Source organism: Streptomyces sp. VNUA24, assembly GCF_029167005.1.
In the GTDB taxonomy this organism is placed as follows: Bacteria; Actinomycetota; Actinomycetes; order Streptomycetales; family Streptomycetaceae; genus Streptomyces; species Streptomyces scabiei.
This window is the reverse complement of sequence record NZ_CP119143.1, coordinates 3,908,166-3,965,836: the sequence shown is the minus strand read 5'-3', so window position 1 is coordinate 3,965,836 and position 57,671 is coordinate 3,908,166. Positions and strand designations below refer to the sequence as shown.

General features: G+C 71.4%; 45 protein-coding genes and 5 pseudogenes (2 of these 50 cut by a window edge). 23 read left to right on the top strand and 27 right to left on the bottom strand.

From position 1 onward, the window contains the following. The 3 genes in view from PYR72_RS16525 to PYR72_RS16515 are tightly spaced (at most 2 nt apart) and all read right to left on the bottom strand, a layout consistent with a single transcriptional unit that may run on beyond the window. On the bottom strand, positions 1-197 hold the 5' end (the start) of the coding sequence (locus PYR72_RS16525) for an AIM24 family protein (RefSeq protein ID WP_275460428.1). 601 nt of this gene lie to the left of the window's left edge; 197 of the gene's 798 nt are visible here — the first part of the coding sequence; the start codon lies at positions 195-197; its stop codon lies off the left edge, out of view. Positions 198-199: 2 nt separating this feature from the next. Beyond that, complete coding sequence (locus PYR72_RS16520; protein ID WP_013000620.1) at positions 200-850, bottom strand: AIM24 family protein; 651 nt, start codon at positions 848-850, stop codon at positions 200-202. A 1-nt stretch (position 851) separates the two neighbouring features. Further along, on the bottom strand, positions 852-1,484 hold the full coding sequence (locus PYR72_RS16515) for an AIM24 family protein (RefSeq protein ID WP_059083645.1): 633 nt from the start codon (positions 1,482-1,484) through the stop codon (positions 852-854). 192 nt (positions 1,485-1,676) lie between these two features. Here PYR72_RS16515 and PYR72_RS16510 point away from each other — a divergent pair, with 192 nt between their 5' ends. After that, on the top strand, positions 1,677-2,036 hold the full coding sequence (locus PYR72_RS16510; RefSeq protein WP_275456053.1) for a DUF3817 domain-containing protein: 360 nt from the start codon (positions 1,677-1,679) through the stop codon (positions 2,034-2,036). Next, positions 2,033-2,107, top strand: a pseudogene (locus PYR72_RS16505) (thiamine-binding protein); the annotation flags it as partial. The gene PYR72_RS16510 and the pseudogene PYR72_RS16505, both read left to right, overlap by 4 nt. 99 nt (positions 2,108-2,206) lie before the next feature. On the opposite strand, the gene PYR72_RS16500 reads toward PYR72_RS16505, so the two are convergent. Both PYR72_RS16500 and PYR72_RS16495 read right to left on the bottom strand, forming a co-directional pair. Beyond that, positions 2,207-2,431 carry a hypothetical protein gene (locus tag PYR72_RS16500; RefSeq protein ID WP_275456052.1) on the bottom strand — a complete coding sequence of 75 codons (225 nt, stop codon included), beginning with the start codon at positions 2,429-2,431 and terminating at the stop codon, positions 2,207-2,209. After that, positions 2,428-2,631, bottom strand: coding sequence for a hypothetical protein (locus PYR72_RS16495; protein WP_275456051.1), 204 nt, complete (start codon positions 2,629-2,631; stop codon positions 2,428-2,430). Before PYR72_RS16495 ends, PYR72_RS16500 begins: the two co-directional genes overlap by 4 nt. Before the next feature lie 312 nt (positions 2,632-2,943). Here PYR72_RS16495 and PYR72_RS16490 point away from each other — a divergent pair, with 312 nt between their 5' ends. Together PYR72_RS16490 and PYR72_RS16485 are read left to right on the top strand one after the other, a co-directional pair. Beyond that, positions 2,944-3,564 (top strand): class I SAM-dependent methyltransferase, encoded by a 621-nt coding sequence (locus PYR72_RS16490; protein WP_275456050.1) that lies wholly within the window; start codon positions 2,944-2,946, stop codon positions 3,562-3,564. A gap of 157 nt (positions 3,565-3,721) precedes the next feature. Beyond that, positions 3,722-3,934, top strand: a pseudogene (locus PYR72_RS16485) (IS30 family transposase); the annotation flags it as partial. Between the two features lie 85 nt (positions 3,935-4,019). Here the strand turns inward: PYR72_RS16485 and PYR72_RS16480 are convergent. After that, the gene (locus PYR72_RS16480; RefSeq protein WP_275460427.1) at positions 4,020-5,417 is read right to left on the bottom strand and encodes a recombinase family protein; all 1,398 of its coding nucleotides are present in this window, start codon (positions 5,415-5,417) and stop codon (positions 4,020-4,022) included. A gap of 32 nt (positions 5,418-5,449) precedes the next feature. On the opposite strand from PYR72_RS16480, the pseudogene PYR72_RS16475 reads away from it, so the two are divergent. The 7 genes and pseudogenes from PYR72_RS16475 to PYR72_RS16445 form a co-directional block, all read left to right on the top strand. Beyond that, positions 5,450-5,607 (top strand): annotated as a pseudogene (locus PYR72_RS16475) (thiamine-binding protein); the annotation flags it as partial. A 206-nt stretch (positions 5,608-5,813) separates the two neighbouring features. Next, positions 5,814-6,560 carry a hypothetical protein gene (locus PYR72_RS16470; RefSeq protein WP_275456049.1) on the top strand — a complete coding sequence of 249 codons (747 nt, stop codon included), beginning with the start codon at positions 5,814-5,816 and terminating at the stop codon, positions 6,558-6,560. Between the two features lie 5 nt (positions 6,561-6,565). Beyond that, positions 6,566-7,273, top strand: coding sequence for a DUF4166 domain-containing protein (locus PYR72_RS16465; protein ID WP_275456048.1), 708 nt, complete (start codon positions 6,566-6,568; stop codon positions 7,271-7,273). Then, positions 7,270-7,902: a TetR/AcrR family transcriptional regulator gene (locus tag PYR72_RS16460; protein WP_275456047.1), complete on the top strand. Its 633-nt coding sequence runs from the start codon at positions 7,270-7,272 to the stop codon at positions 7,900-7,902. Before PYR72_RS16465 ends, PYR72_RS16460 begins: the two co-directional genes overlap by 4 nt. A gap of 150 nt (positions 7,903-8,052) precedes the next feature. Continuing rightward, a complete protein-coding gene (locus PYR72_RS16455) occupies positions 8,053-8,562 on the top strand; it encodes a MarR family transcriptional regulator (RefSeq protein ID WP_013000613.1) in 510 nt (169 codons plus the stop codon). Positions 8,563-8,620: 58 nt separating this feature from the next. Then, on the top strand, positions 8,621-8,959 hold the full coding sequence (locus tag PYR72_RS16450; protein WP_275456046.1) for a DUF3817 domain-containing protein: 339 nt from the start codon (positions 8,621-8,623) through the stop codon (positions 8,957-8,959). A gap of 74 nt (positions 8,960-9,033) precedes the next feature. Further along, entirely contained in the window at positions 9,034-10,734 is a 1,701-nt protein-coding gene (locus PYR72_RS16445) for a methylmalonyl-CoA mutase family protein (RefSeq protein ID WP_275456045.1), read from the top strand. Positions 10,735-10,756: 22 nt separating this feature from the next. On the opposite strand, the gene PYR72_RS16440 is transcribed toward PYR72_RS16445, so the two are convergent. Beyond that, positions 10,757-11,410 carry a TetR/AcrR family transcriptional regulator gene (locus PYR72_RS16440; protein WP_275456044.1) on the bottom strand — a complete coding sequence of 218 codons (654 nt, stop codon included), beginning with the start codon at positions 11,408-11,410 and terminating at the stop codon, positions 10,757-10,759. Positions 11,411-11,601: 191 nt separating this feature from the next. On the opposite strand from PYR72_RS16440, the gene PYR72_RS16435 reads away from it, so the two are divergent. The 4 genes from PYR72_RS16435 (at position 11,602) to PYR72_RS16420 (ending at position 16,085) form a co-directional block, all read left to right on the top strand. Continuing rightward, positions 11,602-12,579 (top strand): tetratricopeptide repeat protein, encoded by a 978-nt coding sequence (locus PYR72_RS16435; protein WP_275456043.1) that lies wholly within the window; start codon positions 11,602-11,604, stop codon positions 12,577-12,579. 685 nt (positions 12,580-13,264) lie between these two features. Continuing rightward, on the top strand, positions 13,265-13,900 hold the full coding sequence (locus tag PYR72_RS16430; RefSeq protein WP_275456042.1) for a DUF6230 family protein: 636 nt from the start codon (positions 13,265-13,267) through the stop codon (positions 13,898-13,900). 162 nt (positions 13,901-14,062) lie between these two features. After that, positions 14,063-14,686, top strand: coding sequence for a DUF6114 domain-containing protein (locus tag PYR72_RS16425; protein ID WP_059083656.1), 624 nt, complete (start codon positions 14,063-14,065; stop codon positions 14,684-14,686). Further along, the gene (locus PYR72_RS16420; protein WP_275456041.1) at positions 14,676-16,085 is read left to right on the top strand and encodes a hypothetical protein; all 1,410 of its coding nucleotides are present in this window, start codon (positions 14,676-14,678) and stop codon (positions 16,083-16,085) included. Before PYR72_RS16425 ends, PYR72_RS16420 begins: the two co-directional genes overlap by 11 nt. A gap of 123 nt (positions 16,086-16,208) precedes the next feature. On the opposite strand, the gene pyk is transcribed toward PYR72_RS16420, so the two are convergent. From pyk to pta, 3 genes are all read right to left on the bottom strand, one after another. Continuing rightward, positions 16,209-17,639 (bottom strand): pyruvate kinase, encoded by a 1,431-nt coding sequence (gene pyk / locus PYR72_RS16415; RefSeq protein WP_275456040.1) that lies wholly within the window; start codon positions 17,637-17,639, stop codon positions 16,209-16,211. Between the two features lie 132 nt (positions 17,640-17,771). Beyond that, positions 17,772-18,977 (bottom strand): acetate kinase, encoded by a 1,206-nt coding sequence (locus tag PYR72_RS16410; RefSeq protein ID WP_275456039.1) that lies wholly within the window; start codon positions 18,975-18,977, stop codon positions 17,772-17,774. Between the two features lie 20 nt (positions 18,978-18,997). After that, a complete protein-coding gene (gene pta / locus PYR72_RS16405) occupies positions 18,998-21,103 on the bottom strand; it encodes a phosphate acetyltransferase (RefSeq protein ID WP_275456038.1) in 2,106 nt (701 codons plus the stop codon). Between the two features lie 278 nt (positions 21,104-21,381). Between pta and PYR72_RS16400 the strand changes: the two genes are divergently transcribed. After that, positions 21,382-22,407: an ATP-dependent 6-phosphofructokinase gene (locus PYR72_RS16400; protein ID WP_275456037.1), complete on the top strand. Its 1,026-nt coding sequence runs from the start codon at positions 21,382-21,384 to the stop codon at positions 22,405-22,407. Between the two features lie 34 nt (positions 22,408-22,441). Here the strand turns inward: PYR72_RS16400 and PYR72_RS16395 are convergent, their stop codons facing one another. After that, positions 22,442-23,221, bottom strand: coding sequence for a helix-turn-helix transcriptional regulator (locus PYR72_RS16395; RefSeq protein WP_275456036.1), 780 nt, complete (start codon positions 23,219-23,221; stop codon positions 22,442-22,444). A gap of 107 nt (positions 23,222-23,328) precedes the next feature. Between PYR72_RS16395 and PYR72_RS16390 the strand changes: the two genes are divergently transcribed. Next, a complete protein-coding gene (locus PYR72_RS16390; RefSeq protein WP_275456035.1) occupies positions 23,329-23,778 on the top strand; it encodes a PPOX class F420-dependent oxidoreductase in 450 nt (149 codons plus the stop codon). A 39-nt stretch (positions 23,779-23,817) separates the two neighbouring features. Here PYR72_RS16390 and PYR72_RS16385 read toward each other — a convergent pair. The 4 genes and pseudogenes from PYR72_RS16385 to PYR72_RS16370 all read right to left on the bottom strand — a co-directional run. Further along, positions 23,818-23,925, bottom strand: a pseudogene (locus PYR72_RS16385) (carbohydrate ABC transporter permease); the annotation flags it as partial. Between the two features lie 98 nt (positions 23,926-24,023). Beyond that, positions 24,024-24,291, bottom strand: a pseudogene (locus tag PYR72_RS42965) (ABC transporter substrate-binding protein); the annotation flags it as partial. A gap of 27 nt (positions 24,292-24,318) precedes the next feature. Continuing rightward, on the bottom strand, positions 24,319-25,002 hold the full coding sequence (locus PYR72_RS16375; RefSeq protein WP_275456034.1) for a response regulator: 684 nt from the start codon (positions 25,000-25,002) through the stop codon (positions 24,319-24,321). Next, positions 24,999-26,717, bottom strand: a complete 1,719-nt coding sequence (locus tag PYR72_RS16370) for a sensor histidine kinase (RefSeq protein WP_275456033.1) — start codon at positions 26,715-26,717, stop codon at positions 24,999-25,001. Before PYR72_RS16370 ends, PYR72_RS16375 begins: the two co-directional genes overlap by 4 nt. Positions 26,718-27,209: 492 nt before the next feature. On the opposite strand from PYR72_RS16370, the gene PYR72_RS16365 reads away from it, so the two are divergent. The 5 genes from PYR72_RS16365 (at position 27,210) to PYR72_RS16345 (ending at position 33,674) form a co-directional block, all read left to right on the top strand. Continuing rightward, positions 27,210-28,592: a cation:dicarboxylase symporter family transporter gene (locus tag PYR72_RS16365; RefSeq protein WP_275456032.1), complete on the top strand. Its 1,383-nt coding sequence runs from the start codon at positions 27,210-27,212 to the stop codon at positions 28,590-28,592. Positions 28,593-28,884: 292 nt separating this feature from the next. Then, positions 28,885-29,313, top strand: a complete 429-nt coding sequence (locus PYR72_RS16360) for a MerR family transcriptional regulator (protein WP_013000586.1) — start codon at positions 28,885-28,887, stop codon at positions 29,311-29,313. A gap of 14 nt (positions 29,314-29,327) precedes the next feature. Beyond that, the gene (locus PYR72_RS16355; RefSeq protein ID WP_275456031.1) at positions 29,328-29,642 is read left to right on the top strand and encodes a thioredoxin domain-containing protein; all 315 of its coding nucleotides are present in this window, start codon (positions 29,328-29,330) and stop codon (positions 29,640-29,642) included. A 175-nt stretch (positions 29,643-29,817) separates the two neighbouring features. Further along, positions 29,818-32,061: an AAA family ATPase gene (locus PYR72_RS16350; RefSeq protein WP_275456030.1), complete on the top strand. Its 2,244-nt coding sequence runs from the start codon at positions 29,818-29,820 to the stop codon at positions 32,059-32,061. Between the two features lie 146 nt (positions 32,062-32,207). Then, the gene (locus PYR72_RS16345; protein WP_275456029.1) at positions 32,208-33,674 is read left to right on the top strand and encodes a cytochrome P450; all 1,467 of its coding nucleotides are present in this window, start codon (positions 32,208-32,210) and stop codon (positions 33,672-33,674) included. A gap of 141 nt (positions 33,675-33,815) precedes the next feature. Here the strand turns inward: PYR72_RS16345 and glgB are convergent, their stop codons facing one another. The 5 genes from glgB to PYR72_RS16320 all read right to left on the bottom strand — a co-directional run bounded on the left by glgB (position 33,816) and on the right by PYR72_RS16320 (position 44,065). After that, on the bottom strand, positions 33,816-37,181 hold the full coding sequence (glgB, locus tag PYR72_RS16340) for a 1,4-alpha-glucan branching enzyme (protein WP_275456028.1): 3,366 nt from the start codon (positions 37,179-37,181) through the stop codon (positions 33,816-33,818). A 49-nt stretch (positions 37,182-37,230) separates the two neighbouring features. Continuing rightward, positions 37,231-38,682, bottom strand: a complete 1,452-nt coding sequence (locus PYR72_RS16335; RefSeq protein ID WP_275456027.1) for a maltokinase — start codon at positions 38,680-38,682, stop codon at positions 37,231-37,233. A 92-nt stretch (positions 38,683-38,774) separates the two neighbouring features. Then, entirely contained in the window at positions 38,775-40,475 is a 1,701-nt protein-coding gene (treS, locus tag PYR72_RS16330; RefSeq protein WP_275456026.1) for a maltose alpha-D-glucosyltransferase, read from the bottom strand. Beyond that, the gene (locus PYR72_RS16325; protein WP_275456025.1) at positions 40,472-42,610 is read right to left on the bottom strand and encodes a maltotransferase domain-containing protein; all 2,139 of its coding nucleotides are present in this window, start codon (positions 42,608-42,610) and stop codon (positions 40,472-40,474) included. Before PYR72_RS16325 ends, treS begins: the two co-directional genes overlap by 4 nt. A gap of 228 nt (positions 42,611-42,838) precedes the next feature. Continuing rightward, complete coding sequence (locus PYR72_RS16320) at positions 42,839-44,065, bottom strand: S8 family peptidase (protein WP_275456024.1); 1,227 nt, start codon at positions 44,063-44,065, stop codon at positions 42,839-42,841. A gap of 353 nt (positions 44,066-44,418) precedes the next feature. On the opposite strand from PYR72_RS16320, the gene PYR72_RS16315 reads away from it, so the two are divergent. After that, entirely contained in the window at positions 44,419-47,055 is a 2,637-nt protein-coding gene (locus tag PYR72_RS16315) for a glycosyltransferase family 1 protein (protein WP_275456023.1), read from the top strand. 53 nt (positions 47,056-47,108) lie between these two features. Here PYR72_RS16315 and PYR72_RS16310 read toward each other — a convergent pair whose 3' ends face one another. The 7 genes from PYR72_RS16310 to PYR72_RS16280 form a co-directional block, all read right to left on the bottom strand. Then, positions 47,109-47,642: a DUF1990 domain-containing protein gene (locus PYR72_RS16310; protein WP_275456022.1), complete on the bottom strand. Its 534-nt coding sequence runs from the start codon at positions 47,640-47,642 to the stop codon at positions 47,109-47,111. 82 nt (positions 47,643-47,724) lie between these two features. Continuing rightward, a complete protein-coding gene (locus PYR72_RS16305) occupies positions 47,725-49,386 on the bottom strand; it encodes a M4 family metallopeptidase (RefSeq protein ID WP_275456021.1) in 1,662 nt (553 codons plus the stop codon). 326 nt (positions 49,387-49,712) lie between these two features. Next, positions 49,713-51,797, bottom strand: coding sequence for a M4 family metallopeptidase (locus PYR72_RS16300; protein WP_275456020.1), 2,085 nt, complete (start codon positions 51,795-51,797; stop codon positions 49,713-49,715). A 309-nt stretch (positions 51,798-52,106) separates the two neighbouring features. Continuing rightward, on the bottom strand, positions 52,107-53,882 hold the full coding sequence (locus PYR72_RS16295; protein ID WP_275456019.1) for an ABC transporter ATP-binding protein: 1,776 nt from the start codon (positions 53,880-53,882) through the stop codon (positions 52,107-52,109). Next, positions 53,879-55,618: an ABC transporter ATP-binding protein gene (locus tag PYR72_RS16290; protein ID WP_275456018.1), complete on the bottom strand. Its 1,740-nt coding sequence runs from the start codon at positions 55,616-55,618 to the stop codon at positions 53,879-53,881. The genes PYR72_RS16295 and PYR72_RS16290 overlap by 4 nt, the downstream gene beginning before the upstream one ends. A 52-nt stretch (positions 55,619-55,670) precedes the next feature. Continuing rightward, positions 55,671-57,563, bottom strand: coding sequence for an ABC transporter ATP-binding protein (locus PYR72_RS16285; RefSeq protein WP_275456017.1), 1,893 nt, complete (start codon positions 57,561-57,563; stop codon positions 55,671-55,673). Next, positions 57,560-57,671, bottom strand: the 3' portion of a protein-coding gene (locus tag PYR72_RS16280) for an ABC transporter ATP-binding protein (RefSeq protein WP_275456016.1). Its footprint extends 2,048 nt past the window's final position; only the last 112 of its 2,160 coding nucleotides appear in the window; the start codon falls outside the window, past its right edge; the stop codon is at positions 57,560-57,562. Before PYR72_RS16280 ends, PYR72_RS16285 begins: the two co-directional genes overlap by 4 nt.

Genomic DNA, 57,671 nt, shown 5'->3' with positions numbered 1-57,671 from the left:
CGGACCAGACCGCCCAGACGGCCGTGCCCGATGCCGTTGAACTCCATCTGGCCGTAGTAGGCGATCATCTTGCCCTTCTGCAGGAACCACTGGCTCCCCTTGAGCTCCACGCAGAAGGTGTAGTTGTTGACGTTGTCGTCGGACGGCAGCGTCATCGGGTCGTGGACGGTCGGTCCGGCGACCGGGGCCCCGTACATGCTCACAGCTTCTCCTCCGAGGCCTGGACGTACACCGCACCACTGCCGCTCAGCTCCAGCTGGAACGCCTCGCCGGAGCCCCGGCCCACCATGTCGCGCCAGCCGAGCGCGGTGGAGAGCTTGTTGCGTACGTCGCCGTGGTGCGCCACGTACGCCTGCGGGTCGACATGGACCGGGCGCTGGGGCGTGATCGGGACCTCGATGACCCCGCCGTGCGCCATGACCGCGACCGCGCCGTGCCCCTTCAGGGTGGTGGTGAACAGGCCCTGGCCCGTCACCTGGCCCCGGACCATGCCCATGACGCCGCCCTGAGAGCCCATGAACATCGTGCCCTGCTGGAGGGTGCCGTCGAAGGCCAGCAGACGGTCGGCCTCCACGTAGAGCGTCTCGCCGGTCAGGCTGATCACCTGGATGTGGTGGCCGCCGTGCCCGAACAGCACCGTGCCGCTGCCCTCGACCGTCATCAGCGGGGTCGCCTCGCCGGCCACCCGGCGGCCGATCATCGAGGCGATTCCGCCCTGGCCGCCCTGCATGTTGGGGGTGAAGGACACCTCGCCCTTGTAGGCGAGCATCGCGCCGCGCTGGCTGAACAGCCGCTGGCCCGGCATCACGGTCGCCTCGATCATCTTCGAGTTGATCTCACGGAAGGCCATGTCAGACGTCCCCCGCCACCGTGTTGCGCTCGCTGGGCTGGACGTAGACGAGTCCGTCGCCCTCGAAGCGGATCTGGAAGGCCTCGCCGCCGCCCTCGCCCATGAGCGTGCGGAACGTCACACCGGACTGGAAGGACTGCTGGAGGTTGCCCTGGTGCGCGATGTACGCCCCCGGGTCGACCGTCAGCGGGTACTGGTGACTGACCCGCAGCACCACCGCCGGTCCGTCGGACATGATCGCCGCCTGGCCGTGGCCCTCTATGGTCGTGGTGAACAGGCCGTTGCCCTGCGAGGCGCCGCGCAGCCCCGTGAAGCTCGTGCCCGTACGCAGCCCGGAGTCCGTCGCGAGCAGATTGCTCGACTCCACGTACAGCTTGTCCCCCTGAAGATTCACCAGGTTGATCTCGGAGGCCCGGTCCGCGAACCAGCAGGTCCCCTGTCCGGTCACCTCCATCAACGTCATCTGTTCACCCGTGAGGCGGCGCGTCACCATCCCGCGCAGGCCCTCACCGCCGCCGCTCAGCTTCTTGAACGACATCTGACCGTCGTAGGCGACCATCGAGCCGTTCTTCGCCTTCACGGCGTCCCCGGTCATGTCGACGGCCAGCACTTTGCTGCCTTGAAGTCGGAACATTGCCACGGGAGGACGGTAACCGGCGGATGCCCGGACAGGACAGGCCCTTGAGGAGGATCTCGACCCCGAGGGGACCCCTGGGGGCACCCGTAGGTTGACGGATGCCAGAATGGACGACGCTTGTGCTTCCTTTCACAAGGGACAGCCGGGCCCCGCGACGACTCGCCCCGCCGACCTCACCGAAGGTGACCCGTGGACATACAGACCGCCTCCGCCCTGCGCCGCCTGCGCCTCGTCTCCGCCCCCGAGGCGGTCTCCTTCCTGCTGCTGCTCGTCTGCTCGGTGCTCAAGCGCACCACCGAGTTCAACGCGGTGCCGGTGATGGGCTGGGTCCACGCCATCCTGTTCCTGCTCTACCTGCTGTTCTGGGCCGACGCCTGGAACCGCACCAAGTGGCCGCTGAGGACCGCCGCGCTCTACTTCGCCCTCTCCGTCCTGCCCACCGGCGGCTTCTTCGCCGACCGCAAGCTCCGCAAGGAGGCCGAGAGCGCGGTCGGCGCGGCGCTCGCGGCCCGGGCGCAGGGCGAGGACGAGGGAGCGGTGAAAGCGTGATCGTCGCCTTCTCCGTGACCCCGCTGGGTGTCGGCGAGGACGTGGGCGAGTACGTCGCCGACGCCGTCCGCACGTGAAGGGCCCCCGTGCACCTCGGAGGAGCGCGCGGACGGGGCCGGGCGCCGACCCGCCGAGCTGTGTTGCTCGCCGTCGCTCAGCGGGTCTGGGCTCTACTCGTCGCGGGTCACGCGGGCATGGTCGGTGAACTCGCGCCGGAACAGCTCGTGTCCGGTGCGTCCGGTGTGCCGTAGCGCCCAGTCCTGGGCGTCGTCCGGGTCGCCCTGCGGGCCGGACGATTCCGCGCACTCGTACGTGGCACAGAACAGCTCGGCCGTGACGCCACCCTCCGGGGCGTGCCGGATCGTGTGGTTGACGTAACGCAGGACGGCCCTCACCCCGCCCACCTCCTGGAAGCGTTCACCTCGGCTACCTTGACGGGCAGTTCGTCGGACACTGTGGCCTCTCTGAGGGCCTGCAGGGGTGCGTTCCACTCGATGCCGCCACCGGGCGGGCGGAGTTGCACGTACGGGTTTTCTGAGCCCATGACCACGCCGAGGCGATCGTTGCCGACCTCAGGGGCGTCCTGGACTGTCATGAGTGCCCCCGACGGATGCCTTCGGCCAATTTAGACACGGTGTCGGCGTCGGCACACCCCATGTCCACCAGGGACAGCCCGGACGTGACGGCTGCCAGGTCATACGCAGCGAGGGCAACGTGATGCCCGCACCCGCCAGGGCCTCCCGCAGTTCCTCCGCCGCCCTGTCGGCACGCTGCCATGCGTAGTCTCTCTGCGTCACTGTCACGGTGCTCCCTCGCTCAGCTCACGCGTACGGTCCAGAGTCCGCGCATGGGGCGCTCGGGAAAACCGTTCGCTGCCTCTCACCATGGGTGGCTAATGTCCACCGGAGTGGACATCGAAGATCCCAAAGAACTGGTCCGGCGCGGTTACGACGCGCTCTCCCTTCGCTATGACCAGGCGTACGGCGCCGAAACGAAGTACCAGCCCTGGATCAGCGAACTATCTGGTCGTATCCCGGCTGGAGGCACGGTGCTGGATCTGGGGTGCGGAAGCGGGGTTCCCGTCGCCCGCGCCCTGGCGGCCGTAGGTCACCGTGTCACCGGCGTCGACATCAGTGAGGTGCAGATCCGCAGGGCCCGGGAGCTCGTGCCGCAGGCCGAGTTCATCCGCGCCGATGCCACGGCCGTGGACTTCGGGCCGGCCTCCTTCGACGCCGTCGTCTCCTTCTACGCACTGATCCACATCCCGCTTGAGGAACAGCTTCCGTTGCTGCAGAAGGTCGCCGGATGGCTGCGACCTGGCGGTTGGTTCCTGGGCACCACCGGCCATCGGGCCTGGACTGGCGTCGATGAGGACTGGCTGGGTGGCGGGGCCGCTATGTGGTGGAGCCACGCGGACGCCGCCACGAACCGGACCTGGATCACTCAAGCCGGCCTGATGGTCGCGCAGGAAGAGTTCGTGCCCGAAGGCGAGGGCGGGCACGCTCTGTTCTGGGCCAGACGCCGCTGATGTCCCTTCCCGGTCGCGGTCGCGGATGATCGACCGACAACATCAAGTGAGACAACTCCGTGGAAGTGCGGCTGGCGGACAACACCAGTTGAGACTCCGCCGAAGATCCGTCTCACCCTTCTTTACATCACCCCTGGTCACAGCCTCGGCCACGGGCAAGATCAAATTCTGCGACCCGGCCGGCCCTTGGCAACGCGGCTCCAACGAAAACACCAATGGCCTGCTCCGCCAGTACTTCCCCAAAGGCACCGACCTGGCGGTCCACGCACGCGAACACCTCGACGCCGTCGCTGCCGAACTCAACGGCCGCCCACGCAAAACGCTCGGCTGGGAAACCCCAGCCGAGCGCCTGCATAAACTACTCGCGGCCCGACCAGCACGATCACGTATTGCGACGATCCCTAGAAACCGCCATCAGGGTGTGCAACGGGCTGTGCGTGGTACTCGAGGCAGGGTTACAGGGCTTCACTCAAGGCGAGGCCGTCCAGTTCGGCTTCTGGCGCCTCCTCTGGCGTTGGTCCCCAAGTGATGGTCAGGCGGTCGGCCAGTTGCTTCGGGTGGAGCGTCACCCGCAACCCCATGCCCGCCAGGAGGCGGGACCGGTCCGGTACGTCGTACATCTCCCATGCCTGCGCCATGGTCCATCCGGTGGCCACCTGGACTTCCCGGACGTCCGGGTCATGCGCGGCCCTCAGGCGGGCGTACGTGTCCTCGAGGTCCTGGGCCAAGCTCTCCAGTGTCCCCAGCATCAGCGGGCCAGCGGTGGCCATGCGTGCGGCCAGACGCTCCGCCTGTTCCTTGGCTTCGAGCAGTTCGGCGGACAAGTCGTTGCCGCCCTCCAGACGGGTGACGGTCTCGGTGTAGGGGCCGAAGGTCGTCAGGAACTCCGACTCCACGCGGCCGTCCAGCGTCTCCGCGTAGATGGTGACGTGGCCCGCCTTGCAGCGGTACAGGGGGACGCCTTTGTCCGACGTGCCCCCGTTCAGCTTCCCTGCGCATCGGTGACAGAACGCCATGCCGGAACACATGGGCGTAGCGCGGCGCGGGGCGCGGTCCTGGCCGGTGGCCAGGGCCAGCATGCGCTCCCGGACCTTGAGCAACTCGGCGGCGGACAGGATCGGTTCGGCGAACTTCACGGGCGTGATGCCGTCCGCCTCGCAGACCAGTACGCCCTTGTGTGCGCGCTGGCCTCGCAGCGTGGGGGACTTCAGGAGGCGTCGCCATTGTGGCTCCGACAGGTCCGTCATGCGCGCCGTGGCCGCCACTGTGGAGCCGCTGACGAGAGCTGCGACGGCTTTGCGGATCTTCGCGGCCTGGTCGTCGTCGATGGCAAGATAAGCGGCACCGTCCCGCCGCTCGATGCGATAGCCGAACGAGGGTCGGCCCGAGGACCAGCGGCCTTGGCTTCGGCGTGTGGCGTGTCCGTCGGTGATGCGGGACGCGATCACGTTGCGCTCCCATTCGGCGAGCGCTGCCAGGACCGTGGCCACCATGCGCCCGGTCGCAGTCGTCGTGTCGATGGCGTTGTCCGTGGTGGCGATCGACGTGCCGTGCGCTTCGGCCCAGGCGACCAACTGCAGAAACTCGGACACGGACCTGGCGAAGCGGTCCAGCTTCCACGCCACGACCACGGTGGGGCGGGCGGCCATCAGGGCGGCCATGCCCTTACGTGCTTCCAGCGGCTTCGCACCGGACACGCCGGCGTCCATGTACTCAACGGCGTCCGCCGGGTCGTACCCGTGGGCGAGTAACCAGCGGTGAGTGAAGGACCTCTGGGTTTCAAGGCTGGCGCTGTCGTTGGACTCGCGTGACAGCCGGAGGTAGATGGCGATGACCGCCCGTTGTTCCGTCATGTACTCCAAGATAGGCATATTCTAGTGAAAGGGACGAGACTATGGACATAGTAGGGCGTGCCGTCGCCGCCGTCGAGGGGCGCGCAGCCCGGGTCTCGCTCGTCCTCAAGGTCGCATCCGCCCCGGTGTGACCGACGGCCTCTCGTCCAATATGGAGAAGGTGGAGTGCCGCCTGCCCGCCGGCCGGTAGAGCCGGCGGGTCACCACAGCCGTCGGCGCTACTGCCCGGCCGGCGGCCGCAGCCGGCATCGCTGCCCGCCCGGCCGTGTCGAACCCCGGTCCCCGGACCGGGGTTTTCGCGTCCCCACTGTTTGAGCGATCGCTCAAAACGTAGTACGGTCCTGTCCATCGGATTGAGCAGTCGCTCAAAAACGTCGCCGACCTGGGGGAACGCGAATGGGGCTCTACGTAGAGGCACGTGTCCGGGCCGATCTGGACGCACTGTGGACACACAGCCAGGACCCGGCCCTCCACCAGCGCTGGGACCTGCGCTTCACCGAGATCCGGTACCTCCCGCGCGCGGAGGGCGAGCCCCGGCGCTTCCGGTACGCCACCCGTGTCCTGCCCGGTCTGACGGTCGCCGGGACCGGTGTCTCGGCCGGTGAGCGGGAGCGGCCGGACGGCACCAGGACCTCGGCGCTGCGGTTCTCCTCCCCGCACCCCCTCTCCCTGCTCGCCGAGGGCAGCGGGTACTGGCGTTACGTGCCCGAGGGCGACGGCATCCGCTTCCTCACCGGCTACGACTACCGCCCCCGCTGGGGCCGCGCCGGCGCCCTCGCCGACCGGCTGCTGTTCCGCCCGCTCATGGGCTGGGCCACCGCCTGGTCCTTCGACCGGCTGCGCCTCTGGCTGGAGCGGGGCATCACCCCCGAGCGGGCCCTGCGCCACTGGCTCGCCGAAGCGGCCCTCCGGGCGCTGACGGTCGCGGCCGCCTGCGCCGGGCTGGCGTACGGGGCGCTGGTGGACCCGGCCGGACCCCTCGCCCCCCTGGCGCTGTTCGCGACACCGGTACTGGCGGTGTCGGCGATGCTGGCGGCCCTGCTCGTGCCGCCCCTGCCCGGCACCCCCTCCGCCCGCCGCTGTCTGCGGACCCCGCCCCCACGCGCGCGTGCGCCGCGTCTGCTCGCGACCCTGAAGGGATAGCCGCCATGCACGCCACGCACGCGGCGATTCCCCCGTCCTCGATCTTCCGGACGGTCATGGGCGCGGACTTCGACCGGCTCCACCCCGAACTGCGCCGGCGGTTCTCGGTCGGGCTGGCGAGCGGTGAGGCATGCACCGGCCGGGGGGTGATGGACCGGATCTGGCACGGACGGCGGCTGGTGAAGCCGTTCCTCGCGCTCGGCGGCACCCGCAACATCCTCGTTCCGCGCGAGGGGCGGGACGTCCCCTTCACCATCGAGAACGTGCCGTACGCCGACCGCTTCGGCCGTGAGACGGTGACCTTCGTGCGTACCTTCGACCTGCCCGGCCGGCCCCGCCGGTTCGACGCCCAGATGGTGCTGAGCCCCGAGGGCGACCGTGTCCTCGACTATCTCGGCACCCACCAGCACCTCGCCACCGACCTGCACTTCGGCGCCGAGCCCGACGGGTCGCTGCTGATCCGCTCCGGCGCGCACCGCTTCCGGGAGGGGCCGGTCGACGTGCGCGTCCCGGAACTCGTCGGCGGCGAGGCGGAGGTGCGGGAGCGGTTCGACGAACGGACAGGGCGATTCCGGATCCGGGTGCGGGTGGTGAACCGGCACTTCGGGCCGCTCTTCGGCTACGAGGGCTCGTTCGCGGCCACGTACGAGGACGTACGGGCGTGCGGGGTCCGGGCGGGGCTGCGGCCGGTCCGTGAGGAGGCGCGGGCGTGAGCGAGGCGACCCGGGTGAAGCTGCTGGAGGGCGCGCTGCGGACCCTCGTCGAGCAGGGGATCGCCAAGACGTCCGCCCGCACGATCGCCGCGACCGCCGGGGTGAACCAGGCGCTCGTCTTCTACCACTTCGGGTCCGTGGACGACCTCCTCGCGGCCGCCTGCCGGTACGGGGCGGAGCAGCGGGTCGCCCACCACCGCGAGCGCCTGGCGGAGATCGGCTCGCTCTCCGAACTGCTGGCCTTCGGGCGGGAGATGCACGCGGAGGAGAAGGCGCGGGGGCATGTGGCCGTCCTGGGGCAGCTCCTCGCGGGCGCGCAGACCCAGCCGCGGCTGGCGCCGGCCACGGCGGCGGGGCTGGACCTGTGGATCACGGAAGTGGAGGCGGTGCTGCGGCGGGTCCTGGCGGGCTCGCCGCTCGGCGAGTTCGCGGACGCGGGCGGGCTGGCGCGTGCCGTGGCGGCCTCGTTCGTGGGGCTGGAGCTGTACGAGGGGGTCGATCCCGAGGGGGCGGAGGCGGCGCTCGGCGCGCTGGAACAGCTCGCGGCGCTCGCGGCCGCGCTGGACGGCCTCGGGCCCGTGGCCCAGCGGGCGGTCCGCCACCACCTCCGCAGGACCGCGGCGCGGTGACGCGGGTCGGCCGGAGGGGTGTACGACGGCGGCGGGGGCGGGGCGGATCGGCGACGGCCGTGCGGGCCGGCGCCGGGGCGCGGGGGCCCGGTCGTACCGAAAAGCGAGACGGGGCTGACCAGCATGTGACCGGCCGGTAAGGTCGATGCCGTGCCGAAGCCGCTCAGCCTGTCCTTCGACCCCATCTCGCGCGCCGACGAGCACTGGAAGCAGCGCTGGGGAAGCGTCCCGTCGATGGCCGCGATCACCTCGATCATGCGCGCCCAGCAGATCCTGCTGGCGGAGGTCGACGCCGTGGTCAAGCCGTACGGGCTGACGTTCGCGCGGTACGAGGCGCTCGTGCTGCTCACCTTCTCCCAGAAGGGCGAGCTGCCGATGTCCAAGATCGGCGAGCGGCTGATGGTGCACCCGACGTCGGTGACCAACACCGTCGACCGCCTGGTGAGGTCCGGGCTCGTCGACAAGCGCCCCAACCCCAACGACGGCCGCGGCACCCTCGCCTCCATCACCGACAAGGGCCGCGAGGTCTGCGACGCCGCCACCCGCGACCTCATGTCCATGGACTTCGGCCTGGGCACCTACGACGCCGAGGAATGCGCCGAGATCTTCGCGATGCTCCGGCCGCTGCGGGTGGCGGCGGGGGACTTCGAGGAGAGCTGAGGCGGGCCGCCGAGGGGTGCGCGAAGATCGTTCGAAACCGGTGGTTACGCTCGTGTGCATGAAAAAGAGCGTGCTGACCCGCTACCGCGTCCTGGCCTACGTCACCGGTGTGCTGCTGGTCCTGCTGACCCTGGGCATGATCGGCAAGTACGTGCTGGAACTGGACGGAGCCGCGGACTTCACGTACGTCGTGAGCCTCGCGCACGGTTGGCTGTACGTCCTGTACCTGGTCTTCGCCTTCGACCTCGGCTCCAAGGCGAAGTGGCCGGTCAAGAAGCAGCTGTGGGTGCTGCTGGCGGGCACGATCCCGACGGCGGCCTTCTTCGTGGAGCGCAGTGTCAGCCGCGAGCTGGAGGCGAAGATCGCGGACGCCTCGTTCGCGACCGCCAAGGCGTAGCGGCCACCGCCGTACGGACGCGTACGGCGGTCTGCCTTCGCCATTTAGTAGGACGTCCTAGTAAAATCGGGGTCATGGACCCCGAAGCCGTCGCAGAGGGACGCCGACGCTGGCAGGCTCGCTACGACTCCGCCCGGAAGCGGGCGGGGGACTTCACGACGTTGTCCGGGGACGCGGTGGAGCCCGTGTACGGGCCCCGCGGCCGCGATGTGTACGAGGGGTTCGAACGGATCGGGTGGCCGGGGGAGTACCCGTTCACCCGCGGGCTGTACCCGACGGGGTACCGGGGGCGGACCTGGACCATCCGGCAGTTCGCGGGGTTCGGGAACGCGGAGCGGACCAACGAGCGGTACCGGACGATCCTCGCCAACGGCGGCGGAGGGCTGTCCGTCGCGTTCGACATGCCGACGCTCATGGGGCGGGACTCGGACGACCCGCGCTCGCTCGGTGAGGTCGGGCACTGCGGGGTGGCGATCGACTCCGCCGCCGACATGGAGGCGCTGTTCCGGGGGATCCCGCTCGGGGACGTCACCACCTCGATGACCATCAGCGGACCCGCCGTCCCGGTCTTCTGCATGTACGTCGTCGCCGCCGAGCGGCAGGGCGTCGACCCCGCCGTCCTCGACGGCACGCTCCAGACCGACATCTTCAAGGAGTACATCGCGCAGAAGGAGTGGCTCTTCCCGCCCGAGCCGCATCTGCGCCTCATCGGCGACCTCATGGAGTACTGCGCGGCCCGAATGCCCGCCTACAAACCGTTGTCCGTCTCCGGGTACCACATCCGTGAGGCCGGGGCCACGGCCGCGCAGGAGCTGGCGTACACGCTCGCGGACGGGTTCGCGTACGTCGAACTCGGGCGCAGCCGGGGGCTGGACGTGGACGTGTTCGCGCCGGGGCTCTCCTTCTTCTTCGACGCCCACGTCGACTTCTTCGAGGAGATCGCCAAGTTCCGCGCGGCCAGGAGGATCTGGGCGCGGTGGATGCGCGACGTGTACGGGGCGCGGACCGACCGGGCGCAGTGGCTGCGGTTCCACACCCAGACCGCCGGAGTCTCGCTGACCGCGCAGCAGCCGTACAACAACGTGGTGCGTACGGCGGTGGAGGCGCTGTCCGCCGTGCTCGGCGGCACCAACTCCCTGCACACCAACGCCCTCGACGAGACGCTGGCGCTCCCGAGCGAGCGGGCGGCGGAGATCGCGCTCAGGACGCAGCAGGTGCTGATGGAGGAGACCGGGGTCGCCGACGTGGCCGATCCGCTGGGGGGTTCGTGGTACGTCGAGCAGCTGACGGACCGCATCGAGGCCGACGCCGAGAAGATCTTCCGTCGGATCGAGGAGCGGGGGCTGCGGGCGCGTCCCGACGGCGTGCATCCGATCGGACCGATGACGTCCGGGATTTTGCGGGGGATCGAGGACGGGTGGTTCACCGGGGAGATCGCGGAGTCCGCCTTCCGGTACCAGCAGGCCCTGGAGAAGGGGGAGAAGCGGGTCGTCGGCGTCAATGTCCACCACGGCTCCGTGACCGGGGACCTGGAGATCCTGCGGGTCGGTCACGAGGTGGAGCGGGACCAGGACCGGGCGCTGGGCGAGCGGAGGGCGGAGCGGGACGACGCCGCCGCGCGGGCGGGACTCGGCGCGGTGGCCGCCGCCGCGCGGGAGGGCGGGGAGATGGTCGGGCCCCTGCTGGACGCGGTGCGGGCCGAGGCGACGCTGGGGGAGATCTGCGGGGTGCTGCGGGACGAGTGGGGGGTGTACACCGAGCCGGCCGGGTTCTAGGGCATCGCGGTACCGGCAGGCCCTAGGGAGCGCTCGCGCCGGGGCGCGCCTCCGACGCGCTCCCGCTCAGCCCCCGCAGCAGCAGGGCGGTGAAATCCCGTACCCATGGTTCGTCCACCGAGCCCGAGCTGATCAGGGTGCGGTGGACCACCGCGCCCGCCACGACGTCGAAGATCAGGTCGACGGTGCGGGAGGCGGCGGCGGGATCGGGTTCGGGAGGGAGTTCGCCGCGGGTCTGGGCACGGGCCCGGCCCTCCAGGACCAGGCGCTTCTGACGGTCGACGATGGACGTGCGGATGCGTGCGCGCAGGGCCTCGTCGCGGGTCGACTCGGCGATCACCGCCATCAGGCCGCTCCTGGCCTCCGGCCGGGCCAGGATCGTCGCGAACTGGAGCACGACGCCCTCGATGTCGGCCGCCAGGCTGCCCCGGTCGGGGAGGCGGAGCTCGTCGAAGAGTTCCGCGACCGCGTCCACCACGAGTTCGTTCTTCCCGGCCCAGCGGCGGTAGAGCGTGGTCTTCGCGACGCCGGCCCGGGTGGCCACGTCGCCCAGCGTCAGCTTCGACCAGCCCAGGTCGACCAGTGCCTCCCGGGTCGCCGCCAGGATCGCGGCGTCCGCGGCGGCGCTGCGCGGGCGGCCGCCCGTGGCGCGGGAGGCGGGGGTGCGGCTCTGCATCCGCCGACCATATCCGGCCGTTGTCGAAATACTGGGCCGCAGCGTGAGACAGATCACTGCGGAGTGGGTAGTGAGGGGTTCAGGGAGCCGCCGGGGGCAGTTACGCTACGAGTCGTAGCGTAAGCCGGGGTGGACGCCTGGCTCTCGGGACGCTTTTTCACCCGCGTGCTCGGAAGGGGGAGGATGTACTCATGCAGCCACGGAACATGTCCATGAGCGGAGTCGTCGACCTCGCCGCGGTGAAGGCGGCCCAGGAGGCCAAGGCGAAGGCGGAGCAGGCGCGCGCCGAAGCGGCACGACAGGGCGGGGGCGGCGCGGTCTCCCCGGCCGACCTCGTCATCGACGTCGATGAGGCCGGGTTCGAGCGCGAGGTCCTGCAGCGGTCCACCGAAGTACCCGTCGTCATCGACTTCTGGGCCGAGTGGTGCCAGCCCTGCAAGCAGCTCAGCCCGGTGCTGGAGCGCCTGGCCGTCGAGTACGCCGGCAAGTTCGTCCTCGCCAAGATCGACGTCGACGCCAACCAGATGTTGATGCAGCAGTTCGGGATCCAGGGGATCCCGGCCGTCTTCGCCGTGGTCGCCGGACAGGCGCTGCCGCTCTTCCAGGGGGCCGCCCCCGAGCAGCAGATCCGCGAGACCCTCGACCAGCTCGTGCAGGTCGCCGAGCAGCGCTTCGGGCTCACCGGCCTCGTGGTGGACCCCGACGCCGAGGTCGGCGCCCCCGTCGAGTCGGCCCCGCAGGTCCCGGCCGGCCCCTACGACCATCTGCTCGAAGCCGCCGTACAGGCCCTGGACGCGGGCGACTTCGGCGGCGCGGTGCAGGCGTACAAGAACGTGCTGAGCGACGACCCGGGCAACACCGAGGCCAAACTGGGTCTCGCGCAGGCCGAGTTGCTGCGGCGCGTGCAGGGGGCCGACCCGCAGGACGTGCGCAAGGCGGCCGCCGAGAACCCGGCCGACGCGCAGGCGCAGATCGCCGCCGCGGACCTCGACCTCGTCGGCGGGCACGTGGAGGACGCGTTCGGTCGACTCATCGACACCGTGCGGGTCACGGCGGGGGACGAGCGGGACGCCGTACGGACGCGGCTGCTGGAACTCTTCGAGGTGGTCGGCGGCGACGACCCGCGGGTGGCCGCGGCGCGGCGCGCGCTGGCGCGAGCGCTGTTCTGAGCCACGGGTGAACCCCCGCCCCGGCCGCGCCGGTCGGGCGGATGCGGGGGCCGCGGCCACGCCGTCCCGGAGTGCCGGGACACGTGGTGCGTGAGTGAGCGATTTGGCGACACAGCGACACCGCGGCCGCGTTTTACCAAATCTTGGTAAACGCGGCCGCTGTTACTGGCAGTAAGAGAATCCCGTCGTTCTGTCGGACTCTGTCCGTCTGTCCACCCTTGTGTCGCCTCACTCGGTGCCACCCAGGGTCGCTGGCCGATGCCGATGGGTCGTTGTTCGGTTATCCGTCCGTTACTAGCCAGTAACGACCCCCCTTGCGGGGGCGGCGAGAATGCACCACGATCGGCGACGCTCGGTCCTTCCCCGTACCCCGCCAACCAGTCGGGTCAACGGGTTTTCTGGGTCCCCACCGGGCAGAGCGGGCGACAGTGGCGCCTGCTCTTGGACAGGGGGGTCTCCGCCCGAGGGTGGAGCCTGTCCAGCAGGTTGTGCGTGATGCGTGTCAGGCGCGACCAGTGGTTGTCGCTCGGGGGTGATCGCCGGTGAGTTCGGGCGCTTTTCGCGCCGCCGAGCGCGGGCGCTCTCCTTCCCGAGGACGTAGCACTTCTCCCATCCCTGCCCGGTTGAGCCGCCGCCTGTGGGGGCGAGCCGGTGTCAGGAGATGTACGTCCGAGAAGGAGGAAATATGGAGTCCCAGGTGCGTGGCGGGACCAGATGGAAGCGGTTCGCTGTGGTCATGGTGCCCAGCGTCGCCGCCACGGCAGCGATAGGTGTCGCCCTCGCGCAGGGTGCTCTCGCAGCGTCGTTCAGTGTGTCGGGCCAGTCGTTCAAGGTGACGGCTGACCAGCTCGACGGTACGGGCTTCTCGCAGTACGGAGCGCTCGACGAGGGCTACACCCTCAAGGGCGAGAAGACGGTTCACCCCGTCGCCGTTTCGGCGTTCAAGTCCGCGTCGATCACCAACATGTGCCAGTCGGTCGTCACCCCGGGCGTCCCGTTCCTCGGTAGCGTCAGCCTCAAGCTGACCGCCGGTACGGGTGGCAAGAAGGTCGAGGCCGAGAACCTCTACATCGACGTCGAGGACCTCTCGGCGGATGCCGTCTTCCGCGGCATCGACATCGGTGTGGCGGCCAAGGACGCCAACAAGGGTCCGGGCATGAAGGGTGGCTCGGAGCAGGCCAACCCCTACGGGTTCGCCCAGCAGGCCGACTCGGCCACGCTGACCGACGTGAAGCAGACGGCGTGGGCCACCACTGCCGGAACCTTCAAGCTGAGCAACCTGAAGATGTCGCTCCACAAGGGCACGGTGGAGTGCTACTAGGCACTCTCCCTGGGCGGGTGAGGGGGCCTCTCGCTTCTTCGCCCGCCCGTCCCTCTCGCCGTGCGCTCCGCCGCGCACGCGCATTCCGTACGTGAATTCCGTACGCGCGCTTCGGCGTACGTGAACTTGTCACAGCAACACTGTTCCAGGGAGCTGTTGTCCATGAGCGCCGAGTCAACGGGGCAGAACGAAGACTATCTCCGCGTCCTCCGGCGGCGCTTCCGCGACTGGAGGGGCAGCCGTCCCTTCTGGGCGGGCCTGTTGGTACTGCTCAGCGGCTTCCCGATCATGTACTTCCCGTACGCGAACATCCAGCTCGGCCACCTCACGCTCGCCATGGCGACGACGGGCGGCTCGGGCTCCCTCATCATCGGCGTGCTGCTGGTGGTGCTCGGGGTCAGCCTCTGGTTCCAGCGGCACGTCCGCACCTTCGCCGGTACGGCGGCGATCCTCCTGGCGCTCGTGTCCATCCCCGTCTCCAACCTCGGAGGCTTCGGATTCGGCTTCCTGCTCGCCCTGATCGGCGGTGCGCTGGCCATCGCCTGGGGGCCCGGTCACGACGAGGCGTCGGTGCCGTCCACCTACCGGACCCCGGCCCAGTCGGCGGCCGCCCAGGACGCGACGGCCCAGAACACGGCACAGCAAGGTGCGGTCCCCCTGCACAAGGGCGACGCCCCGGAGCCCGCGACCGCGGGTTCCGTGAGCGGGGCGGCGAACGGCGAGGGCGACGACCTGTCAGGTACCACCCCCACCAACGGGACGAACGGGAGGCACAGTGCCGGCTGACGAGGTGACCCACGGGACTTCGGTGGGAGAGTCCCGTGCGAGAACCGGACCGCGGCACGCGGCACCCAAGAAGCCCCTTCTCACCCGGCTGAACATGCCGGCGGGCAAGGCGATAGCCCTGGCGGCCATGCCCACGGCGGTCCTCATGGGCATGGGCTTCACCCCCACCCTGGCCCTCGCCGAGGACCCCGCGTCCAAGAGCCTGACGGCCGACGAGTACAAGGACTGCGTGACGGCCCTGGAGGCCGCCGAGGAGGACAAGGACAGCTCCGCCTCCCCGACGCCGACGCCGTCCGCCTCCGCCACGAAGGACGCCGACTCCTCGGACGACGCGAAGGACGACGAGCCGAAGGACGAGCCGAAGGGCGAGGACAAGCCCGCGGGCGGCGACTCCACCGGCGGCTCCGCCTCCGACGACACGTCCACGGACGAGCCCTCTTCGCCGGATTCAGGTTCCGACGACAAGGACACGACGGGCGGCTCCGCGCCGGCCGGCACCTCCGACGAGGCGGCCGCGGACACGCCGTCCGACTCCGTCTCGGAGAAGGACGGTGGCGGCAACGTCCTGGAGGACATCGGCAGCGCGCTGGAGGACCTGTTCACGCCGGACGACAAGGAGACGGGGAGCGACACCCCGTCCGCGTCCACCAGCCCGTCCCCCTCGCCCTCGGCGGCGGAGAACGGCACGGACGACGGCAAGGACTCCGGCTCGGACTCCGGCAAGGACGGCAAGGGCTCCGTCGACGTCACCGACAAGGTCGAGGACTCCGCCAAGGACGTCACCGGCGGCGCCGGCGACAAGACCGACGGCAAGACCGACAAGGCCGACAAGACCGACGACGCCGAGGACAAGGCGAAGGACACCGCCGCCGACGCCGAGGCGACGCCGAGCCCGTTCCCGAGCGAGAGCACCGACCTCGACGACTGCTTCGTCGCCACGGACGACGAGAGCGGCGTGGAGAAGGGCATCCCCGCGCTGCCCTCCGAGCCCTGGTACCTGAACGCCAGTTCGCTCACGCTGAAGGGCGCCGACTACCAGGGCATCGTCAAGGTGCGGACGGCCGACGGCAAGGTCAAGGAGGTGCTGAAGTACGTCGTCTCCGGCGGCACCGACATCGGCGACCTCCACCAGACCGTCGACGACAAGCAGGCCGGCGTGACCTACCACGTGCAGGCCGGCAAGGGCACGACGTCCACGATCCGCGACGGCAAGACGGTCATGTACACCGAGAGCATCTCCGGCAACCTGCTCGGTCTGATCCCGGTGACCTTCGACCCCAAGCACCCGCCGCCGCTGAACATCCCGCTGATCTACTTCACCAAGGTGAAGGTCGTCCAGGCGGGCCAGTTCGGCGGGACGCTCACCGTGCCGGGGCTGCACCAGTTCACCACCAAGTGAACGCCGCTCCTCCCGCGGCCCGCTGAGCGCCGCACAGGACCCTTCCGGGAGCCGCACAGACCGAGGGCGCCCCCTGATTCCCAGGGGGCGCCCTCGGCGCGTTCGGAACGGCTGCGGGCCGCGTCAGTCGCGGGCGCCGCCGCCCAGGTGGTGCACCCGGACCATGTTCGTGGTGCCCGGGACACCGGGGGGCGAGCCGGCGGTGATGACCGCGATGTCGCCCTCCTGGAAGCGCTTGAGCTTGACCATCTCCCCGTCCACCAGGTCGACCATCTCGTCGGTGCTGTTCACGAACGGCACGACGTGCGACTCGACGCCCCAGCTGAGCGCCAGCTGGTTGCGGGTGGACTCGTCGGTGGTGAACGCGACGATCGGCTGGGAGGCGCGGTAGCGCGAGAGCCGGCGGGCGGTGTCACCGGACTGCGTGAAGGCCACCAGGGCCCGGCCGCCGAGGAAGTCGGCGATCTCGCAGGCGGCACGGGCGATCGAACCACCCTGCGTACGCGGCTTCTTGCCCGGCACCAGCGGCTGCAGGCCCTTGGAGAGCAGCTCCTGCTCGGCGGCCGTCACGATCTTCGACATCGTGCGGACCGTCTCCAGCGGGTACGCGCCCACACTGGATTCCGCCGACAGCATGACCGCGTCCGCGCCGTCCAGGATCGCGTTGGCGACGTCGGACGCCTCGGCGCGCGTGGGGCGGGAGTTGGTGATCATCGACTCCATCATCTGGGTCGCCACGATCACCGGCTTGGCGTTGCGGCGGCACAGCTCGATGAGCCGCTTCTGCACCATGGGGACCTTCTCGAGCGGGTACTCGACGGCCAGGTCGCCGCGGGCGACCATGACACCGTCGAACGCCATCACGACGTCCTCCATGTTCTCCACCGCCTGCGGCTTCTCCACCTTGGCGATGACGGGGACCCGGCGGCCCACCTCGTCCATCACCTTGTGGACGTCCCGCACGTCCTCGGCGTCCCGCACGAAGGACAGCGCCACCAGGTCGCAGCCCATCCGCAGGGCGAACCGCAGGTCCTCGACGTCCTTCTCGGACAGCGCGGGCACGTTGACGGCCGCGCCGGGCAGGTTGATGCCCTTGTGGTCGGAGATGACACCGCCCTCGATGACCTCGGTCCGCACCCGGGGGCCGTCGACCTCGATGACCTTCAGCTCGACGTTGCCGTCGTTGATGAGGATCTGGTCGCCGGGGGCGACGTCACCGGGCAGGCCCTTGTACGTCGTACCGCAGATCTGCTTGTCGCCCGGCACGTCCTCGGCGGTGATGGTGAACTCGTCACCGCGCACCAGCTCCACCGGGCCCTCGGCGAAGGTCTCCAGGCGGATCTTGGGGCCCTGGAGGTCGGCGAGGACACCGATGGCCACACCGGTCTCGGCGGCGGCGGCCCGGACCCGGTCGTAGCGGCCCTGGTGCTCGGCGTGACTGCCGTGGCTGAAATTGAAACGGGCCACGTTCATGCCGGCCTCGATGAGGGCGACCAGTTGCTCGTGGGAGTCGACCGCGGGGCCGAGAGTACAGACGATTTTCGAACGGCGCATGGGACGATCCTATCGGTTTGTTTCGCTGCGGAATATTCCGTCTGATGGAATAGCAAATGTGCGGCTATGCGCTCAGGCGTGTTACCGGCGTGTATTCCTCCGCTGTTCTCCGCTCACTCGCGCCCTCTTCGCTCATATGGCGACCAGGGCATACGTTTGTGCCGCGATCTCCAGTTCCTCGTCCGTCGGCACCACCGCGACCGCGACCCGTGCTCCGGCCGGCGAGATCAGCCGGGGCTCACCGCTCCGGACGGCGTTCAGCTCGCCGTCGACCGCCAGTCCCAGGCCCTCCAGGCCCCCCACGGCGGCCTCCCGCACGGGCGCGGCGTTCTCGCCCACACCGGCGGTGAAGACGACCGCGTCCACCCGGCCGAGCACCGCGCAGTAGGCCCCGATGTACTTCTTCAGCCGGTGAATGTAGATGTCGAAGGCCAGCTTCGCCCGCTCGTCGCCCTCGTCGACGCGGCGGCGTATTTCCCGCATGTCGTTGTCGCCGCACAGTCCGATCAGACCGCTCCTCTTGTTGAGGAGAGTGTCGATCTCGTCCGTGGACATTTCGCCAACGCGCATCAAATGAAAGATGACGGCCGGGTCCAGGTCTCCGGACCGCGTACCCATCACGAGCCCCTCCAAGGGGGTGAGCCCCATGGAGGTGTCCACGCACCGTCCGCCCCGGACCGCCGAGGCGGAGGCCCCGTTGCCGAGGTGCAGGACGATCACGTTGACGTCCTCGGGCGCCCTGCCCAGCAGTTCGGCCGTCGCCCGGGAGACGTAGGCGTGCGAGGTGCCGTGGAAGCCGTAGCGCCGGATGCGGTGCGCGTCGGCGGTCTCCACGTCGATCGCGTAGCGGGCGGCGGACTCCGGCATCGTCGTGTGGAACGCGGTGTCGAAGACGGCGACCTGCGGGAGGTCGGGGCGCAGCGCGCGGGCGGTGCGGATGCCGGTGAGGTTGGCCGGGTTGTGCAGCGGCGCCACCGGGATCAGGCGCTCGATCTCGGCGAGCACGGTGTCGTCGACGACGGTCGGCTGCGTGAAGCTCTGGCCGCCGTGCACGACGCGGTGCCCGATGGCGGCCAGTTCGGGGGAGTCGAGGCCGAGCCCGTCCGCCGCCAGTTCCTCGGCGACGGCCTTCAGGGCCTCGTCGTGGTCGGCGATCGGCCCGGTGCGCTCGCGGGGGTCGCCCCCTTCGATGAGCGGGGTGTGCTTCAGCCGGGAGTTCTCCTCACCGATCCGTTCGACCAGCCCGACGGCCAGCCGGGCACGGTCGCGCATGTCGAGCAGTTGGTACTTCACCGACGAGGAGCCGGAGTTGAGGACGAGTACGCGGGTGGCGGTCACGGTCTGCTTCCTGACGGGGTTCACTTGCCGGGGTCGCCGAGGGCGGCGGCGGAGGTCTGGGCCTGGATCGCCGTGATGGCGACCGTGGTGACGATGTCCTGGACGAGCGCTCCCCGGGACAGGTCGTTGACCGGCTTGCGCAGCCCCTGCAGCACCGGCCCCACCGCGAGCGCGCCCGCCGACCGCTGGACGGCCTTGTAGGTGTTGTTGCCGGTGTTGAGGTCCGGGAAGACCAGCACCGTCGCCTGGCCCGCGACCTCGGAGTCCGGCAGCTTCGTCGCCGCCACGCTCGGCTCCACGGCGGCGTCGTACTGGATCGGCCCCTCGATCAGCAGATCGGGGCGCCGGGCGCGCACCAGCTCGGTGGCCCGGCGCACCTTGTCGACGTCGGCGCCCGACCCGGAGGTCCCCGTGGAGTACGACAGCATCGCGATCCGCGGTTCCACCCCGAACTGCCGTGCGGTGGCGGCCGACTGGACGGCGATGTCGGCGAGCTGCTCGGCGTCCGGGTCCGGGTTGACCGCGCAGTCCCCGTAGACCAGCACCTTGTCGGCGAGGCACATGAAGAAGACGGACGAGACGATGTCCGCGTCCGGCCGGGTCTTGATGATCTCGAAGGCGGGCCGGATGGTGGCGGCGGTGGAGTGCACGGACCCCGACACCATGCCGTCGGCCAGCCCCTCCTGGACCATGAGCGTGCCGAAGTAGTTCACGTCGGACACCACGTCGTACGCCAGCTCGACGCTGATGTTCTTGTGGGCGCGGAGCTGGGCGTACTTCTCGGCGAACCTGTCCCGCCACGTGGAGGTCGCCGGGTCCACCAGCTGGCTGTCGCCCAGGTCGATGCCCAGGTCGGCGGCCTTCTTGCGGATCTGTTCGACCGGGCCGAGCAGGGTGAGGTCGCAGACCCCGCGCCGCAGCAGCACCTCGGCGGCGTGCAGGACGCGCTCCTCGGTGCCCTCGGGCAGCACGACACGGCGCTTGTCGGAGCGGGCCTGTTCGAGGAGGGTGTGCTCGAACATCATCGGGGTGACCCGGTCGCTGCTCGGTGCGGAGACCCTGCCCCGCAGCTCGGCGGTGTCGGCGTACCGCTCGAACAGGCCGAGCGCGGTCTCCGCCTTGCGCGGGGTCACCGCGCTCAACTTGCCCTCCATGGAGAAGAGTTCGGAGGCGGTGAGGAAGGAACCCGTCTCGACGGCGACCACGGGCGTGCCGGGCGCGAGCCGCGCGGCGAGGGTCAGGACCTCCTGGCTGGGCCGCTCGTTCAGGGTGAGCAGCACGCCGGCGATCGGCGGGGTGCCGGCGCTGTGGGCGGCGAGGGCGCCGACGACCAGGTCCGCGCGGTCGCCAGGGGTGACGACCATGCAGCCCGGGGTCAGGGCGTTGAGGAAGTTGGGCAGCATGGCCCCGCCGAAGACGAAGTTCAGCGCGTCACGGGCGAGGCCCGAGTCGTCGCCGAGGAGCACCGTGCCGCCGAGGGCGTGGGTGATCTGGGCGACGGTGGGCGCGGAGAGCGCCGGCTCGTCGGGCAGGACGTAACAGGGCACCGGGAGCGGCGGCCGGGAGTCCCCGAGCCGCTCGGCTATGTCGTCCCGGTCCGCGGGCGCGACCCGGTTGACGACCATGGCGAGCACGTCACAGCCGAGGCCGTCGTACGCGCGGAACGCGTTGTGGGTCTCGGCGGCCACGGACTCGGCGGTCTGCCCCCGGCCGCCGACGACCGGGATGACGGAGGCGCCGAACTCGTTGGCGAGCCGGGCGTTGAGGGAGAGTTCGTCCGGGAACTGGGTGTCGGCGAAGTCGGTTCCGAGGACGAGGACGACGTCGAAGTCGCGGGCGACGGCGTGGAACCGGTCGACGAGCGCCGACACCAGCTCGTCCGTGCCGTGCTGGGCCTGCAGCGTGGACGCCTCGTGGTAGTCCATGCCGTACACGGTCGCCGGGTCCTGGGTGAGCCGGTACCGTGCGCGCAGCAGATCGAACAGCCGGTCCGGCCCGTGGTGCAGCAGTGGCCGGAACACCCCCACCCGGTCGACCTGGCGGGTGAGGAGCTCCATCACCCCCAGCTCGACCACCTGGCGGCCGTCGCCGCGGTCGATCCCGGTCACGTACACGCTGCGCGTCACGTGTGCTCTCCGTTTCCTGTGGGACGTGTAGGACGTGTGGTGCGGTTGGCGGGGGCTCGGCCGGCAGGGGTGAAAATCACCGCCGTGGCGGACGGAAACCCTCTTGACAATACCCTTGACCATGGATAAGGCGCCCATCAGCCCGAAGTGGTCCGCACGGGGGTGCCGGGCGGCGGCGGACGGGCGCGGCGACCCCCTGGGAGCCGTGAAACAATCGGACTGGCTCATCAGTACCAGTACCGAGCAGGACGATCAGGACGATCAGGAGACCCAGCACGATGCGTATCGGAGTTCTCACCGCAGGCGGCGACTGTCCGGGCCTGAACGCAGTGATCCGGTCGGTCGTGCACCGAGCGGTCGCCCAGTACGGCGACGAGGTCATCGGCTTCGAGGACGGCTACGCCGGACTGCTCGACGGCCGCTACCGCACCCTCGACCTGGAGTCCGTCAGCGGCATCCTCGCCCGCGGCGGCACCATGCTCGGCTCCTCCCGCCTCCAGCGCGACCGCCTGCGCGAGGCGTGCGAGAGCGTGCAGGACATGGCGCACCGGTTCGGCATCGACGTACTGATCCCGATCGGCGGCGAGGGCACGCTGACGGCGGCGCGGATGCTGTCGGACGCGGGCCTGCCGGTGGTCGGCGTCCCGAAGACCATCGACAACGACATCTCCTCGACGGACCGCACCTTCGGCTTCGACACGGCGGTCGGCGTCGCCACGGAGGCGATGGACCGCCTGAAGACCACCGCCGAGTCCCACCAGCGCGTGATGGTGGTCGAGGTCATGGGCCGGCACGCGGGCTGGATCGCGCTGGAGTCCGGGATGGCGGCGGGCGCGCACGGCATCTGCCTGCCCGAGCGCGCGTTCGACCCTGCCGACCTCGTGAAGATGGTCGAGGAGCGCTTCGCGCGCGGCAAGAAGTTCGCGGTCATCTGTGTCGCGGAGGGCGCGCACCCCGCCGAGGGCTCGATGGACTACGGCCACGGCGAGATCGACCAGTTCGGCCACGAGCGCTTCCAGGGCATCGGGACCGCGCTCGCCTACGAACTGGAGCGGCGCCTCGGCAAGGAGGCCAAGCCGGTCATCCTCGGCCACATCCAGCGCGGCGGCACCCCGACCGCCTACGACAGGGTGCTCGCCACGCGCTTCGGCTGGCACGCGGTGGAGGCCGCGCACCGCGGCGACTACGGCCGGATGACCGCCCTGCGCGGCACCGACGTGGTGATGGTGCCGCTGGCGGAGGCGGTGACCGAGCTGAAGACGGTGCCGAAGGACCGGATGGACGAGGCGGAGTCGGTGTTCTAGACCGGTCCCCGGCGAGGGGGCCTGCCCGGCCCCTTCAGCGGGCCGCCGTTCTCCGGACGAGTGCCCAGAAGTGGCCGACGACCTGGTCCAGGTAGTCACGGCCCGCGTCGCCCGAGTCGGTGGCGGCGGTGCCGTTGGCCCAGGTGAGGGTGGCGGTCACCAGGTTCTGGTAGTCGCCGTGCATCTCCCGCAGGACGTCCTCCAGGAGACGCCGGTCCAGGTGCCGGTCGAAGGACAGCAGCCTGGCGGCGGGCCGCACCTGCGCCTGCCAGCGGGTGGTCACCGCGTCGCGGAGGAGTTCCCCGAGGCGGCCCTCCAGGCCCAGGGCGATGACGAGTTCGGGGATCGAGAGGTCGAGCGCGACCCCGAGGGCGGCGGCCTGACGGTCCGTCCCGTGCCACTCCTCGCTCTCCTCCGCCCGCACGTACACGGGCAGTTCGAGCCCGGCCGCGCGGGCGACGTCCTCGGCGGCGAGACCCCGGGCCGTCCGGTGCTCGCGCAGGGTCCGGGGCGTGCCGACGAGTTCGGCCGTCGAGCACCACAACACACCGGCCAGCGCGGTGAGTTCGGGCCCGGTGGGCGGGACGCCGCCGCGCTCCCAGGCGGCGACCAGGTCGGGGGTGACGTGGGGCAGCCCGTACGAGGAGCGTATGCCGTACGCGACATGCTCGGGCTCCATCCCGAGAGCGATACGGAGGCCGCGGGCGGCGGGAGCGTCGAAGGGCGGGGTGGGGGCGTCGGTGGGCCGGGGGTCCGAGTGCGGCTGCGGGAGCGGCTGTTCGGGTCCGTGTTCATGGGCTGAGCGTCGGTGCACGCGCACACCGTAAGGACCGCGGGGCGGCGCTGACTACGGACTGTTCGGCCACACTCACGGATGGTGGGAGACCGTGGCGGTGCGTGCGGCGTGGGTAGGGATGCCGCATGACACCGCTGGACGGACACATACGCGAACGCCTACTGGCGCCGAATTTCTGGCACTTGGCGACGGTCGGACCGGACGGGGCGCCTCAGGTATCACCCATGTGGGTGGACATCGAGGCCGTCGGCGACGCCGAGTACGTCATGGTCAACACCTCCGTGGGGCGGGTGAAGGAGGAGAACCTGCGCCGCAACCCGCAGGTGTCCCTGTCCCATCACGACACCGCGAACCCCTACGACCGGGCCGAGATCCGGGGCCGGGTGGCGCGGTTCGTCGAAGGGGACGACGCCCTGCGCGCCATGGACCGGCTCACCCGGAAGTACATCGGGGAGGAGCGGTATCCGTGGCTGCTGCCCGGGGAGCGGCGGCTGATGATCCTGATCGAGCCGGTGCGGGTGCGGCGCGTGGTGGGGGTGGAGCCGTTCCGGGCGGGTGTGCTGCCGCAGGCGTGAGGGACAAGGGAGCGGGCCGGCCGCGGCAGCCGGCCGGCCTCACCCCTTGACCGCCCCGCCCAGCGCGAAGCCGCCGCCCAGCCGTCCGGCCACGCCCACGTACAGCGGGATCACCGGCGTCGAGTAGAGCACGGAGGACGCCGCCAGTACCGCGCACACCACCATGAGCGCCGTGCCTCCGCCGCCAGCGGCAGGCTGTTCAGCAGCGGCGTGAAGGTGATCTCCACCGGCGGGTGTTCAGGGAGGTCCGAGTCCGGGGCTTTGTCGGGACGAGCTTCACCTTCTTGCCCGGGTTCGCCTTCTCGAACTGTTCCCCGACGTCGGCGAGGAAGGTGTCCATGACCCGGACCTGGTTGTCCGTCGACTGTTTGTAGGAGATCTCCACGGTGTCCGGGTCGCCGCCGGACCCGCTGCCGCAGGCCGTGAGGACGCCGGGCGCGGGTGATCGCCAGGGCCGCGGTGAGGAAGGAGACGGAGGGGCGAGCGGCGGTGGCGGGGTGCGCTGGGGCGCACGGGGCACGACCTCCTGCTGTCCGGCCGCTACCCCTTCACCCACCGGTACTGCAGCTCGGGCCGCCCCACCTGCCCGTACTGCGGGCTGCGGGCCGCGCGGCCCGCGTCCACCAGGTGTTCCAGATACCGGCGGGCCGTGATGCGGGAGATGCCCACCGTCTCCGCGACCCCGGCCGCCGTCAGGCCCTCGTCCGCGTCGCGCAGGGCCACCGTCACGCGCTCCAGGGTCGGCGCGCTCAGCCCTTTGGGCAGGGCAGCCGGGCCGGGGGCCCGCAGGGTCGCCAGGGCGCGGTCCACCTCGTCCTGGCCGCTCGCCTCGCCGGCCGCCGCGTGGAACTCGGCGTAGCGCACGAGACGGTCACGGAGCGTTGCGAAGGTGAACGGTTTCAGGACGTACTGGACCACGCCCAGCGACACGCCCTCCCGGACCACCGTCAGGTCCCGGGCCGACGTCACCGCTATCACGTCCGCGTGATGCCCCGCCGCCCGCAGGGAGCGGGCCAGCTGCAGACCGTGCACGTCCGGCAGATGGAGGTCCAGCAGCAGCAGGTCCACCGGCATGCGCTCCAGGGCGCGCCGCGCCTCCGCCCCCGTGTGGGCCTTGCCGACCGCCGCGAAGCCGGGGACACGGCCGACGTACATCATGTGCGCGTCGGCGGCCACGGGGTCGTCCTCGACGACCAGGACTCTGATGGGATCGGCACCGGTCATACGTCGTCGCCTCCAGCCACTGTGGCCCGAGGGGCCCGGTCCGCCTTGTCCCGCACGGCCGGGACCGGCCGCTCGCCGCCGCCCGTGCCCAGCGGCAGCCGCACCTCGAACTGGGCCCCGCCCCCGGCCGCCTCCGCCACGGTCAGCGTGCCGCCGTGCCGGCGCGCGGTCTGCCGTACGAGGGCCAGACCGAGCCCGCGGCCCCCGGGGCCGGCCGGCTTCGTCGAGAAGCCGCGCTCGAACACGGCCTCCGCGTGGGCCGGGTTGATGCCGCTGCCCGTGTCGGACACCCGCAGCACCAGCACGGGGCCGTCCGCCGGTCCGTCCGCGCCGTCCGTCCGGTCCGTACCGGCTGTGTAGGCCGTCACCGTCACCCTCGCCCCCACCGAACCCTGCGCCGCGTCCACGGCGTTGTCGATCAGATTGCCCAGGACCGTCACCAGGTCGCGGGCGGGCAGCGACTCAGGGAGCAGCCCGTCGTCGATGCGGCTGTCCTCGGACACCACCAGTTCGACGCCCCGCTCGTTCGCCTGGGCCGCCTTGCCCAGCAGCAGGGCGGCGAGAACCGGTTCGCTCACCGCCGCGACGACCTGGTCCGTGAGGGCCTGCGCCAGTTCCAGTTCCGCCGTCGCGAAGTCGATCGCCTCGTCCGAGCGGCCCAGCTCGATGAGCGAGACGACCGTGTGCAGACGGTTCGCGGCCTCGTGCGCCTGGGAACGCAGCGCCTGCGTGAAACCGCGCTCGGAGTTCAACTCGCCGGTGAGGGACTGCAGTTCGGTCACGTCCCGGAGTGTGACCACCGTGCCCCGGCGCTGGCCGCCCGACACCGGGGAGGTGTTCACCACGAGCACCCGGTCGGCGGTGAGGAGCACCTCGTCCACCCGTGGCTCGGAGGAGAGCAGGGCGCCCGTCAGCGGGGCCGGCAGGCCCAGTTCCGCCACCGAGCGTCCGACCGCGTCGTCCGTCACCCCCAGCAGCTCCCGGGCGCCGTCGTTGATGAGCGCCACCCGGTACTGCCCGTCGAGCATCAGCAGGCCCTCCCGCACGGCGTGCAGGGCGGCCTGGTGGTAGTCGTGCATGTTGCTCAGCTCGGCGGCGTTCATGTTGTGCGTGTGGCGGCGCAGCCGGGCGTTGACGACATAGGTGCCCATGCCGCCGAGGGCCAGCGCACCGGAGGCGACGCCGACGAGGGCCGTGAGCTGTTCCTGGACCCGGTCGCTGATCGCCTGGACCCGTATACCGGCGCTGACCAGGCCGATGACCTTGCCGTCCTCCATGATCGGGGTGACCGCGCGGACCGAGGGGCCGAGGGTGCCCGTGTAGGTCTCGGTGATCGAGCCGCCCTGTCGCGCCTTCTCGATGTGGCCGAGGAAGTGCTCGCCGATCCGGTCGGGGTCCGGGTGCGTCCAGCGGATGCCGTCGGGGGTCATGATCGTCACGAAGTCGACGCCGGCGTGCCGCTGCACCTCGGTGGCGTACGGCTGGAGCCGCTCGGTGGGGTCGGACGTGTGGATGGCCGCCCGGACCGACGGGGCGTCCGCGACGGTGGCGGCCACGGCCAGGGCCTGGCGCGTTCCCGCCTCCTCCGCCTGCGAGCGGTCGCTGACGTAGGTGAACAGCGCGTATCCGGCCAGGAGGGCGGCGATGAGCACCGCCTGCACGGCGAAGAGCTGGCCGGCCAGGCTGCGGGGGCGGAGGCGGTGCGGGACGCGCATGGCAACAGTCTGCACGCACGGGTTGGCGTGAACTAAATGAACGGAAGGGTGACCGCCCTCACAGGGCGGGGGATAGTCAGCGCATCGACTCGTCCAGCACCTGGACACCGACAGGGAGGACGACTCCCGCACCGGGACCCCCAACCCCGAGCCGCCGGGAGCCCGTCTCCCACCCCCGGGAGACATCTCTCCCACCCCCCGGGAGCCCCCCAGCTCCCACCGCCGGAAACCTCCCCGTTTCCGGTCCGGAAGCCCGCCGGCTTCCACCGCCGGGAGCCCCGGCTCCCACACCCCCGGGAGCCCCGCTCCCACCGCCGCCGGAAGTCCCCCAGCTGCCGGCTCCGGGAGCCCGCCGGCTCCCGCCCCGGGAGCCGGTCTCCCACCCGGGAACCCGCCGGTTCCCACCCCGGGAGACCGTCTCCCGAATTCCCCCGGTCGTGAGCCGCACGCCGGAACAGCGAGCCGACGACGTCGTCGACGAGGAGGGCAGCCGTGGCCAGCAGCACCCATACGGCACCTACCGCTCCCGCCAAGCGGGACCGCACCCACTACCTGTACATCGCCGTGATCGTGGCCGTGGCCCTCGGCATCGCCGTGGGGCTCATCGCCCCCGACTTCGCCGTCGAGCTGAAGCCGATCGGCACCGGGTTCGTGAACCTGATCAAGATGATGATCTCGCCGATCATCTTCTGCACGATCGTGCTGGGCATCGGGTCCGTACGGAAGGCCGCGAAGGTCGGCGCCGTCGGCGGTATCGCCCTCGCCTACTTCACGGTGATGTCGCTGGTCGCCCTCGGCATCGGCCTGGTCGTCGGCAACATCGTCGAGCCGGGCACCGGCCTCGCGGTCACCGACGCGATCAAGGAGACCGGTCAGGCGCAGGTGTCGGCGGAGGCCAAGGACACCACCGAGTTCCTGCTGGGCATCATCCCGACGACCATCGTCTCCGCCTTCACCGGCGGCGAGGTCCTCCAGACGCTGCTCGTCGCCCTCTTCGCCGGCTTCGCGCTCCAGGCCATGGGCGACTCCGGTCAGCCGATCCTGCGCGGTGTCGAGCACATCCAGCGCCTCGTCTTCCGCATCCTCGCGATGGTGATGTGGGCCGCCCCCATCGGTGCCTTCGGCGCGATCGCCGCCGTGACCGGTTCCGCGGGCCTCGACGCCCTCAAGAGCCTCGCGGTGCTGATGATCGGCTTCTACATCACCTGCTTCCTGTTCGTCTTCATCGTCCTCGGCGCCCTGCTGCGGATCGTCGCGGGCATGAACATCTTCACGCTCTTCAAGTACCTGGGCCGTGAGTTCCTGCTGATCCTGTCCACCTCCTCCTCCGAGTCGGCGCTGCCGCGCCTCATCGCGAAGATGGAGCACCTGGGTGTCAGCAAGCCCGTCGTCGGTATCACCGTCCCGACCGGCTACTCCTTCAACCTCGACGGCACCATGATCTACATGACCATGGCGTCCCTGTTCATCGCCGACGCCATGGGTACGCCGATGTCGGTCGGCGAGCAGATCCCGCTGCTGCTGTTCCTGCTGGTGGCCTCCAAGGGCGCGGCCGGTGTCACCGGCGCGGGTCTGGCGACCCTCGCGGGCGGCCTGCAGTCCCACAAGCCGGCCCTGGTGGACGGTATCGGCCTCATCGTCGGCATCGACCGCTTCATGAGCGAGGCCCGCGCCCTCACCAACTTCGCGGGCAACGCGGTCGCCACGGTCCTCATCGGCACCTGGACCAAGGAGATCGACAAGGAGCGTGTGGGCGAGGTCCTCGCCGGGCGCGCGCCGTTCGACGAGGCGACGCTGCTGGACGACGGCCACGGGTCGGCCGCGCCGGCTGCGGCCGCCGAGCCCGACGGCGAGAAGGAACTCGCCAAGGCGTAGGTCGCCTTCCGACCGCGGATCGAGTGTGGCCGGTCGCGTAGTTCCCCGCGCCCCTGACGGGGCCGGGGGCGGCCCCACCGAGAAGGCTCCCAAGACCCCGTACGGCCGGGTCCTCCCCCCGTAGACCCGGCCGTACGGTTCCAGCAAGGACAACGGAACAAGCACCCCCCGGAACACCGAGCGGCCAGGTCCTCCCCCTATAGACCTGGCCGCTCGGCCTTTGCCGTCTTCCCCCCCCGCCGGTCCGCCCCGGGCTTTCCTTGACGCCGGGGTCAAGGAATACGGTCCTGTCATGCGCATCGGGGAGCTGGCGGAACGGGCCGGGACGACGACACGGGCGTTGCGGTACTACGAGGCGCGGGGACTGCTGCCCGCGCGGCGGGCCGGCAACGGCTATCGGACGTACGACGAGGGCGATCTGAAGCTGCTGCGGCAGATCCGCACCCTGCAGGACTTCGGGTTCGACCTGGAGGAGACGCGGCCCTTCGTGGAGTGTCTGCGGGCCGGGCACCCGGAGGGCGACTCGTGCCCGGCGTCGCTGGCGGTGTACCGGCGGAAGCTGGACGAACTCGACGCGCTGATCGGTGAGCTGGCGGCCGTGCGGGCGTCGGTCGGCGAGCAGTTGGCGCGGGCCGAGCGGGCGCGGGAGCGGCTGGCGGCCGAGGCGGAGGTTCCGGGGGGTCCGGAGCCGGGGTGTGAACTGGGAGGCGGACAGCTGTGATCAGGGCGGCCGGTGTGGCGGAAGTGACGGACGCGGACTTCGAGGCGGAGGTGATCGGGGCGGAGCTGCCGGTGCTGGTGGAGTTCACGGCCGACTGGTGTCCGCCCTGCCGGCAGATGGGGCCGGTGCTCAGCGCGCTCGCCGAGGAGGAGGGCGGGCGGCTGAAGGTGGTGCAGCTGGACGTGGACACCAATCCGGAGACCACCCACGCCTACCGGGTGCTGTCGATGCCGACGTTCATGGTGTTCCGGGGCGGGGAGCCGCTGAAGGCCATGGTCGGCGCGCGGCCGAAGCGGCGGCTGCTGGAGGAACTCGCCGACGTGCTCTGAATCCCGCATATACGGAAAATCCCCCGAGCAATTGCGCTCGGGGGATTTTCTTGCGTATATTTGACGGTTCGCGACTTCAATGGAATGGAGTCGCAAGGAAGTTCAGTGAGCACAGTATATCCGGGCGGGAGTGGAATTGTCAAACACCGGCTTTTCGCATGATGCACACGATGAATTGCGGCGCGAGCAGGAATTCATCGACGGCGTGTACGCCCGCGTGGACGCCCTGCGCGGTGAGACCGAGACGTCCGTGACGGACGCGCTCGCCCAGGGCCACACCCCCCGCCAGGCCCGCCTGGAGCGGGACATCCTCGTCGCCGAACGCTCGGGGCTGCTGGCCGCGCTGAACGCCGTGGACGGCTCCCTCTGCTTCGGCCGGCTCGACCTCGCCGACGGGGACGTCCACCACATCGGCCGGATCGGGCTGCGGGAGGACGACGCCGAGCGCACCCCGATCCTGATCGACTGGCGCGCCGACGTCGCCCGCCCCTTCTATCTCGCCACCGGGCACACCCCGATGGGCCTGCGCCGCCGCCGGCACCTCACCACCGAGGGCCGCCGGGTCACCGCCCTGCACGACGAGATCCTCGACCTCGGCGACGCCACCCGCACCGGCTACGAGGACCCGACCGGCGACGCCGTCCTGCTCGCCGCCCTCGACTCCGCCCGCACCGGCCGCATGGGCGACATCGTGCAGACCATCCAGGCCGAGCAGGACCGCGTCATCCGGGCCCCGCACCAGGGGGTGATGGTCGTCGAGGGCGGCCCCGGCACCGGCAAGACCGCCGTCGCCCTGCACCGGGCCGCCTTCCTCCTCTACGAGCAGCGCGAACTCCTCGCCAAGCGCGCCGTCCTCGTCGTCGGCCCCAACCCCGCCTTCCTCGGCTACATCGGCGAGGTACTGCCCTCCCTGGGCGAGACGGGCGTCCTGCTGGCCACCGTCGGCGAACTGTTCCCCGGCGTACGGGCGACCGCGTCCGACACCCCGCGGGCGGCCAGGGTGAAGGGGAGCGCCGCCATGGCCGACGTGCTCGCGGCCGTCGTACGGGACCGGCAGACCCTGCCCGACCCGGTGATCGCCATCGAGCACGACCGGGAGATCCTCATGCTCGACGACGACCTCGTACGGGTCGCCCGCGAGCGCACCCGTGAGGCGAAACTCCCGCACAACGAGGCCCGGGAGCACTTCGAGGGCCACATCCTCAACACCCTCACGGACATGGTCGCCGAACGCATCGGCACCGACCCGTACGACGGCACCAACCTCCTCGACGCGAGCGACATCACCCAGATCCGCGACGAACTCGCCGAGAACCCCGAGGTCTGGTCGGCCATCGGCCGGCTGTGGCCCCGGATCACCCCGCGCCGCCTGATCGCCGACTTCCTCGCCGAACCCGACGCGTACCTGTCCGCCGAGGACGCCGACGCCGTACGCCGTCCGGTCACCCGGGCGTGGACCGTCGCCGACGTGCCCCTCCTCGACGAGGCCGCCGAACTGCTCGGCGACGACGACCGCTCGGCACGGGCGCGCGCCGAGCGCGAGCGGGAGACGCGGATCGCCTTCGCGCAGGGCGTGCTGGAGGTGTCCTACGCCTCCCGGACGTACGAGTTCGAGGACAAGGAGGACAGCGACCCCGACGGCTCCGAGGTGCTGTCCGCGCACGACATCATCGACGCCGAGCGGTTCGCGGAGCGGCACGAGGAGGACGACCACCGCAGCGCCGCCGAGCGCGCGGCGGCCGACCGCACCTGGGCGTTCGGGCACATCATCGTCGACGAGGCGCAGGAGCTGTCGCCGATGGCCTGGCGGCTGCTGATGCGGCGCTCGCCGACCCGCTCGATGACCCTGGTCGGCGACCCGGCCCAGACCGCGGAGGCCGCGGGCGTCGGCTCCTGGTCCGACATCCTCGCCCCGTACGTCCAGGACCGCTGGGAGCACACCCGCCTCGCGGTCAACTACCGCACCCCCGCCGAGATCATGGCGGTCGCGGCCGGCGTCGTCCGCGCCGAGCGCCCCGGCTTCGAGCCGCCCAGCTCCGTACGGTCCACGGGCGTACGCCCCTGGGCGCGGCGCGCGGCCGCCAAGGAGCTGCCCGCCGAGGTCGCCAAGGCGGCGGCCGAGCTGACCCCGGCCGAGGGGCGGCTCGGCGTCATCGCGCCACGCGAGCTGCACCGGGCGCTCGCCGCCCGGCTGGACGGGGTGACGGCGGGCGCGGAACCCGATCTGACCAGGACCGTCGTCCTCCTCGACCCCCGGCAGGCCAAGGGGCTGGAGTTCGACTCCGTCCTCGTCGTCGAGCCGGCGCGCCTCGGCACGAGCGATCTGTACGTCGCGCTGACCCGGGCGACGCAGTCGCTCGGCGTCGTGCACGCGGAGGACCTGCCCCCGGCGCTGGCGGAAGAACTGACGGTGGCGTGAAGTCGACGGGCGGACGCCGTCTGGCAGCTACCCGCCAGCCGGCGTTCCCGCCACCGTCACCACAGGTGCATCCGGGATCACCAACCCGTAACAGTTACGGTCATCGTCACTGCTCGTGCACGGTTCATGCGGTATGCGTGTCGGTCATGGAAACACATCCGTTCGCGGCCGCTCCGGCCGGCGGCCCCGGCCTGGAATCGCTGCGCGTGGAGCCGCTGCTGACCTCGGAGTTCGACGCGGACCCGGGCAGCGTCTACGAGCGGCTGCGGAGCACCTACGGCCCCGTGGCGCCGGTGGGGCTGATGGGGGTACCGGCGTGGCTGGTTCTCGACTACCGCGAGGTGCTGGAGGTCCTGCGCAACGACAGCGTCTGGCGGCGTGACGTCCGGCACTGGCGGGCGCGGGCGGAGGGGCGGTTGCCGAAGGACTGGCCGCTCCTCGCCGGGTACGAGGTCCGGCAGACCATGTTCTTCGACGACGAGGAGCACCGGCGGGCCCGGCTGAGCTACCACTCGGCGATGCGGCCCTTCCAGGACGGCCACTCGCCCGAGGGCTGGGAGCTGCGGGCGGCCGTCGCACGGTACGCCGACGAGCTGATCGGCCTGCTCGCGGCCGAGTCCGGGACGAGCGGATTCGCCGATCTCGCGGCCCAGTACACCCGGCCGCTGCTCCTCATGGTCACGACCAGGCTGTTCGGCTGCCCCGTCGAACTGGGCGACGAGATGGTCATGGACCTGTGGCGGATGCTGGACGGCGGGCCCGACGCGGGGCCGGCCACCGGACGGGCGCTGGGCGCGATGACCCGGCTGGCGGCCCATCGGCGCTCGCGTCCCGGGGAGGACCTGACCTCGTACATGCTGCTCTCCGACCCCACGCTGAGCGACGAACAGCTGGGCCGCGAGCTGTTCATGAACGCGGTCTACCTGAACGACATCACCGGCAACATGGTCTGCAACACCCTGCTGGAGGTGCTGCGGGGCAACGCGACGGTCCGGCGGAGCCTGTCCGACGGACAGCTCGGGGAGACGGTGAACCGGGCGGCGCTGGTGAATCCGCCGACGGCCAATCTGTGCTTCCGGTTCGCGGCGCGTGATGTGCGGCTGGGGAACTACGTGATCCGGGCGGGCGACATCGTGTCGCCGTCGGTGGCGGCCGCGCACCGGGACCTGCTCGCGACCGGGTCCTCCCACCTCGTCGACTCCGCGATCAGTACGCGGGCGCATCTGGCGTGGGGTGCCGGGCCGCACCAGTGTCCCAGCGCCGCGCGGGAGTTGGCGGGGACGATCGTGACCACCGCGGTCGGGCGGATCTTCGACCACTTCGCGCGGGCGGAGCTGACCCTGCCGCCGGACCAGCTGCCGTGGCGGTCGGGGCCGGTGGTGCGCGGGCTGCGGTTGCTGCCGGTGCGGTACGAGCTTGCCGCGCACAGTGCGGCTCGGGGGGCGGCGCGGCGGCGGGAGGGGAGTGGGGCGGCCGGGGGTTCGCCGGTGACTCCGTCGGTGGAGGCGCCGGGGGAGACGGTGCCGGTTGCGGAGCCGGTGGGGGAGCGGGCGGGGGGTGGGTTGCTGGGGGCGTTGCGGCGGATGCTGTCCGGGGAGCGGAAGGGTGGGTGACCGCTCCCCGGGGTGCTCGTCCTCGTCCGCGGGTCCGGTGGGGCTTCTCGCGCAGTTCCCCGCGCCCCTGAAGGCGCAGCCCCTGCTTGTGAGGGGCGCGGGGAACTGCGCGATCAGCCCCCACCGGGCCTGGAGACGAACTCAGGCCGGGCGGAGCCAAACCGTGGAGAGTGGGGGAAGCGTGACCCGGATGCTGGCCGGGCGGCCATGCCAGGGCTGGGGGTCGGGCTTCACGGCACCCGACCCCGCGGCGTCCGTCCCGCCGTAGGCCGCCGCGTCGGTGTTCAGCACCTCGCGCCAGGCCGGGACGTCCTCGGGGACACCGAGCCGGTACTCCTCCCGGACCACCGGGCTGAAGTTGGAGACGGCCAGCAGCGGCGTACCGTCCTCGGCGAACCGCAGGAACGCCAGGACGTTGTCGTCCGCGGAGTCCCCCGTGATCCAGGAGAAGCCCGCGGGCCGGGTGTCCTGCTGCCAGAGCGCCGGCGTCCGCCGGTACTCCGCGTTGAGGTCACGGACCAGATCGCGCACTCCCCGGTGGTCGGCCTCGGCGCCGTACGCGGGATCGAGCAGCCACCAGTCCGGCCCGTGCGCCTCCGACCACTCGGCGCCCTGCGCGAACTCCTGCCCCATGAAGAGGAGTTGCTTGCCGGGGTGCGCCCACATGAAGCCCAGGTACGCCCGGTGGTTGGCCCGCTGCTGCCACCAGTCGCCCGGCATCTTCGACACCAGGGAGCCCTTGCCGTGCACGACCTCGTCGTGGGAGATCGGCAGGACGTAGTTCTCGCTGTACGCGTACACCATCGAGAAGGTCATCTCGTGGTGGTGGTGCTTGCGGTGGACGGGGTCCTTGGCCATGTAGTCCAGCGAGTCGTGCATCCAGCCCATGTTCCACTTCAGGCCGAAACCGAGACCGCCGAAGCCCCCGGGGCCGTTGTGGTGGGTGGCCCGGGTGACGCCGTCCCAGGCCGTGGACTCCTCCGCGATCGTCACGACACCCGGCACCCGCCGGTACACGGTCGCGTTCATCTCCTGGAGGAAGGCGACCGCGTCCAGGTTCTCCCGGCCCCCGTGCTCGTTCGGCGTCCACTGGCCCGGCTCGCGCGAGTAGTCGAGGTACAGCATCGACGCGACGGCATCCACCCGCAGCCCGTCGATGTGGTACTCCTCGCACCAGTACACCGCGTTCGCCACCAGGAAGTTGCGCACCTCACGGCGGCCGTAGTCGAACTCCAGCGTCCCCCAGTCGGGGTGCGCCGCCCGCTGCGGGTCCGCGTGCTCGTACAGCGGCCGTCCGTCGAACTCGGCCAACGCCCAGTCGTCCCGCGGGAAGTGGGCCGGCACCCAGTCCATCAGCACACCGATGCCGGCCCGGTGCAGGGCGTCGACCAGGTACTTGAAGTCGTCGGGGGTGCCGAGACGGGCGGTCGGGGCGTAGAAGCCGGTGACCTGGTAGCCCCAGGAGCCGCCGAAGGGGTGCTCGGCGAGGGGCAGCAGTTCCACATGGGTGAAGCCGAGGTCGGCGACGTACGCCGGGAGCTGTTCCGCCAGCTGCCGGTACGTCAGACCCGGGCGCCAGGACGGCAGGTGCACCTCGTAGACCGAGAACGGCGCCTCGTGCGCGGGGGTCTGTGTGCGCCGGGCGAGCCACTCCTCGTCGCCCCACTCGTACGCCGAGGCGTGGATGACGGACGAGGTGTTCGGCGGGACCTCCGTACGGCGGGCCATCGGGTCGGCCCGGAGCGTCCTCGAACCGTCCGGCCGGGTGATCTCGAACTTGTACAGCTCGCCCTCGCCGATCCCCGGCACGAACAGCTCCCACACGCCCGAGGAGCCCAGCGAACGCAGGGGGTACCCCGTGGCGTCCCAGAAGTTGAAGGTCCCGGCCAGGCGCACGCCGCGCGCGTTCGGCGCCCACACGGTGAACCGGGTGCCGGTCACGCCCTGGTGGGTCATCGGCTCGGCGCCGAGCGCCTTCCACAGCTCCTCGTGGCGCCCCTCGCCGATGAGATACAGGTCCAGCTCGCCGATCGCGGGCAGGAAGCGGTAGGCGTCCTCCGTCTCCTGCACGGCGCCCTCGTACGACACCAGCAGCCGGTACGCCGACGGCACCTCCCGCAGCGGCAGCAGCGCCGAGTAGAAGCCGCCCCCGTCGTCGTGCAGCTCCGCCCGCAGCGTGTCCACCACCACGCTCACGCCGAGCGCGTAGGGCCGGAACGCCCGGAACACCACACCGCCGGGCACGGGGTGGGCGCCCAGCACGGAGTGCGGCGCGTGATGGGTCCCGGCCAGCAGCCGTTCACGGTCGCCGCCGTCCATCGCGGGGGAGAAGACGGGGTGGGCGAGGGCGGGGTCGTCGTGGGGGACGGTGTCCTGCGCGGGGGTGTCCTGTCTGGGGACCGACGGGTGCGGCGGCACCGGTTCGGCGGCGGCCCGCGGGGGGACGGCCGGTTCGGCGGCGGCCTGCTGGGGCAGGACGGGCTCCGGGGCCGGTGATCCGGTCGACACCGGGGCGGGGGGAGGCGTCCCGCCGCCCGGCGGGAGGGCCGGGACCAGCACCGCGCGCTCCGCCTGCCGCGGCGACGTCACCGCCTTCCCGGCGACGGCACGCCGGGCGGCGGCCTCGGTCGTGACGACGCCCTCGGACGGCGTGGCCTTCCTGGCCGCCGCCTGCTTCGCGACCCCGGCCTTCCTGACGCCCGCCTTCTTGACCCCTGCCTTCTCGGCGGCGGCCTGCTCCATGGCAGCGGGTTCCTTCACCGCCGCGGTCTTCTTGACGGCAGGGGTCTTCTTCGCCGCCGCGGTCTTGGCGGCGACCCGCTTGGCGACCGGCTTCTTGGCGGCGGCCTTCTTCGTGACGGCCTTCTTCGCCAGGGGCTTCTCGGCCGCGGCCTCGGCGGTGAGGGCCTTCTCTGCCACGGCCGGCTTCGCCACGGCCTTCTCCGCCACGGTCTTGGCCGCTGCCGTCTTCTTCGCGGCGGCCGGCTTCGCGGCGGTCTTCGTCGTCGCGGCGGCCTTCTTCGTGACGGCCTTCTTCGCCAGGGGCTTCACGGCCGCGGCCTCGGCGGTGACGGCCTTCTCTGCCACGGCCGGCTTCGCTACGGCCTTCTCCGTCACGGTCTTGGCCGCTGCCACCTTCTTCGCGGCGGTCTTCGTTGTCGCGGCGGTTTTCGTCGCGGCGGTCTTCGCCACGGCCTTCTTCGTCGCCGCCTTCTTCGCCACGGCTTTCGTCGTCGCCGTCTTCTTGGCCGGGGCCTTCGGCGTAGTACCCCCGGTCCCGGCGGCACGCCCCGGCGCGGGTTCGCCGGCGGCTGCCTCGACCCCGAGCGACTCCTTCGCCGACGCCTTCTCCGCCTTCTTCGTCGCCGTCTTCTTCGCGGTCGCTGTCTTCGCCACGGCTTTCTTCGCGGCCGTCTTCTTCGTGGCGGCCTTCTTCACCGGGGCGGACCCCTCGACGGGGGGACCGGCGGGCTGGGTGCTGTCGTCGGACGGCGGGCGGGGTGTCACAGGTACTGCCTCCTCGGCAGGGGTGGGGCAGGGGTGGGGCTGGGGCGTGTCAGGGGGTGTCGGCGTTGGGGTCCGTGGCCAGCCGGTGCACGGCGGCCAGGGGAACCGGTAGCCAGTCGGGGCGGTGGCGGGCCTCGTAGAGGACCTCGTACACGGCCTTGTCAGTCTCGTACGCGCGCAGCAGCACGGGATCCGTACGCGGGTCGGCTCCGGCGACGTCCGCGTACCCGGAGCAGTACGCGGCCCGGCACAGGGTCGCCCATTCCGCGGCCGGGGGCCGGACGGAGTGCGCGGCGTAGTCGAAGGAGCGGAGCATGCCGGCGACATCACGGGCGACGGGCTGCGGCAGCCGCCGCTCGGCCAGCGGCTTCGACGGTTCGCCCTCGAAATCTATGAGAGACCACTCCCCGGAGGGCGAGCGAAGGCTCTGCCCGAGGTGGAGGTCGCCGTGTATGCGCTGCGCGGTCCAGGTGCGCCCCTCCGCGGCGAGGTCGGCGAGCGCCTCGAAGGCCGTGTGCAGACCGGGGGCGTACGGCCGCAGCGCGGGGACGGCCTGGGCCGCGGCCTCCAGGCGCCCGGTCATCCCGGCGACGAGCGACTCCAGTTGCGGCCGGCCGAGGGTGACCGTGGGCAGGGCCCGCGCCAGCGCCCTGTGCACCTCGGCGGTCGTGCGGCCCAGTGCCCGTGCCTCGGCGGTGAAGTCCTCGCCCTTGGCCAGCACGCTCAGCGCCAGTTCCCAGCCGTCCGCCGCGCCGTGCAGGAACGGCTGGAGGACGCCCAGGACGTGGTGGCCTTCGGCGCCGGCGGTCCGGTCCAGCTCCGCCACCATCCAGGCCACCGGCGCGGGCACCCGGGGGCAGCCCACGCGGGACAGCTCCCTCGGCAGTTCGAGGTCGGGGTTGTCGCCGGGCACGATCCGGCGGAACAGCTTGAGGATGAACGTATCGCCGTAGACGAGGGAGGAGTTGGACTGCTCCGAGGTGATCAGGCGGGGCACCAGGCCCTCGGGGATCTCGTACCGGGTGTCCCGGCCGCACTGCAGTGCCCCGACCTGGGCCTCGGTCCGCATCGCCTCCAGGAGGACCCCGGCGAGCCGCGGGTCGTGCAGCGCCTCGTAGACCGTGCGTCCGGCCAGCGGCCCCTCGGCCACGTGCCCGATCAGCGCGGGTGCCAGCCGGGGCGGCAGCGTCTCGCGTACGCCGAGGAGCAACTGGTAGCAGTCGCCGGGGTGGGCCGGGGCTCCCTGGGACGGCACCAGCGGCTGGTGGGCGCGCACGAGGAGGTGGAGCAGCCCGGCCTTGGCGGTGCCCGTCGGCAGCAGCTCGGTGGCCGCCACCAGACTGAACCCGGCGACCGGCCGGCCCTTCCCCGCGAACCAGCGCTGCCGTGGCAGCCACTCCCGCAGCAGCGGCTCCAGGGAGAGGAGCAGACCGGGGGGCGGCTCCGTGGCGGGCGGTGGAGCGGGACTTGGCGCGGTGGGGTGCGTGGCGGCTTCCGACATGGCCTCGCGTCCTTTCCCCGGGGCGGGGTGTTCCTGTCTGCGTGCCCCGGGCGGGCCGGGAGAAACCGGCCCGCCCGGGGTTCGGGCCGGGCTTACACGGTGTCCTTCCGCAGGCGGAACCAGTAGAAGCCGTGGCCCGCGAGGGTGAGGAGGTAGGGGAGTTCGCCGATGGCGGGGAAGCGGACTCCGCCGATGAGTTCGACGGGGTGGCGTCCCTCGTAGGTGCGCAGATCGAGTTCGGTGGGCTGGGCGAAGCGGGAGAAGTTGTTGACGCAGAGCACCAGGTCGTCCCCGTGCTCGCGGAGGTAGGCGAGCACGGAGGGGTTGGAGGAGGGCAGTTCGGTGTAGGTGCCCAGGCCGAACGCCGGGTTCTGCTTGCGGATCTCGATCATCCGGCGGGTCCAGTGCAGCAGCGACGACGGCGAGGACATGGACGCCTCGACGTTGGTGACCTGGTAGCCGTAGACCGGGTCCATGATCGTCGGCAGTGACAGTCGTCCCGGATCACAGGAGGAGAAGCCGGCGTTGCGGTCGGGGGTCCATTGCATGGGGGTGCGGACGGCGTCGCGGTCGCCGAGCCAGATGTTGTCGCCCATGCCGATCTCGTCGCCGTAGTAGAGGATCGGGCTGCCGGGCAGGGACAGCAGCAGGGCGGTGAAGAGTTCGATCTGGTTGCGGTCGTTGTCCAGGAGGGGGGCGAGGCGGCGGCGGATGCCGATGTTGGCGCGCATGCGGGGGTCTTTGGCGTATTCCGCGTACATGTAGTCGCGTTCTTCGTCGGTGACCATTTCGAGGGTGAGCTCGTCGTGGTTCCGCAGGAAGATGCCCCACTGGCAGCTGGACGGGATTTCGGGGGTCTTGGCGAGGATTTCGGAGACCGGGTAGCGGGATTCCCGTCGTACGGCCATGAAGATCCTCGGCATCACCGGGAAATGGAACGCCATGTGGCATTCGTCGCCGCCGCCGGCGAAGTCACCGAAGTAGTCGACGACGTCCTCGGGCCACTGGTTCGCCTCCGCGAGGATGACCGTGTCCGGGTAGTGTGCGTCGATCTCCTTCCGCACCCGTTTGAGGAAGTCATGGGTTGCGGGAAGGTTTTCGCAGTTGGTGCCTTCCTGCTGGTACAGGTACGGCACCGCGTCCAGCCGGAACCCGTCGATGCCCAGGTCCAGCCAGAACCTCAGCGCCGAGATCATCTCCTCCTGCACGGCCGGGTTCTCGTAGTTGAGGTCGGGCTGGTGGGAGAAGAAGCGGTGCCAGAAGTACTGTTTGCGGACGGGGTCGAAGGTCCAGTTGGAGGCTTCGGTGTCGACGAAGATGATGCGGGCGTCGGGGAATTGTTTGTCGTCGTCGGCCCAGACGTAGTAGTCGCCGTAGGGGCCGTCGGGGTTGTTCCGTGATTCCTGGAACCAGGGGTGCTGGTCGCTGGTGTGGTTCATGACGAAGTCGATGATGACGCGCATGCCGCGTTGGTGGGCGGCGTCGACGAATTCGACGAAGTCGGCGAGGTCGCCGAATTCGGGGAGGACGGCGGTGTAGTCGGAGACGTCGTAGCCGCCGTCGCGGAGGGGGGATTTGAAGAAGGGTGGGAGCCAGATGCAGTCGATGCCGAGCCACTGCAGGTAGTCGAGTTTGGCGGTGAGGCCCTTGAGGTCGCCGACTCCGTCGCCGTTGCTGTCCTGGAAGGAGCGGACGAGCACCTCGTAGAAGACGGCGCGTTTGAACCAGTCCGGGTCCCGGTCCTTCTGCGGCGTGTCCTCGAAGGTGTCCGGAACGGGCTCGTTGACGATCATGGTGTGGGTGACCCCCCGATCTGCGGGTTGGACGGTCGCAGGACGGTCAGTACGTGGGCGGGCGAGCGGCCCGGTTCGAGACGTACGTAGTTGTTCCTGCCCCAGGTGTAGACCTCACCGGTGAGCTCGTCTCGTACCAGCACGGACTCATGCCAGTCGAGGCCGAGTTGCGGCATGTCCAACGAGACCGTGGCCTCCTGGGTGTGGTGGGGGTCGAGGTTGACGACCACCAGAACCGTGTTCGAACCCGCCCGCTTCGAGTAGACGATCACCGCTTCCTGGTCGGCGTGGTGGAAGTGCAGGTCACGCAGCTGACGCAGCGCCGGGCTCCGGCGCCTGATCTCGTTGAGCTTGCCGAGCAGCGGCGCGATGGTGCGGCCCTCGCGTGTGGCTGTGTCCCAGTCGCGGGGGCGGAGCTGGTATTTCTCGGAGTCGAGGTATTCCTCGCTGCCGGGCTTGAGGGGGGTGTTCTCGCACAGTTCGTAGCCGGAGTAGATGCCCCAGGTGGGGGAGAGGGTGGCGGCGAGGACGGCGCGGAGTTCGAAGGCGGGGCGGCCGCCTTCCTGGAGGAAGGCGTGGAGGATGTCGGGGGTGTTGACGAAGAAGTTGGGCCGCATGTAGGCGGCGGCCTCACCGGCGAGTTCGGTGGCGTACTCGGTGAGTTCGGCCTTGGTGGTGCGCCAGGTGAAGTAGGTGTAGGACTGCTGGAAGCCGGTGGCGGCCAGGGTGTGCATCATCGCGGGGCGGGTGAAGGCCTCGGCGAGGAAGATGACGTCGGGGTCGGTGGCGTTGATGTCGGCGATGACCTGTTCCCAGAACACGACCGGTTTGGTGTGGGGGTTGTCGACGCGGAAGATCCGCACGCCGTGGTCCATCCAGTGACGCAGGATCCGGGTGGTCTCGGTGATGAGGCCGGGCAGGTCGGCGTCGAAGGCGATGGGGTAGATGTCCTGGTACTTCTTCGGCGGGTTCTCGGCGTAGGCGATGGTGCCGTCGGGGCGGTGGTGGAACCACTCGGGGTGTTTGGAGACCCACGGGTGGTCGGGGGAGCACTGCAGGGCGAAGTCGAGGGCGATCTCCATGCCCAGGGCGCGGGCCTCGGTGATGAAGTGGTCGAAGTCCTCCAGGGTGCCGAGGTCGGGGTGGATGCTGTCGTGGCCGCCCTCGGGGGAGCCGATGGCCCAGGGCACGCCGACGTCGTCGGGGGTGGGGGAGAGGGTGTTGTTGCGGCCCTTGCGGAAGGTCGTCCCGATGGGGTGGATGGGGGGCAGGTAGACGACGTCGAAGCCCATCGCGGCGATGGCCGGCAGCCGGCGGGCGGCTGTGCGGAACGTTCCGTGGGGCTGGGCGGGAGTGCCCTCGGACCGGGGGAAGAACTCGTACCAGGAGCCGAACAGGGCGCGTTCGCGCTCCACCAGCAGCGGCAACGGCTCGGAGGAGGTGACCAGCTCCCGCAGGGGGTGACGGGCCAGGACCTCGTCCACCTCCGGCGCCAACGCCGCCGCCAGCCGGGAGGACACGGGCCTCGCGGTGTCCCGCAGCGCGTCCACGGCGGCGAGCAGGACGCCCCGTCCGCTCCGGCCCTCGGGGACGCCGTCGGCGGCGCGCTCGTGCAGCCGCGCGCCCTCCTCCAGGACGAGTTCGGTGTCGATGCCGGCCGGGATCTTGATGCGGGCGTGATGCCGCCAGGTGGTGACCGGATCGCCCCAGCCCTCCACGGCGTACGACCAGACACCCTCGCTCGGTACGGAGACGGTGGCGCCCCAGCGGTCCGTGCCGGGGGCCAGTTCACGCATCGGGGCCCAGTCGGCCGGGCGGCCCTCCGGGTCCCGGAGCACCACGTTCGCGGCGACCGCGTCGTGGCCCTCCCGGATGACGACGGCCGAGATCTCGAAGGCCTCGCCCACGACGGCCTTGGCCGGACGGCGACCGTGGTGGACGGTCGGCCGCACGTCGACGACCGGTATGCGGCCGATGGTGGGGGCGCCCGGAGTCCCGGGGGTCTTCGGGGGTGGCGCGGCCGGCGCGGGCGGGCTCGCGTGCGCCGGGCGTGCGGGACGTGCGGAGGCGCTCTCTGGGGTGACGTCGGTGGTACTGGTCGTCGGGGGTGGTGACGAGTGGTGCGTGGCGGGCATGACCGCTCCTGTCCGCGTCAACGTGGGTGGGCGGATAAGGGTGTGGGGAGGTGGGGCCAGCGGGACTACCGGTGAAGCCTTCCCACACGGTGCGGGTGGGCATTCCGGCACTTTGTTAACTACTCACGCGTATGTCTACACACAAGACCGGCCTCGTCCGAAAGGGTCGAGGCCGGTCACTGTAGTCGCTCTCGGTAAAGAGACCTTCACCTCCGGTGTTACGGACTCCTACGAACGGCCGACCTGAAGAAGCCTGTTCGGGGAGCCCGCCCTCCTCTCCTTCACCTTGCCCGAAACCGCTCGCTCAACCAGGGCCCCGGCCACGTCGGCCGGTGAGGCCCTCGGGCGGTCGGCCAGATACAGGGCCGCCGCGCCCGCCGCGTGCGGTGCGGCCATCGACGTACCGGACCGGGTGGCCGTCCCGGTGTCACCGCGGTGGGAGGCGGAGGTGACGGACACGCCCGGGGCGAACAGGTCCAGGCTCGGGCCCCAGTTCGAGAAGCCGGCGCGGACGTCCTTCCTGTCGGTGGCGCCGACGGTGATCGCCTGCTCGACGCGGGCGGGCGAGGAACGGCTCGCCGCCAGCCCGTCGTTGCCCGCCGCGACCGTGTAGGTGACCCCCGACGCGATGGAGGCGCGTACGGCCGCGTCGAGCTGGGCGTTGGCGGGGCCGACGAGGCTCATATTGGCCACGGCGGGCTTCCCCGCGTGCCGGGTGACCCAGTCGACACCCGCGATGACCTGGGACGTCGTCCCGGCGCCGGCGTCGTCGAGCACACGCACGGAGACGATCCGGGCCTTCTTGGCGACGCCGTGCGTGGTGCCGGCGACGATGCCCGCGACATGGGTCCCGTGGCCGTTGCCGTCCTGCGCGATCCGGTCGTTCTGCACGAAGTCCCAGCCGTCGACGGCCCGGCCGCCGAACTCCTCGTGCGTCACCCGTACGCCGGTGTCGATCACGTACACGGTGACGCCCCTGCCCGCCGACCGCGGTGAGGTGTAGCTCCTGTCGAGCGGAAGGTCCGGCTGGTCGAGGCGGTCCAGGCCCCACGCGGGCGGGCCGGGCCGTCGACGGCCGTCGCGGGTACGGTCGTAGGCGACCTTCGTGTCCTGGACGACGGAGGCCACGCGGGAGTCCGCCGCGAGGCGCCTGGCCCGGGTCTCGTCCGTCGTCACGGCGTAGCCGTTCAGGGCGGCGCGGTACAGATGGCGTATGCGCACCCCGTACCGCGCGGCTATGCCCCTGCCCGCGGCCGACGTGGCCGGGACTCCCGCGTCGAGGGTCACGAGGTAACTGCCGCTGACGGAGCCGGGACCGCCCGCTCCGTGGACGAGTCCCTCCGCGGCGGCCCGCGCGGGCAGGGTGCCGGCCGCGAGCACCGCGGCCGTCACGACCGCCGTGAGCCCTCCCGACCGGCGCACACGCCTCGCTCTTGCCTTGCCCGGGTGACGCATGTGTGGCCAACCCCCTCCTCGGACCGGGTGACGCCCGGGGGCAGCCTCTCGTGCGGCGTGGGACGCCACAAGGCCGCACCGAGGGAGGTAATCGGCCATATCCCCTGGGGGATACATGCGGAGGTACGGCCGATTACCGCCGCCTCGCGGTCCGGTGCGGCGAATTCAGGACTGAACGCCCGGGAAGGGACTGCCCGACGGGGCGGCCGGGGTACGGATGCGCCGTAATCGCATACCGGGGGACGCCCCGTGGTTACCGGGCCCCCGCGCCGCTACCGTCGGGGGTGACGAACGGCGCACAGCGGAGTGCGTCCCCCCGGCCCGTACGTCCTGGCGCGAAGGTGGAACCCTCTGTGAAGGCCATCCGCAGATTCACCGTCCGACCCGTCCTGCCTCAAGCCCTGCATCCGCTCAGCGAACTGGCGCGCAACCTGCGCTGGTCCTGGCACGCGGAGACCCGTGACCTCTTCCAGTCGGTCGACCCCGAGCGCTGGGCCTCGTCCGGCGGCGACCCCGTGCGCCTCCTCGGTTCCGTCCCCACCCGGCGCCTCGCCGAACTCGCCGAGGACCGGCGCTTCCTGCGCCGGCTGACCGCCGCCGCCGACGACCTGCGCGACTACGTCGGCGGCGACCGCTGGTACCAGGCCCAGGCACAGACCTCCGAACTCCCGGCCGCCGTCGCCTACTTCTCGCCCGAGTTCGGCATCACGGCCGCGCTGCCGCAGTACTCCGGCGGCCTCGGCATCCTCGCCGGCGACCATCTGAAGTCCGCCAGCGACCTCGGCGTCCCGCTGATCGGCGTCGGACTGCTCTACCGGCACGGCTACTTCCGGCAGTCCCTGTCCCGCGACGGCTGGCAGCAGGAGCACTACCCGGTGCTCGACCCGCACGAACTGCCCCTGGTGCCGCTCCAGGAGGCCGACGGCTCGGCCGCCCAGGTCGGCCTGGCCCTGCCCGGCGGCCGCCGGCTGCACGCCCGGATCTGGCAGGCCCAGGTGGGCCGGGTGCCGCTGCTGCTGCTCGACTCCGATGTCGAGGACAACGCCATCGGCGAACGCGGGGTGACCGACCGGCTGTACGGCGGCGGCAGCGAACACCGGCTCCTGCAGGAGATGCTGCTCGGCATAGGAGGTGTGCGGGCCGTACGCGCGTACTGCCGTCTCACCGGCCACCCCGGGCCCGAGGTCTTCCACACCAACGAGGGCCACGCCGGCTTCCTCGGCCTGGAACGCATCGCCGAACTCGGCGCCGAGGGGCTGGACTTCGACGCCGGTCTGGAGGCGGTCCGCGCCGGCACGGTCTTCACCACCCACACCCCCGTCCCCGCCGGCATCGACCGCTTCGACCGCGAACTGGTCGCCCGCCACTTCGGCCCCGACGCCGAGCTCCCGCGCATCGACGTGGGCCGCATCCTGGGGCTCGGCATGGAGACGTACCCCGGCGGCGACCCGAACGTCTTCAACATGGCGGTGATGGGGCTCCGGCTCGCCCAGCGCGCCAACGGCGTCTCCCTGCTGCACGGACAGGTCAGCCGGCAGATGTTCTCCGGGCTGTGGCCGGGCTTCGACCCGGACGAGGTGCCCATCACCTCCGTCACCAACGGCGTGCACGCCCCGACCTGGGTGGCCCCGGAGGTGTTCCGTCTCGGCGCCCGGCAGATCGGCGCCGAACGGACCGAGGACGCCATGAGCGTCGGCGGCTCGGAGCGCTGGGACGCCGTCGGCGACATCCCCGACCAGGACATCTGGGAACTCCGCCGCGATCTGCGCGAACAACTGGTCGTCGAGGTGCGCGAGCGGCTGCACGCCTCCTGGCGGCAGCGCGGCGCCGGCACCGCCGAACTCGGCTGGATCGACGGCGTCCTCGACCCGGACGTCCTGACCATCGGTTTCGCCCGCCGCGTCCCCTCCTACAAGCGCCTCACGCTGATGCTGCGCGACCAGGACCGCCTCACGGACCTGCTGCTCCACCCGGAGCGGCCGGTGCAGATCGTGATCGCGGGCAAGGCGCATCCGGCGGACGACGGCGGCAAACGCCTGATCCAGGAACTGGTGCGGTTCGCGGACGACCCGCGCGTCCGCCACCGGATCGTGTTCCTGCCCGACTACGGCATGGCGATGGCGCAGAAGCTGTACCCCGGCTGCGACGTCTGGCTGAACAACCCGCTGCGCCCGCTGGAGGCGTGCGGTACGTCCGGCATGAAGGCCGCGCTGAACGGCTGTCTCAATCTGTCCGTCCTGGACGGCTGGTGGGACGAATGGTTCCGGCCGGACTTCGGCTGGGCGATCCCCACGGCGGACGGCACGGCGACGGACGAGGACCAGGACCACCGGGACGACGTGGAGGCGGCGGCCCTGTACGAGCTGCTGGAGCAGCGGGTCGCGCCGCGCTTCTACGAGCGCGGGCAGGGCGGTCTGCCCGACCGCTGGATCGCGATGGTCCGCGAGACCCTGACCCACCTGGGCCCGAAGGTGCTGGCGGGCCGCATGGTCCGCGAGTACGTCGAGCGCCTGTACGCCCCGGCCGCCCGCGCCCACCGCGCGCTGGTCCCGGACGCGGCCCGTGAGCTGTCCGAGTGGAAGGCACGGGTGCGGGGCGCCTGGCACCGGGTGGGCGTGGACCATGTGGAGACCTCGGCGGCGCCGGCCGGCACGGCGGCCGAGCTGGGCGCGACGCTGGTGCTGCGCGTGCGGGTGGGCCTCGGCGAACTGGTCCCGGACGACGTCGAGGTCCAGGCGGTCTCCGGCCGCGTCGACTCCGACGACCGCATCACGGACGCCACGTACGTCCCGCTGAAGCCGGTGAACGGCCCCGACGAGGAGGGCCGCTGGGTCTACGAGGGCCCCCTGTCCCTCGACCGCACCGGCGCCTTCGGCTACACGGTCCGCATCCTCCCGTCCCACCGCCTGACGGCCTCCACCGCCGAACTGGGCCTGGTGACGGTGCCCTCGGAGGAACTGGGGGAGGGGGCGGGGGTGCTGCTGCGGTAGGGGCGCCCTGGTGGCCGCGTCCCGTACGGGGGTGACCTGTGCGGGGCGCCGCGTCAGCCCTTCGGCTCCTCCACCAGCCGCCGCAGCACCACCCCGCACCGCCGCGCATAAGCATGCTGCAGCCCCCGGGTCGCAGCCCCGCCCGCCCGGGCGTACCACTTCGTGGCCCGGCTGAAGGCCGAGACGGTGAGCCAGACCGTGCCGTCCCCCGTGCGGTCGACCACGAAGGCCTCCTCGCCGGATTCCGGGTGGCCCGGCAGCGTGCCGTACGCCCAGCCCTTGCGGCGGGGCTCGTCGAGTGTGTAGACGACGCGGCAGGGGGCCTTGATCACGCCGCCGAGGGTGACCGTCACGTCGACGCCGGGGGCCGCCTCGGGGGCGGAGGTGTGGATGCCGACGCCCAGCGCGCGGTGCATCTCCCAGGTGCGTACGGCGTGCGCGGCCCGCTCGAACACGTCCGTGCCCTCGCCTATGCGGGAGCGGACGTGGAGGCGGTTGAAGTCGGGCGGGCAGTGACCCTCGCGGGTCGCGCCGACCGCTTCGTAGGTGAAGGGGCCCTCGGGGAGCGGGCCATGGGTTGCGGGCATGGCGCAAAGCCTAGGGCGGTACCCGGCGTCGCCTTCTCGCCGGGTACCGCCCCGTCACCTATACCTGCACCACCACGTCAGGTCAGGCGTTGACGTTGACCGCCGCCCACGCCGCGTTCACCGCCGCGTACTCGGCGCTGGAGGCGCCGTACAGGGAGGAGGCCGCGTTCAGGGTCGCCGTGCGGGCGCCCTTGTAGTTGGTCGTCGAGGTCATGTACGTGCTCAGCGCCTTGTACCAGATCTGGATGGCCTTGGCGCGGCCGATGCCGGTGATCGTGGCACCGTTGGAGGTGGGCGAGTTGTACGAGACGCCGTTGATGGTCTTGGCGCCGCTGCCCTCGCTCAGCAGGTAGAAGAAGTGGTTCGCCGGGCCCGACGAGTAGTGGACGTCCAGGCTGCCGAGGGACGAGGACCAGTAGTTGGCCGAGTCGCCGTCCTTGCTGGGCTGGTCCATGTAGCGCAGCGGGGTGCCGTTGCCGTTGATGTCGATCTTCTCGCCGATGAGGTAGTCACCGGGGTCGCTGGCGTTGGCCGCGTAGAACTCGACCGCCGTGCCGAAGATGTCGGAGGTGGCCTCGTTCAGGCCGCCGGACTCGCCCGAGTAGTTCAGGCGGGCGGTGTTGGCGGTCAGGCCGTGGCTCATCTCGTGCCCGGCCACGTCCAGCGAGGTGAGCGGCTTGGTGTTGCTCGTGCCGTCGCCGTAGGTCATGCAGAAGCAGCTGTCGTCCCAGAAGGCGTTGACGTACGCGTTGCCGTAGTGGACCCGGGAGTACGCGGCGACGCCGTTGTTCTTGATGCCGTTGCGGCCGAGGACGTTCTTGTAGAAGTCCCAGGTGACCTGGGCGCCGTAGTGGGCGTCCACGGCGGCGTTCTGGTCGGTCGAGGAGCTGGAGATGCTGCCGGTGCCCCAGACGTCGTCGGCGTCGGTGAAGAGCGTGCCGGTCGACGAGGAGGTGGAGCGGGCCTTGTTGTACGTCTTGTGGCCGCCGCGGCCGGCGTCCGTCAGGTTGTACGTCGAGCCCGACAGGGTCGTGCCGAGGGTGACCGAGCCGTTGTACTTGCTCTTGCCGGAGCCCGTCTGGACGGCCTCCCACTCGTACAGCTTCTTGCCGGTCTCCGCGTCGGTGATCACGTGGAGCTGCTGCGGGGTGCCGTCGTGCTGGAAGCCGCCGACGACCGTCTCGTAGGCGAGCGCGGGCTTGCCGCTCGCCGCCCAGACGACCTTGCGCGGGGCCTGGTCGGCCGCGGTCTCGGCGGAGCCCTCGGCCTTGGCGGCCTTCAGCGCCTGCTTCTCGGCGGTGGCCTTGGTGACGTCCGCGGTGAGGTCGGCGACCTTGACGGTGGCCTTGGTCGCTCTGGTGACGCTCTTGACGGCGCCGGTCCTGGACGCGTGGACGACCAGGTCGCCGCCGAGGACCGGGAGTCCGCCGAAGGTGCGCTCGTAGCGCGTGTGGACCGTGCCGTCGGCGTCCTTGATGACGTCGCGGACGACCAGTTCCTCCTTGGCGCCGAGACCTATCTCGTCGGCGGTCTCGGTCGTGGCCGCGTCCGCCTTCTTGATCAGGGCGGTGCGCGCGGCGGGGGTGAGCGCGACCGGGGCACCGGCGGGCCTGGCCTTGTCCGCGACGGGCGCGGGCTGGGCGGTGGCGCCCGTGGTCAGTCCGGTGGTCAGCAGCGCACCTGCGGCGACGGCGGTGGCGATGGCCAGCGTGGTGCGACGGCGACGCGCGTAGAACGGAGTCACTCATGCTCCTTGGTGGGGGAGGCCGGACGGCATGGGGCTGTCGTCCGGCGAACTGAAGTTACGAGTGCGGCGGGTGGGTGAAGCGTGCCAGTACGGCGCGTACATGTCAGGAGGGCAAAGTGATGTTGGCCGAAAATCAACGGTCCGGAAATATTGCGGCCATGTAAAACCGCTCTGACCACGGCAAAGGCGCCACCAAGGCGCGGCAAAGCGGCCCCCGGGGAACGGCAAAGAAGGCGCCGCCCCGGGGAGTCGGATCCCCCGGGGCGGCGCCCTGTCACCTCATGCTCGCGACGGCCCCCGTGGACGAGGAGCCCTGCCGCGTCCTACGGGAACGTCAGCTTCCAGCTGTTGATGTAGCCGGTGTCGCGGGCCGCGTTGTCCTGGACCCGCAACTGCCACACACCGTTGGCGACTTCGGACGACGCGTTCACGGTGTACGTGGTGTTGATGTTGTCGGTGCTCCCGCCGGTGCCGTACGCCTTCAGCGTGTACGCCGTGCCGTCGGGGGCGACCAGCTGGACCTGGAGGTCACCGATGTAGGTGTGGACGATGTCCACGGCGACCGCGAGGTTCGAGGGAGCGTTGCCGGTCCGGCCGGAGACGGTGATCGGCGAGGTGACCGCCGCGCCGTTGTCCGGAATCGATACGTCGGCCGTGTTCTCGAACGACGTACCGCCGCCCCCGCCGCCGCCGGGACGCGAGCCCACGTTGATGCCGGCCCACGCGTTCTGCACCGCCGTGTACTCGGCGGACGTGGTGCCGTACAGCTCACCGGCGACCGCGAGCGTGCCGGTGCGGGCCCCCGCGTAGTTGGTCGTCGACGTGAACTTCGTGGTCAGCGCCTTGAACCAGATCTGCTCCGCCTTGGCGCGGCCGATGCCCGTCACCGGGAGGCCGTCCGAGGTGGGCGAGTCGTAGTTCACGCCGTTGATGGTCTTGGCGCCGCTGCCCTCGGAGAGGAGGTAGAAGAAGTGGTTGGCGGGGCCCGACGAGTAGTGCACGTCGATGTTGCCGATGCCCGAGTACCAGGCGTCCTTGGACGAGCCGTCCTTGCTCGGCTTGTCCATGTACCGCAACGGCGTGCCGTTGCCGTTGATGTTGATCTCCTCGCCGATGAGGTAGTCACCGACGTCGGAGGAGTTCGCCGCGTAGAACTCGACCGTGGAGCCGAAGATGTCCGAGGTGGCCTCGTTCAGACCGCCGGACTCGCCCGAGTAGTTCAGCCCGGCCGTGTTGGACGTCAGGCCGTGGGTCATCTCGTGCGCGGCCACGTCGATCGACGTCAGCGGGTTGGCGTTGCCCGAGCCGTCGCCGTACGTCATGCAGAAGCAGGCGTCCTGCCAGAACGCGTTCACGTAGTTGTTGCCGTAGTGCACGCGCGAGTAGGCGCCGACGCCGTCACCGCGGATGCCGTTGCGGCCGTGCACGTTCTTGTAGTAGTCCCAGGTCAGTGCCGCGCCGTAGTGCGCGTCGGCGCCGGCCGACTCCAGGTTCGACGGGGTGCCGTTGCCCCAGACGTCGTCGGGGCCGGAGAACAGGGTCCCGGTGCCGGAGGTGCCGCGGTTGAGGTTGTACGTCTTGTGGCCGCCGCGCGCGCCGTCGGTCAGGTTGAACGTCGAACCGGACTGCGTGGTCGTGAGGTTGACCTGGCCGCTGTAGACCGTGTTGCCTGTCCCGGTCTCGACCGCCTCCCACTCGTACAGCTTCGCGCCGCTGGTGGCGTCGGTGATGACGTGCAGCTCCTGCGGGGTGCCGTCGTGCTGGAAACCGCCGACGACCGTCTCGTAGGCGAGGACGGGCTTGCCGCTCGCGGCCCAGACGACCTTGCGGGGCGCGCGGTTGACCTCGGGGCTCTTGGCCTTCTCCGCCTTCGCGGCACCGAGTGCCTGCTTCTCGGCTTTGGCCTTGGTCACGGTGGGCGTCAGCGACGACACCGCGATCTTCGCCTTGGTGGCCCTGACGACGCTCTTGGTGGCGCCCGCCTTCGAGGTCTTGACGACGAGGTCGCCGCCGAGGACTGGGAGGCCGTCGTAGGTCCGCTCGTACCGCGTGTGCACGGTGCCGTCGCGGTCCTTGACCACGTCACGGACGACGAGCTTCTCCTTGGCGCCGAGGTCCAGCTTCCCGGCCGTCTCCGCCTTCGTGGCGTTGGCCTCGCGTATCAGCTCGGCCCGCTGGGCGGGGGTGAGCTTCATCGAGACCGCGCCCGGGTTGGCCTTGCCCGCCGCCGACGGTGCCTTCTCCGGGGCGGCGGACGCGGCGCCCGACTGGACGGCCGCGGCCAGCAGGGCGGTGACGGCGACGAGCGCGCCGGCGGCCGCGCGCCGACGGGTGCTGTGGCCGAAAGTGTTACCGGTGTGGGAGGTGCGTCTGTGGGACTGGCGTCTCAACACTGACTCCTTCTGCATGGCCGCGGATGGCGCGGCCAGGGGAGACCGGACGGCTGGTGGCCGCCCGGGCAGAACAAGGTGAGAACTGGTGAACGCTTAAACCACATGTGTGGGGGGTGCTCCCGCGGCACGGCCGGTCCCGCTGTGAGGTTGCTGTGTCGCGGTTGTGGGCAGAGTGGCAGGAGACCGAGGCTCCTGTCAGGAGCGCGTCAAGAAGTTGGCCGGAAATCGTCCGTTGCCCGGTTGGTCATGTTCGCTATACGGACTGTTCGCCCTATGTCGTGCGAGGAGCTCCGGCGCCTCGGCGGCCGTGCCCCCTTTCAGCCGTCACGACTCCCCCTCCCCGTGCCACCGCCGCCACAGCGCCGCGTACGCGCCCTCGGCCGCCACCAGCTCCTCGTGCGTGCCGAGTTCGGTGAGCAGACCGTTCTCCATGACGGCCACGCGGTCCGCGTCGTGCGCGGTGTGGAGGCGGTGGGCGATGGCGATGACCGTACGGCCGTGCAGGACGGCGGCGAGGGCGCGTTCGGTGTGGCGGGCGGTGGTGGGGTCCAGCAGGGCGGTGGCCTCGTCGAGGATGAGGGTGTGCGGGTCGGCGAGGACCACCCGGGCGAGCGCCAGCTGCTGGGCCTGGGCGGCGTCCGGGCGGCGGCCGCCCTCGCCGAGGCGGGTGTCGAGGCCGTCGGGAAGGTCGCGCACCCAGGCGTCCGCGCCCACGGCCGACAGCGCCGCCCACACCTGCGCGTCCGTGGCCGCCGGTTCGGCGATCAGCAGGTTGTCGCGGACCGTGCCCAGGAAGACGTGGTGCTCCTGGGTGACCAGCACCACCTGGCGGCGCAGGCGTTCGGGGCCGAGGTCCACGACGGGAACCCCGCCGACCGTCACCGAGCCCTCCGTGGGCGCGTCGATGCCGGCCAGGAGGCGGCTCAGGGTCGTCTTCCCGGCGCCCGACGGGCCGACCACCGCGAGCCGTTCGCCGGGGCGGACCGTCAGATCCACGCCCCGCAGCACCTCACCGCCCCGGTCGTACGCGTAGCGGACCCCCGTCACGTCGATACGGTCGTCCGCCGGCTCCGGGGTCCCGGCGGACCCGGCGCGCGGGGCACCGGCCAGCCCCTCCACCCGGGCGAACGACGCCCCGCTGCTCTGCAGCAGCTCCACCCGCATCAGGATCTCGTCGAGCGGACCGGCCAGTTGCTGCAGATACAGGGCCGCCGACACCACCGCCCCCAGGCTGACCGAACCGCGCGCCAGCAGCGCCCCGCCGAGCAGGAGGACCAGCACCTGCGGCACGAAGTACGAGACCTCCACCCCGGGGAAGAACACCGTGCGCAGGAAGAGGGTGTGGAACCGGCGCCGCCGCGAGACCTCCAGCGCGTCCCGGCTCGCGGTGATCCGGCGGCGCTCCAGCCGCAGCGCCTCCACCGTACGAGCCCCCGACGCGGTCGCCGCGACGATCTCCGCGACCTCCGAACCGGCCGCGCCCTCCGCGAGATACCCGGTGCGCGCCCGGCGCAGATACCAGCGCAGCACCACCGCGATACTGCCGAGACCGGACAGCGCGCACAGCCCGAGCAGCGGGTCCAGCGCGAACACCGCGCCGATCAGGAACACCGCCTGCACCGAGTTGATCAGCAGCTCGGGCCCCACGTCCCGCAGCGTCCTGCCGACCGCGTCCACGTCCGCCGTGCCGCGCGCCGTCAGATCACCGGTCCCCGCCCGCTCCACCACCGACGCCGGCAAGGCCAGCGTCCGGTCCACGAACTCCTCCCGCACCCGCGCCAGCGTCCGCTCCCCGAACCGGTGCCCCACGTACCGGGCCCAGCGCGCCAGCAGCAACTGCGCCGCCGCGCACAGCAGGATCGCCGCCGCCAGCCGGTCCACGACCGCGACACCGCCCCCGCCGCCGCGCACCTCGTCGATGATGCGGCCCAGCAGCCACGGCCCGGCCAGCCCCAGCGCGGCCGCGGCCCCGTTCAGCCCCAGCACGGCCAGGAACGCCCGCCCGTCGGCCCGCACCAGCCGTACGGTGGCGCGCCGTACGGCGGCCCGGTCGGCGACGGGCAGCCGGCCCGCGGCAGGGGGTGTGAGTTCCGTGGTCACCGCAGGGCCTCCTCGACCGCGCTCTCGTCGGCGTCCCCCTCTTCCCCCGCGTCCCGCGCCACCAGCGCCCGGTATCCCGGCTCGGCGTCCAGGAGTTCACGGTGGGTGCCACGGGCGGCGACCTTGCCGTCGACCAGGTGCAGGACGGTGTCCGCGTGGTCCAGGACCAGGGGCGAGGTGCTGGTGACCAGGGTCGTACGGCCCGCCCGGGCGGTCCGCAGCCGCTGCGCGACCCGCGCCTCGGTGTGCGCGTCGAGCGCCGACGTCGGCTCGACGGCGAGCAGGATCTCGGGATCGGCCACCAGCGCCCGCGCCAGCCGGACCCGCTGGCGCTGACCGCCGGAGAGGTTCCCGCCCCGCGCGTCGACGGCCGCGTCCAGACCGTCCGTCAGGCCCTGGATGATGTCCTCGGCCACCGCCGCGTGCAACGCCCGCGCGGCCGTGGCGTCGTCGATGTCGCCGTGCCCGCCGAGCAGGTCCCGCAGCCGGCCCGCGAACAGGTCCGCCTCGTGGTCGGCGACCAGGATCCGCGCGCGGACCTGCGCCAGCGGGATCGCGTCGAGCGGCGTGTCGCCCCAGGTCACCGCCGTCGGCGCGTACCGGCCGAGCCGGTCCACCACCGCCGCCGCGTCGGCCGGCCGGTCGGCGGCCAGCGCGACCAGGCGCCCCGGCGGCACCCGTACCCCCGACACGGGGTCGTGCAGCGCCGAGGGCTCGGCGGGCGCGTCCGTGGTGCCGTGGTCCGGCAGCGGCTCCAGGGCGAGGAAGCGGATGACGCGCCGCGCGGCCACCACCCCGCGGCTGACCTCGTACCCCCAGTCGACGAAGTACGACACCGGCCGCACCAGCACGGTGACGTACCCGTACACCGCCACCAGCTCGCCGACCGTGATGGCCCCCTGCGCGGCGAGCCGGGCCGCGAGCCAGGTCACCACCGCGAGGAAGACCGTCGGCAACCCCACCCCGACCGCCTGCATCCAGCTGGTCACCGCGCCCACCCGGTAGCCCTGCGCCCGCAGCCGCTGCGAGTCCCGGTGGAACGCGTCGGCGACCAGCCCCTTGCCGCCGAGCCCGTTGAGCACCCGCAGGCCGCCCGCGAGGTCCGCGATCCGCGCGGTCAGCACGCCCTGCCGCTCCCGGTACTCCGACTCCGTGCCCTGCAGCCGCCGCATCAGCGGACCCACGATCACCGCGATCAGCGGCATCCCCAGCAGCACCACCCCGGCGACGGGCAGGGACACCGACACCAGCAGCCCCGCGACCACCAGGTACGCGGCGAGCGCACCGGCCCCCGGCCCGATGACCGTCAGCGAGGAGGAGATCGTCTGGACGTCGCCCACGCCGATCGTGACGACCTCCCCGGCGCCGACCCGGCGCGGCAGCGCCGCCCCCAGCCGGACCGCGTGCGCCATCACCACCTTCACCGTGCGGAAGTTGGCGTCCATCCGCACCCGGGTCATCGTGCGGTGGCGCATGATGCTGAGCCAGGCGTTGAAGGCGCCCACCCCGAACAGCGCGGCCGTCCAGCCGGCCAGCGCCGACCGGTCACCGGGTTCCAGCCCCTCGTCGATCACGCGGGAGAGCAGATAGGGGGTGGCTGCCAGCAGCACCATCCACACACAGGAGATCAGCGAGCCGAGCGCGGAACGGCCCGCCTGCCGCTTGACCAGCCACCACAGATACCGGGCACCGCCCCGGCGGTCGGGCGTGCCGGGGTCCTCGTACGCGTCGATCATCGGCCCCCGATTCGTGTGGATCCGTGCGGTTGGGTGAGTTCCTCGGGCGCTGCTACGCCAGGCTGTCCTGCCAGGCCCGGTGCAGGTCCGCGAACCGGCCGGTGCCCGCGATCAGCTCCGCCGGCGTGCCGTCCTCCACGATCCGGCCGTGCTCCATCACCAGGACGCGGTCGGCGATCTCGACCGTGGACAGCCGGTGGGCGATCACCACGGCCGTACGGCCGCGCAGGACCGTGGACATGGCGCGCTGGACCGCGCGTTCGCCCGGGACGTCGAGCGAACTGGTCGCCTCGTCCAGGATGAGGACGGCCGGGTCGGCCAGCAACGCCCGTGCGAACGCCACGAGCTGGCGCTGTCCGGCGGAGATACGGCCACCGCGCTTGCGTACGTCGGTGTCGTAGCCGTCGGGCAGGGCGGCGATGAAGTCGTGGGCGCCGATGGCCTTCGCGGCATGCTCGATCTCCTCGCGGCCGGCGTCGGGGCGGCCGATGGCGATGTTCTCGGCGACCGTGCCGGAGAACAGGAACGACTCCTGCGTCACCATGATCACCCCGCGCCGCAGTTCGGGCACCGGGAGGTCGCGCAGGTCGACGCCGTCGAGGAGGACCCGCCCGGACGAGGGGTCGTAGAAGCGGGCCACCAGCTTGGCCAGGGTCGACTTGCCGGCGCCGGTGGACCCGACGACCGCCACCGTGCTGCCCGCCGCGAGGGTGAGGCCGAAGCAAGGCAGGATCTCGCCGCCGGTGCGGTAGGCGAACCGCACGTCGTCGAAGACGACCTCGCGGCCCGGCATGTCACGGGACGCCGCCGGCAGCTCCTTCGGCGCGGCGGGCTCGGGCACCGACGGGGCCTGGGCCAGCAGACCGGCGATCTTCTCCAGCGAGGCCGCCGCCGACTGGTACGAGTTGAGGAACATGCCCAGCCGGTCGATCGGGTCGTACAGCCGCCGCAGATACAGCACGGCCGCCGCCAGCACGCCCAGCGCCAGCGTCTGCGAGGCCACCCGGTACGCGCCCCACAGCACGATCGCCGCGACCGTGACGTTGGCGACGACACGGGAGCACACCACATAGCGGGCCATCTCCAGGATCGCGTCGCCGTTCCTGCGCTCGTGGAGCCGGTTCAGGGCCGCGAACTCCTCGTCGTTCGCGGCCTCGCGGCGGAACGCCCGCACCGGCCGGATGCCGTTCATCGTCTCCGCGAACTTCACGATCACCGCGGCGATCGCGGTGGACCTAGCCGTGTAGACGCCGGCCGCGCGCCGCCGGTAGGACCGCACGAACCCGTACAGCGGCACGAACGACGCCAGCGCGGCCGCGCCCAGCCCGAGGTCCAGCCAGAGCAGCATGGCCGAGATGTAGACGGAGGCGAGGATCACGCCGATGAGTTCCTGCAGCCCCTCGTCGAGGAGTTCGCGCAGCGATTCGACGTCCGTGGTGGAGCGGGAGATGAGCCGGCCCGAGGTGTACCGCTCGTGGAAGTCGATGCTCAGGGCCTGCGCGTGGCGGAAGATCCGGCCGCGCAGATCCAGCAGCACGTCCTGGTTGACCCGCGCGGACGCCCCGATGAACGCGAACTGCAGCCCGCCGGCCGCCAGCGCGCACGCCAGGTACCCGGCCGCCACCGCGATCAGCGGCCCCTGCCGGCCATCCCGGAGCGCGGGCACGGCACTGTCGATGGCGTACGCCACCAGCAGCGGGCCCGCCTGCACCGCCGCCTGCTGGAGCAGGAGCAGCACGCTCGCGACGATCACGCGGGTGCGCATCGGCGCGAGCAGGGAGCGCAGCAGCGCGAGGGTGGCGCCCGGGGGAGTGGGCAGGTCGTCGTGGTCGAACGGGTCGTCGGCGGACGCCTCGCGAGGGGCGGCGGACAGGTCGCCGCCGGCCGTGCCCTGCGGCTCCTCGTCCGGTTCCCTGTCCGGCGCGGTGGTCGTGGGCGCCGTCATCGCTGGTCCTCCTCGGTCCCGGACATCAGATGGGCGTACTCGGCGTTCGTACGCAGCAGTTCCTGGTGGGTGCCGACCGCGGCGATCCGGCCGCCGGAGAGCAGGGCC

What these genes read in the sequence shown, in the direction of transcription:
- PYR72_RS16520 (WP_013000620.1), bottom strand. Translation starts at nt 850, where the DNA reads ATGGCCTTCCGTGAGATCAACTCGAAGATGATCGAGGCGACCGTGATG.
- PYR72_RS16515 (WP_059083645.1), bottom strand. Translation starts at nt 1,484, where the DNA reads ATGTTCCGACTTCAAGGCAGCAAAGTGCTGGCCGTCGACATGACCGGG.
- PYR72_RS16495 (WP_275456051.1), bottom strand. Translation starts at nt 2,631, where the DNA reads ATGACAGTCCAGGACGCCCCTGAGGTCGGCAACGATCGCCTCGGCGTG.
- PYR72_RS16480 (WP_275460427.1), bottom strand. Translation starts at nt 5,417, where the DNA reads ATGACGGAACAACGGGCGGTCATCGCCATCTACCTCCGGCTGTCACGC.
- PYR72_RS16470 (WP_275456049.1), top strand. Translation starts at nt 5,814, where the DNA reads ATGGGGCTCTACGTAGAGGCACGTGTCCGGGCCGATCTGGACGCACTG.
- PYR72_RS16465 (WP_275456048.1), top strand. Translation starts at nt 6,566, where the DNA reads ATGCACGCCACGCACGCGGCGATTCCCCCGTCCTCGATCTTCCGGACG.
- PYR72_RS16450 (WP_275456046.1), top strand. Translation starts at nt 8,621, where the DNA reads ATGAAAAAGAGCGTGCTGACCCGCTACCGCGTCCTGGCCTACGTCACC.
- PYR72_RS16445 (WP_275456045.1), top strand. Translation starts at nt 9,034, where the DNA reads ATGGACCCCGAAGCCGTCGCAGAGGGACGCCGACGCTGGCAGGCTCGC.
- PYR72_RS16440 (WP_275456044.1), bottom strand. Translation starts at nt 11,410, where the DNA reads ATGCAGAGCCGCACCCCCGCCTCCCGCGCCACGGGCGGCCGCCCGCGC.
- PYR72_RS16435 (WP_275456043.1), top strand. Translation starts at nt 11,602, where the DNA reads ATGCAGCCACGGAACATGTCCATGAGCGGAGTCGTCGACCTCGCCGCG.
- PYR72_RS16430 (WP_275456042.1), top strand. Translation starts at nt 13,265, where the DNA reads ATGGAGTCCCAGGTGCGTGGCGGGACCAGATGGAAGCGGTTCGCTGTG.
- PYR72_RS16425 (WP_059083656.1), top strand. Translation starts at nt 14,063, where the DNA reads ATGAGCGCCGAGTCAACGGGGCAGAACGAAGACTATCTCCGCGTCCTC.
- pyk (WP_275456040.1), bottom strand. Translation starts at nt 17,639, where the DNA reads ATGCGCCGTTCGAAAATCGTCTGTACTCTCGGCCCCGCGGTCGACTCC.
- PYR72_RS16400 (WP_275456037.1), top strand. Translation starts at nt 21,382, where the DNA reads ATGCGTATCGGAGTTCTCACCGCAGGCGGCGACTGTCCGGGCCTGAAC.
- PYR72_RS16390 (WP_275456035.1), top strand. Translation starts at nt 23,329, where the DNA reads ATGACACCGCTGGACGGACACATACGCGAACGCCTACTGGCGCCGAAT.
- PYR72_RS16375 (WP_275456034.1), bottom strand. Translation starts at nt 25,002, where the DNA reads ATGACCGGTGCCGATCCCATCAGAGTCCTGGTCGTCGAGGACGACCCC.
- PYR72_RS16370 (WP_275456033.1), bottom strand. Translation starts at nt 26,717, where the DNA reads ATGCGCGTCCCGCACCGCCTCCGCCCCCGCAGCCTGGCCGGCCAGCTC.
- PYR72_RS16360 (WP_013000586.1), top strand. Translation starts at nt 28,885, where the DNA reads ATGCGCATCGGGGAGCTGGCGGAACGGGCCGGGACGACGACACGGGCG.
- PYR72_RS16345 (WP_275456029.1), top strand. Translation starts at nt 32,208, where the DNA reads ATGGAAACACATCCGTTCGCGGCCGCTCCGGCCGGCGGCCCCGGCCTG.
- PYR72_RS16335 (WP_275456027.1), bottom strand. Translation starts at nt 38,682, where the DNA reads ATGTCGGAAGCCGCCACGCACCCCACCGCGCCAAGTCCCGCTCCACCG.
- treS (WP_275456026.1), bottom strand. Translation starts at nt 40,475, where the DNA reads ATGATCGTCAACGAGCCCGTTCCGGACACCTTCGAGGACACGCCGCAG.
- PYR72_RS16325 (WP_275456025.1), bottom strand. Translation starts at nt 42,610, where the DNA reads ATGCCCGCCACGCACCACTCGTCACCACCCCCGACGACCAGTACCACC.
- PYR72_RS16320 (WP_275456024.1), bottom strand. Translation starts at nt 44,065, where the DNA reads ATGCGTCACCCGGGCAAGGCAAGAGCGAGGCGTGTGCGCCGGTCGGGA.
- PYR72_RS16310 (WP_275456022.1), bottom strand. Translation starts at nt 47,642, where the DNA reads ATGCCCGCAACCCATGGCCCGCTCCCCGAGGGCCCCTTCACCTACGAA.
- PYR72_RS16300 (WP_275456020.1), bottom strand. Translation starts at nt 51,797, where the DNA reads ATGCAGAAGGAGTCAGTGTTGAGACGCCAGTCCCACAGACGCACCTCC.
- PYR72_RS16290 (WP_275456018.1), bottom strand. Translation starts at nt 55,618, where the DNA reads ATGATCGACGCGTACGAGGACCCCGGCACGCCCGACCGCCGGGGCGGT.
- PYR72_RS16285 (WP_275456017.1), bottom strand. Translation starts at nt 57,563, where the DNA reads ATGACGGCGCCCACGACCACCGCGCCGGACAGGGAACCGGACGAGGAG.